Source organism: Steroidobacter sp. (assembly GCF_036406195.1).
Taxonomy (GTDB): domain Bacteria; phylum Pseudomonadota; class Gammaproteobacteria; order Steroidobacterales; family Steroidobacteraceae; genus Steroidobacter.
The window spans coordinates 402,295-459,965 of the sequence record NZ_DASWVW010000016.1; the positions used below are offsets into that span (position 1 = coordinate 402,295).

Annotated in this window: 41 protein-coding genes and 1 pseudogene (2 of these 42 only partly in view); 33 read left to right on the forward strand and 9 right to left on the reverse strand. The window is 60.9% G+C overall.

Annotation, left to right across the window (positions count from 1 at the left end; genetic code table 11):
* A protein-coding gene (locus VGE08_RS07135) for a bifunctional sugar phosphate isomerase/epimerase/4-hydroxyphenylpyruvate dioxygenase family protein (RefSeq protein WP_331067165.1) crosses the window boundary here: on the forward strand, window positions 1-1,476 show its 3' portion. Its footprint begins 393 nt before the window's first position; only the last 1,476 of its 1,869 coding nucleotides appear in the window; its start codon lies off the left edge, out of view; the stop codon is at window positions 1,474-1,476.
* Here the strand turns inward: VGE08_RS07135 and VGE08_RS07140 are convergent.
* The gene (locus VGE08_RS07140; RefSeq protein WP_331067166.1) at window positions 1,473-2,444 is read right to left on the reverse strand and encodes a LysR substrate-binding domain-containing protein; all 972 of its coding nucleotides are present in this window, start codon (window positions 2,442-2,444) and stop codon (window positions 1,473-1,475) included. The genes VGE08_RS07135 and VGE08_RS07140 overlap by 4 nt on opposite strands.
* A 201-nt stretch (window positions 2,445-2,645) precedes the next feature.
* Between VGE08_RS07140 and VGE08_RS07145 the strand changes: the two genes are divergently transcribed.
* The 4 genes from VGE08_RS07145 to VGE08_RS07160 all read left to right on the forward strand — a co-directional run bounded on the left by VGE08_RS07145 (window position 2,646) and on the right by VGE08_RS07160 (window position 8,206).
* Window positions 2,646-3,548, forward strand: a complete 903-nt coding sequence (locus VGE08_RS07145; RefSeq protein WP_331067167.1) for a shikimate dehydrogenase — start codon at window positions 2,646-2,648, stop codon at window positions 3,546-3,548.
* A gap of 186 nt (window positions 3,549-3,734) precedes the next feature.
* Complete coding sequence (locus tag VGE08_RS07150; protein WP_331067168.1) at window positions 3,735-4,574, forward strand: citryl-CoA lyase; 840 nt, start codon at window positions 3,735-3,737, stop codon at window positions 4,572-4,574.
* Window positions 4,575-4,772: 198 nt separating this feature from the next.
* Window positions 4,773-6,662: a carboxylesterase/lipase family protein gene (locus tag VGE08_RS07155; protein WP_331067169.1), complete on the forward strand. Its 1,890-nt coding sequence runs from the start codon at window positions 4,773-4,775 to the stop codon at window positions 6,660-6,662.
* A gap of 206 nt (window positions 6,663-6,868) precedes the next feature.
* Window positions 6,869-8,206 (forward strand): MFS transporter, encoded by a 1,338-nt coding sequence (locus tag VGE08_RS07160; RefSeq protein ID WP_331067170.1) that lies wholly within the window; start codon window positions 6,869-6,871, stop codon window positions 8,204-8,206.
* Here VGE08_RS07160 and VGE08_RS07165 read toward each other — a convergent pair.
* Window positions 8,191-8,919, reverse strand: a complete 729-nt coding sequence (locus tag VGE08_RS07165) for a TetR/AcrR family transcriptional regulator (protein ID WP_331067171.1) — start codon at window positions 8,917-8,919, stop codon at window positions 8,191-8,193. The genes VGE08_RS07160 and VGE08_RS07165 overlap by 16 nt on opposite strands.
* A gap of 273 nt (window positions 8,920-9,192) precedes the next feature.
* Here VGE08_RS07165 and VGE08_RS07170 point away from each other — a divergent pair, with 273 nt between their 5' ends.
* Genes VGE08_RS07170 through VGE08_RS07180 form a run of 3 tightly spaced genes read left to right on the forward strand, consistent with a single transcriptional unit; the run spans window position 9,193 to window position 13,067 of the window.
* Window positions 9,193-10,317, forward strand: coding sequence for a Gfo/Idh/MocA family oxidoreductase (locus VGE08_RS07170; protein WP_349258653.1), 1,125 nt, complete (start codon window positions 9,193-9,195; stop codon window positions 10,315-10,317).
* Between the two features lie 13 nt (window positions 10,318-10,330).
* Window positions 10,331-11,503: an acyl-CoA dehydrogenase family protein gene (locus tag VGE08_RS07175; RefSeq protein WP_349258654.1), complete on the forward strand. Its 1,173-nt coding sequence runs from the start codon at window positions 10,331-10,333 to the stop codon at window positions 11,501-11,503.
* A complete protein-coding gene (locus VGE08_RS07180) occupies window positions 11,490-13,067 on the forward strand; it encodes an acyl CoA:acetate/3-ketoacid CoA transferase (protein WP_331067174.1) in 1,578 nt (525 codons plus the stop codon). Before VGE08_RS07175 ends, VGE08_RS07180 begins: the two co-directional genes overlap by 14 nt.
* 54 nt (window positions 13,068-13,121) lie before the next feature.
* Here the strand turns inward: VGE08_RS07180 and VGE08_RS07185 are convergent, their stop codons facing one another.
* Complete coding sequence (locus tag VGE08_RS07185; RefSeq protein WP_331067175.1) at window positions 13,122-13,397, reverse strand: hypothetical protein; 276 nt, start codon at window positions 13,395-13,397, stop codon at window positions 13,122-13,124.
* Window positions 13,398-13,697: 300 nt separating this feature from the next.
* On the opposite strand from VGE08_RS07185, the gene VGE08_RS07190 reads away from it, so the two are divergent.
* The 6 genes from VGE08_RS07190 to VGE08_RS07215 all read left to right on the forward strand — a co-directional run bounded on the left by VGE08_RS07190 (window position 13,698) and on the right by VGE08_RS07215 (window position 22,055).
* On the forward strand, window positions 13,698-16,679 hold the full coding sequence (locus VGE08_RS07190; protein WP_331067176.1) for a TonB-dependent receptor domain-containing protein: 2,982 nt from the start codon (window positions 13,698-13,700) through the stop codon (window positions 16,677-16,679).
* A gap of 250 nt (window positions 16,680-16,929) precedes the next feature.
* On the forward strand, window positions 16,930-18,474 hold the full coding sequence (locus VGE08_RS07195; protein ID WP_331067177.1) for a class I adenylate-forming enzyme family protein: 1,545 nt from the start codon (window positions 16,930-16,932) through the stop codon (window positions 18,472-18,474).
* Window positions 18,475-18,493: 19 nt separating this feature from the next.
* Window positions 18,494-19,954, forward strand: a complete 1,461-nt coding sequence (locus VGE08_RS07200; RefSeq protein WP_331067178.1) for an aldehyde dehydrogenase family protein — start codon at window positions 18,494-18,496, stop codon at window positions 19,952-19,954.
* Between the two features lie 24 nt (window positions 19,955-19,978).
* On the forward strand, window positions 19,979-21,082 hold the full coding sequence (locus tag VGE08_RS07205) for an NAD(P)-dependent alcohol dehydrogenase (RefSeq protein WP_331067179.1): 1,104 nt from the start codon (window positions 19,979-19,981) through the stop codon (window positions 21,080-21,082).
* A gap of 77 nt (window positions 21,083-21,159) precedes the next feature.
* A complete protein-coding gene (locus VGE08_RS07210; protein ID WP_331067180.1) occupies window positions 21,160-21,288 on the forward strand; it encodes a hypothetical protein in 129 nt (42 codons plus the stop codon).
* Complete coding sequence (locus VGE08_RS07215; protein WP_331067181.1) at window positions 21,285-22,055, forward strand: SDR family NAD(P)-dependent oxidoreductase; 771 nt, start codon at window positions 21,285-21,287, stop codon at window positions 22,053-22,055. Before VGE08_RS07210 ends, VGE08_RS07215 begins: the two co-directional genes overlap by 4 nt.
* 103 nt (window positions 22,056-22,158) lie before the next feature.
* Here VGE08_RS07215 and VGE08_RS07220 read toward each other — a convergent pair whose 3' ends face one another.
* Entirely contained in the window at window positions 22,159-23,172 is a 1,014-nt protein-coding gene (locus tag VGE08_RS07220; protein WP_331067182.1) for an aldo/keto reductase, read from the reverse strand.
* Between the two features lie 214 nt (window positions 23,173-23,386).
* On the opposite strand from VGE08_RS07220, the gene VGE08_RS07225 reads away from it, so the two are divergent.
* The 5 genes from VGE08_RS07225 to VGE08_RS07245 are packed head-to-tail and all read left to right on the forward strand — an operon-like array spanning window position 23,387 to window position 27,554.
* On the forward strand, window positions 23,387-24,268 hold the full coding sequence (locus VGE08_RS07225; RefSeq protein WP_331067183.1) for an HpcH/HpaI aldolase family protein: 882 nt from the start codon (window positions 23,387-23,389) through the stop codon (window positions 24,266-24,268).
* On the forward strand, window positions 24,265-25,086 hold the full coding sequence (locus VGE08_RS07230; RefSeq protein WP_331067184.1) for a 2-keto-4-pentenoate hydratase: 822 nt from the start codon (window positions 24,265-24,267) through the stop codon (window positions 25,084-25,086). The genes VGE08_RS07225 and VGE08_RS07230 overlap by 4 nt, the downstream gene beginning before the upstream one ends.
* Window positions 25,087-25,102: 16 nt before the next feature.
* Window positions 25,103-25,576 carry a nuclear transport factor 2 family protein gene (locus tag VGE08_RS07235; protein WP_331067185.1) on the forward strand — a complete coding sequence of 158 codons (474 nt, stop codon included), beginning with the start codon at window positions 25,103-25,105 and terminating at the stop codon, window positions 25,574-25,576.
* Window positions 25,573-26,673 (forward strand): mandelate racemase/muconate lactonizing enzyme family protein, encoded by a 1,101-nt coding sequence (locus VGE08_RS07240; RefSeq protein ID WP_331067186.1) that lies wholly within the window; start codon window positions 25,573-25,575, stop codon window positions 26,671-26,673. Before VGE08_RS07235 ends, VGE08_RS07240 begins: the two co-directional genes overlap by 4 nt.
* Window positions 26,670-27,554: an SMP-30/gluconolactonase/LRE family protein gene (locus VGE08_RS07245; RefSeq protein WP_331067187.1), complete on the forward strand. Its 885-nt coding sequence runs from the start codon at window positions 26,670-26,672 to the stop codon at window positions 27,552-27,554. The genes VGE08_RS07240 and VGE08_RS07245 overlap by 4 nt, the downstream gene beginning before the upstream one ends.
* 100 nt (window positions 27,555-27,654) lie before the next feature.
* On the opposite strand, the gene VGE08_RS07250 is transcribed toward VGE08_RS07245, so the two are convergent.
* Genes VGE08_RS07250 through VGE08_RS07260 form a run of 3 tightly spaced genes read right to left on the reverse strand, consistent with a single transcriptional unit; the run spans window position 27,655 to window position 30,577 of the window.
* Window positions 27,655-28,830, reverse strand: coding sequence for a mandelate racemase/muconate lactonizing enzyme family protein (locus tag VGE08_RS07250; RefSeq protein ID WP_331067188.1), 1,176 nt, complete (start codon window positions 28,828-28,830; stop codon window positions 27,655-27,657).
* Window positions 28,827-29,870, reverse strand: coding sequence for an enolase C-terminal domain-like protein (locus tag VGE08_RS07255; protein ID WP_331067189.1), 1,044 nt, complete (start codon window positions 29,868-29,870; stop codon window positions 28,827-28,829). The genes VGE08_RS07250 and VGE08_RS07255 overlap by 4 nt, the downstream gene beginning before the upstream one ends.
* Window positions 29,867-30,577 carry a GntR family transcriptional regulator gene (locus VGE08_RS07260; RefSeq protein WP_331067190.1) on the reverse strand — a complete coding sequence of 237 codons (711 nt, stop codon included), beginning with the start codon at window positions 30,575-30,577 and terminating at the stop codon, window positions 29,867-29,869. The genes VGE08_RS07255 and VGE08_RS07260 overlap by 4 nt, the downstream gene beginning before the upstream one ends.
* A gap of 662 nt (window positions 30,578-31,239) precedes the next feature.
* On the opposite strand from VGE08_RS07260, the gene VGE08_RS07265 reads away from it, so the two are divergent.
* A complete protein-coding gene (locus VGE08_RS07265) occupies window positions 31,240-32,733 on the forward strand; it encodes an MFS transporter (protein ID WP_331067191.1) in 1,494 nt (497 codons plus the stop codon).
* Window positions 32,734-32,749: 16 nt separating this feature from the next.
* On the opposite strand, the pseudogene VGE08_RS07270 reads toward VGE08_RS07265, so the two are convergent.
* Window positions 32,750-33,247: pseudogene (locus VGE08_RS07270) on the reverse strand (MFS transporter); the annotation flags it as partial.
* 229 nt (window positions 33,248-33,476) lie between these two features.
* Between VGE08_RS07270 and VGE08_RS07275 the strand changes: the two are divergent.
* The 10 genes from VGE08_RS07275 to VGE08_RS07315 all read left to right on the forward strand — a co-directional run bounded on the left by VGE08_RS07275 (window position 33,477) and on the right by VGE08_RS07315 (window position 49,057).
* Window positions 33,477-35,594 (forward strand): TonB-dependent receptor, encoded by a 2,118-nt coding sequence (locus VGE08_RS07275; RefSeq protein ID WP_331067192.1) that lies wholly within the window; start codon window positions 33,477-33,479, stop codon window positions 35,592-35,594.
* Window positions 35,595-36,008: 414 nt separating this feature from the next.
* Window positions 36,009-37,418: an FAD-dependent oxidoreductase gene (locus VGE08_RS07280; protein ID WP_331067193.1), complete on the forward strand. Its 1,410-nt coding sequence runs from the start codon at window positions 36,009-36,011 to the stop codon at window positions 37,416-37,418.
* 14 nt (window positions 37,419-37,432) lie between these two features.
* Window positions 37,433-37,801, forward strand: coding sequence for a nuclear transport factor 2 family protein (locus tag VGE08_RS07285; RefSeq protein WP_331067194.1), 369 nt, complete (start codon window positions 37,433-37,435; stop codon window positions 37,799-37,801).
* Window positions 37,801-38,208 (forward strand): c-type cytochrome, encoded by a 408-nt coding sequence (locus VGE08_RS26315; RefSeq protein ID WP_349258641.1) that lies wholly within the window; start codon window positions 37,801-37,803, stop codon window positions 38,206-38,208. Before VGE08_RS07285 ends, VGE08_RS26315 begins: the two co-directional genes overlap by 1 nt.
* Window positions 38,209-38,565: 357 nt before the next feature.
* A complete protein-coding gene (locus tag VGE08_RS07290) occupies window positions 38,566-40,836 on the forward strand; it encodes a TonB-dependent receptor (protein ID WP_331067195.1) in 2,271 nt (756 codons plus the stop codon).
* A 91-nt stretch (window positions 40,837-40,927) separates the two neighbouring features.
* A complete protein-coding gene (locus VGE08_RS07295) occupies window positions 40,928-43,576 on the forward strand; it encodes a LuxR C-terminal-related transcriptional regulator (protein ID WP_331067196.1) in 2,649 nt (882 codons plus the stop codon).
* A gap of 189 nt (window positions 43,577-43,765) precedes the next feature.
* Entirely contained in the window at window positions 43,766-45,253 is a 1,488-nt protein-coding gene (locus tag VGE08_RS07300; protein WP_331067231.1) for a hydantoinase/oxoprolinase family protein, read from the forward strand.
* A 2-nt stretch (window positions 45,254-45,255) separates the two neighbouring features.
* Window positions 45,256-46,401: a DUF917 domain-containing protein gene (locus tag VGE08_RS07305; protein WP_331067197.1), complete on the forward strand. Its 1,146-nt coding sequence runs from the start codon at window positions 45,256-45,258 to the stop codon at window positions 46,399-46,401.
* Between the two features lies 1 nt (window position 46,402).
* On the forward strand, window positions 46,403-47,701 hold the full coding sequence (locus VGE08_RS07310; protein WP_331067198.1) for a cytosine permease: 1,299 nt from the start codon (window positions 46,403-46,405) through the stop codon (window positions 47,699-47,701).
* Between the two features lie 552 nt (window positions 47,702-48,253).
* Window positions 48,254-49,057 carry an aspartate/glutamate racemase family protein gene (locus VGE08_RS07315; RefSeq protein ID WP_331067199.1) on the forward strand — a complete coding sequence of 268 codons (804 nt, stop codon included), beginning with the start codon at window positions 48,254-48,256 and terminating at the stop codon, window positions 49,055-49,057.
* Window positions 49,058-49,083: 26 nt separating this feature from the next.
* Here the strand turns inward: VGE08_RS07315 and VGE08_RS07320 are convergent, their stop codons facing one another.
* Window positions 49,084-51,849, reverse strand: coding sequence for a LuxR C-terminal-related transcriptional regulator (locus VGE08_RS07320; RefSeq protein ID WP_331067200.1), 2,766 nt, complete (start codon window positions 51,847-51,849; stop codon window positions 49,084-49,086).
* Between the two features lie 195 nt (window positions 51,850-52,044).
* Here VGE08_RS07320 and VGE08_RS07325 point away from each other — a divergent pair, with 195 nt between their 5' ends.
* The 3 genes from VGE08_RS07325 to VGE08_RS07335 all read left to right on the forward strand — a co-directional run.
* Complete coding sequence (locus VGE08_RS07325) at window positions 52,045-54,282, forward strand: TonB-dependent receptor (RefSeq protein ID WP_331067201.1); 2,238 nt, start codon at window positions 52,045-52,047, stop codon at window positions 54,280-54,282.
* 97 nt (window positions 54,283-54,379) lie between these two features.
* Window positions 54,380-56,458 (forward strand): hydantoinase/oxoprolinase family protein, encoded by a 2,079-nt coding sequence (locus VGE08_RS07330; RefSeq protein ID WP_331067202.1) that lies wholly within the window; start codon window positions 54,380-54,382, stop codon window positions 56,456-56,458.
* Window positions 56,459-56,460: 2 nt separating this feature from the next.
* A protein-coding gene (locus tag VGE08_RS07335) for a hydantoinase B/oxoprolinase family protein (protein WP_331067203.1) crosses the window boundary here: on the forward strand, window positions 56,461-57,671 show its 5' portion. It continues 463 nt past the right edge of the window; only the first 1,211 of its 1,674 coding nucleotides appear in the window; it begins with the start codon at window positions 56,461-56,463; its stop codon lies off the right edge, out of view.

Below are 57,671 nucleotides of genomic sequence, written 5' to 3' on the forward strand. Positions count from 1 at the left end.
GGGTACGAGGCGCTTCCGTGGGGACGTCACGTGACCGACTATCGGCATGCGATGAAGATTGTCGAACACGCGCGTCATGAAAATCTCGGCGTCGTATTGGACGGCTTCAACATATTGAGCGTTTGCTCCGAAGTGGATGCGATTCGCCATCTAACGCCAGAACGCATCGCCATGGTTCAGCTGGCCGACGCCATATCGCCGTGCGCCGACATACGTCATCACAGTCGACATCACAGGTGTTTTCCAGGGCAGGGCGCGCTACCTCTACGGGACTTCGTCAGCGCGGTACAGGCATGTGGTTACGATGGGTGGATATCGCTCGAGATATTCAACGACGAGTTTCAAGCCTCTCGCATCGACTTGACCGCGCTGGATGGCCGGAGGTCACTTACCTGGCTCGGCGTGCAAGAAAAACGCACCCCTGGTGTGGCGGCGATCGATGGCAACGTGCAAGGTCTCGAGTTCATCGAGTTTGCCACTGATCCTGATAGCCAATCGGAGCTGACCGCGCTTCTTGGGCATCTCGGTCTTACCGAGACGCATCGTCACAGGTCGAAGGACGTGAGTCTCTATCGTGCCGGCAATGTCGACATCGTCGTCAATCGAATGCGCGGCAGCCATGCCGCTGACTACTATGACAAGCATGGAACTGCGGTATGTGCGGTCGGTGTACGAGTTTCCTCTGTCGAGCCCGTCGTGGCGTGGGCCGAATCATTGCGATACGAGCGTTTCGAGAGCGACGCCGAAGTGGGCGAGCTTCGTCTGCCGGCGATACTCGGACCGGGAGATGTCTTGTACTATCTCTTGGAGGAAGACCCGCGCGGACGTACGTATCGCGACGTGGATTTCGTTCCGACCGGTGCTTCTCCGGGCGTTCAAGTTGCCTCGGTCGATCATCTCGGCCAGGTGGCGCGATCGGAATACTTCCACTCAACGTTACTATTTTACCGCACCATGCTCGGTCTTGATGCGGCGGCGCCTGTGGATCTCTGGGATCCGCATGGTGTCGTTCATAGCAGAAGACTGCGCAATGCATCCGGTGAAATTCGTATCTCACTAACAACCACGCGAGCATGGGCAGCAGCTCCCGGGCGATTCATCGATGCCTTCGGTGGAGCAGGAATCCAGGAAATCGCCATCGCGTCGGCGAATCTCCTGGACGTAGCTCGGCGTTTGCCGCGCGAGGCGATCTTGCCGATCCCCGCGAATTATTATCGCGATCTGTCCGCGCGGAAGCCGTTGGATGTGCAATTGCTCGCAGATCTCGAGCAGTTCAACGTCCTATATCACGAGGAGCAGACGGGGGCGTATCTGCAGCTCTACTTGCGCCCTGTCAGTGGGCTCTTCTTTGCGATCGTTCAGAGGCTGGGAGATTACGACGGATGCGGGGAGGAAGATGCCAGGGTGAGATTGGCTGCGCAGGAGGAAGATTGGCGCCGCGTACTCGCGGGCCCTTCACGGTCAGGTTCCGACTAGGCGCAGCGCGTTGCTTGCGGCGAGCGCGATCCACGATGAACGGATCCAGTGCTCGGCGAATTGGATTGAGATAGTCCTGCTAACTCGGCTGTGCTCGTCTTGCGTAGGATCTGTTCGAATGCCGTGCTGATGTTGGATCGAGAAGCGAACAGATTGCGGTGGCAGAAGAGCGGCAAGGATCCGGGTTCGGCTAATGGGCGCACGACAAGTTCGCTGTAACCGGCATCATGTGCGGACATTGCGTCGACAATCGTGAGCCCCATACCGTTCGCGGCAAATGCGCACGCGCTTTCTGCGAAGCGGACGAACGTCGAGACGTTAAACTCAATGCCGGCCTGCTCGCACATCTGAGCGATTATCTGGCCATGCGGGCTCGTGCGCGGAAATGACACGAGGCGCTCACGTGCCAGGTCTGCCAGGGATACCGCATTCTGCGTGGCCAGTGCATGTTGACTCGGCAGTACCGCCACCATGGGAATGCTGCCGAGAACCTCGTGCGTCAAATTGGGGTGCTCGACCTCATAGACGGTGAGCACATACTCACCCCGACCACTGACCAGATACTCGGGTACTTGATCCACTGAGAGAGCATCGAATTGAATGATCAATCTGGGATGGGCGTCTTTCAATAGGCGCATTGCTCGCGGGATGAACCTACGTGCAAGAGACGGCGAACCTCCAATGCAGAAGATCGCGTCATCGCCGGCTTTGAGTTGCCTTATGACGTGTTCGAGACGTTCAATCCCACCATGAATCTGCTGTATCTCTCGATACAGAACGTTGGCTTCCCTCGTTGGAATCAGGCGTCCTCGCACTCGGTCAAACAGCGGAAAACCCAACCGAGATTCGAGATGCTTGACGGTCTTGCTCACCACGGGTTGCGAGGCGTGCATCATCTCCGCCGCTGCAGAAACCGTGCGACCAACCATGACGGCGCGAAAGATCTCTATGTGTCGCAAGTTGAGCATGCTGTCCCTCGTGACAGAGCATCGACAACGTGGTCCCACAACGCAAATGCCAAAGCCGCCGTCCCCTATAACTTGAAGACATAGGCATGAGGGTGCCCTTCTGGAAGCTATTCCCTGGGCACATAGGGCACGCTCAATTTCTAAATGGCGGTGAGCCGTGGCGCCCTCTACGATGAAGACGTCCATTAGCGGCGCATGACCATGCAACGTAAACCCAAGAGTTTCCTTCTCGGCCTCATTGGCAGCGGGATTTCCGCTTCGCGCAGTCCACTGTTGCATGAATACGAAGCGGCGCGACAGGGGCTTCAGCTCGTGTATCGCCTGGTTGATCTGAAATCTCTGCAGATTCCGATCTCGAGCCTGGGAGAGCTGCTGCGGTGGGCCGAAAACTTCGGATTCGACGGATTCAACGTAACTCATCCTTACAAATCAGCTGTCGTTCCGCTGTTGACTTCGATGTCCGAGGAAGCGGCTGCCTTTGGCGCGGCGAACACCATTGTGCTTAGAGATGGGAGTTGGGCGGGTTACAACACCGATTGGTTCGGCTTCGCGGAAAGCCTGCGCCGCGGCTTGCCTGGTGTTCGAGTTCGTCACGTCGCTCAGATCGGGGCAGGCGGCGCGGGTGCTGCAACGGCTTACGCGATGTTGATGTTGGGATCAACGCGCGTGGGTATTTTCGACATTGATTGCAATCGTTCTAAAGCCCTTGCACAGATGCTTCAAGGGAAGTTTCCGACCCGCGAGGTTTTCGCTGCTGCCAATGTTGAGCAGGCGATCAAAGGCGTCGATGGGGTAGTCCTGGCTACACCAGTAGGTTCGATGAATCACCCTGGAGTGCCGTTCGATCCTGCTCTTCTGGATTGCAGGATGTGGGTCGCCGACGTGATTTACACGCCTGCTGAGACGCAGATGCTCGCTGCTGCTCGCGCACTCGGATGTCGCACCATCAACGGTGGCGGCATGCTGGTCTTTCAAGCTGCGGAAGCATTCAGACTTTTCACGGGCCACGCAGCCGATTCCAGCGAGATGATGTGCTGCTTCGAGCGGCAAGTGAGCCAATTGGAGTCGAGATGGCAGACAAGCGATGACGGCTATATACGATGAACAACTGCACACAGCATTTGTACGAGATGACATACAACGGTGTGAATCGACTCGGCTGGTGGCGCCGGGGCTATCTCACCCTCAGCGCGACACGCTTGCATTACGTCGGTGACGGAACGGTCTCGCAGTGGCCCGTCATCCCGCGGCGCGGGCGAGAGTCGCGAGGTGCTCGGCGTGGTTATTCCCATGCATCAATCTGAAGCGAAGTTGGACAAGGCGCAGCGTTGGTGGAACACGGAGATCATCGAGATAAAGCCCGGTGAGATTTACATCCGTGGCTATCCTATTCAGGAGCTCATCGGACAACTCAGCTTCGCCCAAATGATCTGGTTGATGCTCCGGGGCGACATTCCCAGCACGGCGCAGGCTCACTTGCTCGAATCCGCATTGGTGGCAGCTGTGGATCACGGCCCGCAGGCACCTTCGATAGCCATCGCCCGCATGGCTGCGACTTGCGGAACAGGCCTGAATAACGCAATGGGATCAGCGATCAATGTACTCGGCGATGTGCATGGAGGCGCGGGTCAGCAATGTATGGAGCTGCTTCAGCAAGTCAATGCACGATCGGAAGGTGGCGTCGATCTGGCAACGGCGACCTCGTTCGAGCTGGATGAATTCACCAAACGTCACGGCAAGATCATTCCGGGATTTGGTCATCGATTCCACCTCGTCGATCCTCGGGTGGCGCCGTTGCTCGAGCGCGTCAAACGTGCTGTCGAGCGAGGTGACGTGCGAGGGGCTCATTTTGCGGTTGCCGGCGCCATCCATGATGCGTTGAGACATCGCACAGGGCGAACGTTGTCAATGAATATCGATGGCGTCACTGCCGTCATCTATTGCGAGCTCGGGTTTCCGCCGCCCTTGGGACGCGGTTTGTTTGTCCTGTCGCGCTCGGTCGGCATTCTTGCTCACGCGTGGGAGCAAGAGCAGCGCGGTGAGCGAATCAAAGGCCCCATGCCCAAGGAAATCCCATACACCTACAGCGGCCCTGCGCGACGGCATCTCAAGAACCCCGTTTCTTCGTAGATGCAGCTGCGTCCGATCCCCGAGACTTTCGCGAACATGCACGCGGGCGACTTCATTGCGTGTCCAATATCGCCGAGGGCGAGCTTCGCCGCTCTGTGAACACACATTGAGCGCAGCCGCCATCGCAGAGCTTCGACGTAATCGAGGAGCGCACGGCGCGCGCATACAAGGGTTGCAAGCGTTCCCATGGCGTTGACAATGTACCAACAGGTACATATTGTACCGCCTCATCCGGCTCACCGAGCCGGCGGATCAAAGACGAGGAGAGGGGATATGGCCCATGCGACCGATTCGACACGCGTTCCGGACGATGTTGACCCACACGGAACGACTTCGGTGCAGCGGCACGTGCGCACTGATGGCCAGCTGAAAGTCGCAGTCTCCGCGCATCACATTCTTCACGCCATCTCCGCATTCCGTGTGGGTCTTTGTCATTTCCTCGCACTCTCAGTCCTCTGGCTGCTGTCGGCGGCGGCCAGCGCCAAGGTCGACGATGTGCCGGCGGTGCAGGTCGTGCCACGCGGCGATCCAGTGCAGATCTCGAGCGGTGCCGTGACAGGGAAGACACTTGCTTCAGGCGTCAGTGCGTATCTCGGGATTCCGTACGCCGCACCGCCGGTGCGCGAGTTGCGCTGGCGCGAGCCTCAGTCGATCCAGTGGCAGGGGGTATTCAACGCGGACCGCTTCATGCCCGAGTGCATTCAGCCGCTTCGCCGCAAGAACATGAACATGTACTTCGGTGAAGAGGCCACCAGCGAGAACTGCCTCTATCTGAACGTGTGGGTGCCGCCGGGGGCAAGACCGGACGCGAGGCTGCCGGTTGTCGTCTATATTCATGGAGGGGCCTTCACGATCGGATCGAGCGGCATGGCGCTTTACTGGGGCGAGAGCGTCGCGCAGCGTGGCGCCGTCTACGTCAGCTTCAACTATCGGGTGGGTGCGATGGGCTACATGGCCCACCCTGAGCTGACGGCAGCATCGCCGTTCAAACAGTCTGGAAACTACGGCCACCTCGACCAGATTCACGCGTTGAAATGGGTCCGCGACAACATTGAGAAGTTCGGTGGTGATCCAAGTAAAGTGACCATTGCCGGGCAGTCCGCGGGGTCCATCTCCGTCTCTTTGCTTCAAGTGAGCCCGCTCGCAAAAGGGCTGTTCTCGGCGGCCGTGGGACTCAGCGGCGCCACTTGGAGCGATGGCGGCGAGGGAATTCCTTCCTTGCAGGAGGCCGAACGCACGGGACTGCGCCTGCAGACCGAGCTCGGGGCGCATTCGATCGACGAGATGCGCCAGCTTCCCGCTGACCGCATTGCGGCCTTGCAGCTGGATTGCCAGCTCGGCTGCGGTGGCTCGATACGGATCGGATGGGCGAACCTCGATGGTTACTTTCTCACCGCCCAGCCCAAAGAGGTTTTTGCCAGACGTGAGCAGATGGACGTGCCGCTGATCCTGGGTTACACGGCCGACGAGTTCCCGAGCAAATTGTATTGGGTGAAGGACCTGAGCTCGTATCGCTCCGTTGCTCGAGAGCTCTTCGGGCAGCAGACCGACACCTTCCTGAAACTCTTTCCGGCACGAACAGACGCGCAAGCGCGAGAGATGGGAAGACTCGCTTCACGGGAAGGTGGGATCGGGCGCACGATGCGCAACTGGGCTGTAGTGCAGACGAGCTTCGGACAGCAGCCTGTGTACCTCGCGCTTTTTTCCCGGACGCACCCATACGTTGCTAATGTTGCCATTGCCGATCAGGATCCCTCGACAATCGGCGCCTATCACACTGGCGACGTGCCCTACTGGCTCGGAACACTCGATTCGCTGAACCTCATCCGCAAGACGCGCGAATGGACGGCCGCGGACCGCGCCTTATCGAACGCCATGCTGGGCGCGTTGGTTTCGTTCGCACAGTCCGGCGTCCCCAGCTCTGCTGAGCTTCATTGGCCGGCGTGGGGTCCCGCGAGCGAGGCCTATATGGAATTTGGATCTGGCGCACGACTGCAGCAGGCGAGTGGCGAGCAGTCACGCTTCATGGCTGCCCAGCCACATGCACAACCCACTGCACCCTCCAACTCGCCGGGCCTGCGGGACTGATGTGCTGTCGAGATCGTGCCAGGGGCATATTGACCAAGAATGTACCGAAAAGTACATTGTGAATGGATGGGCCCCTCCGGCCGCTAGCGTTCTCGCGGCTGCCGGGCAGGTCTCAGATATCGTGAATGAAGAGGTGCTTGGCGGCCTTTCTTCGTCAAGCAGGCTGCTTGAACGAAGCAGCGTCGACTCGCCCGAGCGGAGTCGACATGCAGAACAGACAACTCGAACCGGCGCCATCTCTTGTGACCAACAACGGCACGATCGGTCCTGAGCGATGGTCGCGGCTTCAAATGCTGGTTGTCGCACTGTGCTTCGTCATCAACATGCTCGATGGCATGGACGTCTTGATCCTGTCGTATGTGGCCCCGGCGTTTTCGGCAGACTGGAACATCGCCCCGGATGAGCTCGGAATGCTATTCAGCAGCGGGCTTGCGGGGATGGCAGCGGGAGGAATTCTGATCGCGCCGCTTGCCGACCGATTCGGCCGCCGCCCGTTGATCATCAGCGCGCTGATCGTATCCTCCGTTGCCATGGTGTCGAGCGGGTTCGTGGAGACGCTGGCGCAGTTTCTGGTGCTGCGCTTTGCGGTCGGAATCGGCATCGGAACCGTCCTGCCGAGCATGGCCGCGATCGTCGCAGAGTACGCACCGGAGAAGCATCGCAGTTTTGCCGTGGGTCTATTGCAGGCGGGCTATCCGGTCGGCGCGACGATTACTGGCTTTGTGGCGGCAACGGTCATACCGATTCACGGTTGGCGTGCGACGTTGATCGGTGCCGGCCTGATCTCGGCAGCAATGGTGCCGTTGACTATGTTGCTGTTGCCAGAGTCGGTACAGTTCCTTCGCGCCCGCATCTCGCAACCACATGGGAAGATGGCGGAGGCGAGTACCGCTCTTCGCTTTGGATCGAGCGGTGTCGCAGGGCTTGTGTCGGAAGGGCGCTTCGTAGCCACTTTGCTGCTGTGGACCGCGGTCTCCCTCGGTTTCATGACTCTGTACTTCATCATCAGCTGGATTCCGAAGCTCGCGATTGCGGCAGGTGTTAGCGAATCTCACGCGATCTATACCGGCGCGATCCTCAACATCGGGTCGTTCTCTGGCACGATCCTCATCGGCAGACTCTCGACACGACTCAAATTGCAGAATCTGGTTTGCGCGTTTCTCGTGAGTGCCGCGATTGTGTTGGCCGCATACGGCTCCATACCCATGCCCGCGATTCTCACGCTTTTCGCGGCGTTTATCGTAGGCTTCTTGCTTCAGGGCGGCTTCAACGGGCTCTATCCGCTGGCCGCCTCCGTCTATCCCGCGCATGTTCGTAGCACGGGCATCGGCTGGGCTATGGGAATCGGGCGCGTGGGCGCCGTGCTTGGACCCTTGCTTGGTGGTGTTCTGCTGGCACGCGAGGTGCCGTTAGCGGCAATCTTTGCGGTCTTCGGCGTACCCGTGTTGCTTGCGGGAGTCTGCGCGCTTTTTGTGCGAGCAGCCGATCCAGGCGAGCGAGCGGTTGCGACCTGTCCGGGCGGCTCGCGTCAGGGAGCCACGTAACGCACCACCGTATCGATCACGATCTGCCGTCTGGTGGCGAGGGCTGCCTTTGAAGTCATGTCATTGCCAAAGATCGTCGACAACGTGTATCGATTGGCGACGTGATGAAAGCACAAGGCGCTGATCGTGATGTGCAGCGCAAGTGGATCGATACCCGAACGAATGACGCCCGCCTCGACGCCGCGGTTGCAGATCTTGCGCAGCGTTTCGATAGCGCCAATATTCAGCTGGTTCAGATTCGGGAGCTCCGCCGTGTGGCGCGCATGATGGATGTTCTCCACCATCACCAATCGCACGAATTCTGGATGATCGTGATGGAAGTCGAACGATACGCTCACCAGCGCAACGAGTGCATCGAGGGGTGCAAGCTTGTCGAGATCCATGCTCGCATCGAGCGCACGCAGCTTGCGGTAGTTCTCCTCGATCACCTTGCGGTATAGGCCCTCCTTGCTCCCGAAATAGTAGTAGATCATCCGTTTGCTCGTGCGGGTGACCTGCGCAATCTCGTTCACGCTCGCTCCGCTCAAGCCTTTCTCGGCGAACTCCCTGCTCGCGACGTCGAGAATATCGGCCTTGGTGCGTTCCGGATCGTTGGTGCGCGATGGCAGCTCGCCCACCGGACGCCTCTTGAGTTTGCGCACCTTCGGCACCGAAGGACTCGCGTGAACGTGTTTGTCCCGGGCCTGAGCGGTAATCGGCTTTGCGATTTTCACGGCTGCACATTCTAGAGGCTTCGACCTGGATCCGCATCATCGAAGATCTATGTCTACGAGATCCGGCTCAATGGGGCAGATGCCGACAACTCCGCGAGGCGTTGTTGTCGAACCAGCTAACGCCGACCTTTCACAGGATCTTCCGTTGACAATGTACCGAGAGGTACATAACAATGTTGGCCCCATCACGGCAGGTAGGGTTCTCGTGAGATCTACGAAACAGCAGTGCTTCTCGGACGGGCGCCGGATGCATCGTCATTGCGAGAAGCCGGCGTGAGCAAAGTGGAGATCGTCGTCGCGGGAGCCGGTGCGATCGGCCGGCGTCACGTCGAGCTGATACAACGAAGCGAGCGCTGTCGCCTTCTCGCCATCGTCGATCCGGCTGATGCCGCCGCTGAGCTGGCAGCGCGCGCCGGGGTTCCGATCTACTCACGGCTCGCCGACATGTTGTCGAATCACCGGCCCGGCGGCGTAGTGCTGGCAACGCCAAATGCCGTCCACGTTGAAAACGCGCTCGAGTGCATCAAGGCTGGTGTCGCCACATTGGTCGAGAAGCCAGTCGCACACTCAGTGGCTGCGGCCATGCAGTTGTGTGAGGCAGTCGAGGCTGCCGGAGGGCGATTGCTCGTGGGCCATCATCGTGCCCACAGTCCAGTTCTCGCCCGGGCGCGCGAGGTTGTCCGCGCCGGGCTGCTCGGGACACCCGTGGCGGTGGTCGGAACCGCGTTGTTCTGCAAGCCCGACGCATATTTCGAACAGGCCGCGTGGCGGAAGGAGCCGGGAGGGGGGCCGATTCTGATCAATATGATCCACGAGATCGGCAATCTTCGCTCGTTGTGCGGCGAGATAACTTCCGTGCATGCGTTCGCTTCCAACTTCACGCGACGCTTTTCCGTGGAAGACACCGTCGCGATCAATCTCCGCTTTGCAAACGGCGCATTGGGAACATTCATGCTGTCAGATACGGCCGGGTCGGCTCGCAGCTGGGAGCAGACCTCGGGGGAAGATCCGGCGTATCCGACGCATCCGGACGAGGACTGTTACTTGATCGCGGGTACGTGCGGATCGCTCGCCATTCCCACGATGCGCCTGCGTAGATACGAGCGCGAAGAAGACAGGTCGTGGTGGAAACCGTTCGCGACAACAACGCTTGAGCTGCGCCGTGCCGACCCGTTGCAGTGCCAGCTCGAGCACTTCTGCGCCGTCATTCGCGGTGAGGCCGAGCCTTTGGTTACTGCGCGGGATGGATTGCAGAACCTCCGAGTCGTGGAGGCCATCTCCGCAGCGGCCCAGACCGGCCGAGTCATCGAAATAGTCACCGACCCCCGCAAGAGCATCGCGCCGGATGCGATCGTCGGCACTCCGGGCAGTTCCCAATCAACCCCGAGCCCATTGTGACGTGTGACCTATGATTGACTTTGGCCTGACCGATGAACAGTCGCTCCTGGTCGCTACCGTTCGCCGTTTCATCGAAACCGAGCTTCAGCCATTCGAGAAGGAGGTCGAGGAGACCGGAAAGCTGGACGAGCGCCATGCGAGGACCATCTTCGAGAAGTCGCGAGCTTTAGGCTTGTACGCGACCAACATGCCCGCAGAGCTTGGAGGGGGCGGGCTCTCGGCCGTAGACACCGCGCTCGTCGAAGAGCAGTTCGGCCATACCAGTGACATTCTGATCCGACGAGCCTTCGGTAACGTGTACGACGTGCTCCTGCTCTGCGACGACTTGCAGCGTGAGCGCTGGCTGCTGCCTGCCATTCAAGGCCGGAGAACGTGCTCCATCGCGATCACCGAGCCTGGTGCGGGCTCCGATGCTGCCGGCATCCGTACGCGCGCCAATCGCGATGGGCAGGGATGGCGCCTCACGGGTTCCAAGCACTTCATCAGCGACGGCCTGTTCTCGGATTTCTTTATCGTTTCAGCTGTGACCGATCCGGCTGCCGGCAGCCGCGGTATCTCGCTGTTTCTGGTCGATAAGGATCTGCCTGGAGTGAGAGTGGGCAAGGACCAGCCCATGATGGGACTGCGTGGCACGAGTCACGTCGAGCTCTTCTTCGATGACGTCCAACTGGACCAAATGACGCTACTCGGCCGGGAAGGGGAGGGACTGCGAGCAGCGCTCACAACGCTCGGTCGCGTGCGACTGATGCAAGTTGGAGCCCGCGCGGTGGGCAAGGCTGCTCACGTCTTGGCGCAAACGATCTCCTATGCGGGTGACCGACACCAGTTCGGCCGTCCACTGGCGGACTTTCAGCTCGTGCAAGGAATGATCGCGGACAGCGTCATCGACGTGGTCTCCGCGCGGCTGTTGGTGCGGCGAGCTGCATGGGAGCTCGATCAGGGCCGCGATGCACGCGAACTGATCGCGATGGTCAAGGTGCATGCAGCGGAAGCTTTGGGTCGTGTCGTCGATCGCGCGGTGCAGATCCATGGAGGCATGGGTTTTGCCAAAGAACTGCCGATCGAGCGGTACTTCCGTGACGCCCGGGTCTATCGCATCTTCGATGGTGCCTCCGAAGTGCACCGGGTGGCGATCGCACGCGCTGCCGTAAAGGCCGGCGCTCGTGCTTTCGATGAGGGGTACTAGCGTGCGGCGTGCGCAGTTCATATCGGCCGATGAGGCAGCTCGCGTTATCTGCGATGGCAACACCGTTGCTCTCGTCGGCGGCGGCGGCGGTCTTCTCGAGGCAGCGCATCTGTTCGAGGCAATCGAGCGGCGCTTTCTCGCTGCAGGCGAGCCCCGCAACCTGACGCTGATTCACGCGCTCGGCTTGGGTGACCGGAACACGACCGGTCTCAATCGCTTCGCCCATGAAGGCTTGGTTGCGAAAGTTGTAGGCGGTCACTGGGTCTGGTCGCCACGCATGCAAGCACTCGCGCGCGAGGAGAAGATTGCAGCTTACGTGCTGCCAGCCGGTGTGCTGATGCAGTTGTTTCGCGAAATCGGTGCCGGGCGGCCGGGACTCCTCAGTCACGTAGGTCTCGGAACGTTCATCGATCCGCGCATCGAGGGTGGCCGCATGAATCACTCCGCCCGAGAAACTCTCGTCGAGTACGTCACGATCGCAGGCCGGGAGCTCCTCTTGTACCGCGCGTTTCCCATCCATGTCGCTATCGTACGCGGCTCCCTCGCTGATGAAGATGGCAACATCAGTGTGCAGAACGAGGCCGCGAAGCTCGACGTGCAGGCAGTGGCACTTGCGGCTCGCAACAGCGGTGGAAAGGTCATCGTGCAAGTGAAGCACCGCGTGCCTGCTGGGTCCATCCCGGCACACCAGGTTCACATCCCCGCTGCCTGGGTCAGCGCCATCGTGGTGGATCCGAAGCAGCGTATCACTTACGACATCGAGCGAGACGCCGCAATCAACGGCTCGCAGCGGTGCGCGCCAAGCCCGCAAGCACCTGCAGTCCTCGATGTGCGCGAAGTCATCGCGCGACGCGCATTCAGGGAAATCAGCGACGGTGCTGTGGTCAACTTTGGGTTCGGTATTCCAGATGCAGTCGCACGTCTACTCGTCGAGCGGGGGCAGCAGCAGCGCGTCTTCACAACGATAGAGCACGGCATCTACGGCGGTGAGCTCATGACGGGCATGCAATTTGGCTTCTCGCGAAACGCGAGCGCCATGATCGATGCACCCACGCAGTTCGACTTCTACTCGGGAGGGGGGCTCGATCTGGCGTTTTTGGGCTTTGGCGAGATCGACGGCCGCGGCGACGTAAACGTCTCGAAACTCAACGGCACGCCGATCGGACCCGGTGGGTTCATCGATATCGCGCACAATGCACGACGGGTCGTGTTCTGCGGCACCTTCGATACGAGGGGCGCTCAGGTGAGCGTCGGTAATGGTCGGCTCTCCATTCTGCGCCCAGGCACGATTCGCAAGCTCGTGCGCAAGGTTGAACAGATCAGCTTTTCAGCCGCCAGTGCGCGCTCTCGGGGGCAAGAGATCACTTACGTTACGGAGCGCGCCGTCTTCCGTCTCCTCGATGGTTCCGTCACTCTGACGGAGGTTGCTCCTGGCTTGGATATTCGTCGCGACATCCTCGATCAGATGGATTTCCAGCCGCAAGTGCTCTCGGCCCCGCTGCTGATGAACGCGGCAGACTTTGGCGCCGATCCGGCGGCGCAGGGCAGTTCACAGATCTCATGAGCCGATCATCACGCGCCGACGCATGAGCTTCCTACCGATTTCCCGGACACCTTGTTAGAGGTGACCATCCATCTCGGGCCTGGCTACACCATGCCCGAACGCTGGCGACCAATTGCGCCCGGTCGCAACAACTGTTTCGTCGTCGGTTCGGATGCCGGCGGCGAACGCCTGCCTGACGCGCAATCCAACCTCCTTGCGATGACGCCGAGAATGAGTCCCAGTCTTGCGCGCGCCCTGTTTCATCGCGCCGATATCGGAAACCGAGAGGTACAAAATACGGGTGTATGGACGAAGAGATTCACCAGGTATGGCGTGGTCTGGTTCGTTCATGCGGAACAATGTCCTCTTGATACGGAAAAAGTGGAGTTGTTTTACCGAGAAAATACCGAAAAAACAGAACGTGCGGTGGCCAGCCGGTGCTCTCCGAGCGATAGGAGTGTGATCGCATTGACAATGTACTTGGAGGTACATACTGTATCACGCAGAGTGCTGATCGGGGCCTGCCCGACATACCCCAGCCACTGTCAGCAGTCGAACGGTGTTCATCGATGTACGTCGCATGGACTTTCAGAACGACGGCTCGCTGAGTGCATTAGACGAGCCAGAAACAAATTGACCTAGGGGGAAGCAATGTCTGAAAAGACAAGAGATCTACTGTCTGCAACGACGAAGAACCTACGAGCGGCTACTGTGTGCATGACAGGAGGGCTGGCGCTCATATCCAATTGCGACGCGCTTGCCCAGAGCACAGATGCTACCCAGTCCTCGGCGAGTTTCGCGCAGGAAGCGGCACCCACCGAGCTCGTCGAGATCGTCGTCACGGGCAGTCGCATTGCGCGCCGCGACTATGTCTCGGCGAGTCCGATCACGACCGTGAGCGAGGAATTCCTCCAGGATAGCGGCGAGGTTGCGATCGAGCAGGCGATGAACGAACTGCCCCAGTTTCAGCGCGGGCAAGCGTCGACTGGCAGCAGCAACATCGCCGCCGGCGGGCGCGCAACCTTGAACCTGCGAGGACTCGGTGACAGCCGCAACCTGGTGCTGCTGGATGGCCGGCGCCTGCCATTGGCGAGCGCCTTTGGCGTTGTCGATGTCAACATCATCTCTCCGGGGATTCTGCAGAACATCGAGACGATCACAGGCGGTGCTTCGGCTGTCTACGGCTCGGACGCCATCTCGGGCGTCGTGAACTTCCTGCCAGTGCGCAAGCTGGACGGCCTCAAAGTCGACGTGCAGTACGGCAACTCGACCAAGTGGGATCATGCGCTGAAGGACATCTCGCTGACCGGCGGCAGCGCGTTTGCGGAAGGCAGAGGCAATGCGTTGGTATCGCTGAATTATTCGTCGCGCGAGACTCTCTATGGCTATCAGCGTCCCCGCATCTATGGCGCGATGACGCCCTCCGGTTTCATAGGGCAGGGCTCGTACGTGGCCGCCGGCGCGAATCAGCCGAGCCAGGATGCTGTCAACGATCTGTTTGCAAGCTACGGCACGACGGGCAATGTTCCCAGTTCCAGCAATTTCGGCTTCAACGACGACGGCACCTTGTTCAGTCAGAACGCGGGATGGAATTACCAGGGTCCGCTTGGGCCGACATACGGAATCGTGGGCGGTGCGGTGCGCTATTGGGGGTGGCTGCCCGCCAGCCAAGTGAATGGACTGGAGCGCTATTCACTGTTCTCGAACTTCGACTACGAGCTCACACCCGGGGTAACGCTGTATACGCAGATTCTCTATGCGGATTCCTCAACCTTTACGGACGGCGCTGGTGCGCGCACGCAGTTCGGCAGCGCTTTGAGTCCCGTGCTGACGGTTCCCGTTACCAATCCGTTCATTCCCGCCGATCTGGCCACTCTGCTGGCCTCACGACCGATGCCCGATGAGCCGTTTCGCTTCAGCGGCAGATATGTGGGCGTGCCCAACGATCAGTGGGACGAGCAGTATTTCACCGGCCAGATCCTGAGCGGCGTCCGCGGCGAGTTTGGCTTTCGCGACTGGACTTGGGACGTCTACGCATCGGTCGACAGAACCCAACACGTGCAAACGCAGCTGAATGCCGTGCTGCGCGATCGCGTACAGAGACTCTTGAATGCTGCCGACGGCGGGCTTTCACTGTGTGCAGGCGGCCTGAACCTGTTCGGACTGAGCAACGCGCTTTCGATTTCGCCGGAGTGCCGCGATTTCATCCAGACCAGTGCCACCAACCGGGAGCGACTGAGTCAGCAGATCGTGGAAGCTAGTTCTCAGGGCACCCTGTTTGGTTTGCCTGCGGGCGATGTTCAATTCGCGCTGGCCGCCAGCTATCGCAAGAACACCTATAACTTCGCCCCCGACGCCAATTACGCGGCGGGCAACATCGAGTCGGTCGTCGGAGGTCAGAAGAGCCGGGGCGAAACCAAGGTGCAGGAGTATTCGGGCGAGCTGCGCATCCCGGTCTTGCACGAGCTGCCACTGGTGAACAGTCTCACCTTCGATGTCGCTTATCGATACTCGGATTACGAGATCTCCGGGGGCGTATCGACATACAAGACTGATCTGGAATGGTCACCCATCCGCAGCATACTGGTGCGGGGCGGCTACTCGCGGGCGATTCGCGCGCCGAACATCGGCGAGCTGTTCAGCTCCCCGACCGGGGGGCAGGTTGGATTCAACAACCCGCCTGCTGCCGGCGAACCCTGCGACTCCCGCGGCTCCGCGCGTAATGGCGCGAACGCCGGACAGGTCAGTCAACTGTGTGTCGAGACCGGCATTCCGGCCGCCGTGATCGGCAACTTTCAATCCCAAACCGTTGCCACGGCGTCGGTGTCGTCGGGCAATCTGGATTTGACCCCCGAGACTGCCGACACGTATACGGCGGGAATCGTGTTCTCCTCGATCGCCGAGTCAGCGTGGCTGTCGAAGCTGTCATTGTCCGTTGATTACTTCAGCATCGACATCAAGGACGTTATCGGCCCGGTGAACGGCTTGTCGGCGCTGAACAAGTGCTACAACCTCGATGGGAGCAATCCGACCTACAGCCCGAGCAACGTCTATTGCCAGCTGATCAATCGCGATGCAAGCGGGCAGCTCGTGCTGATCCGCACGCCATACATGAATCTCGGTGGGCGCCGTACCAAGGGGGTGGATATCGCGCTCGACTGGAGGTTACCGGCGAGCATTCTTGGAATCCAAAGCGACGGCGAGTTTTTCCTGAACAGCAACATCGGCTACATGCTGTCGTTCGAGGATGCGCTATTCCCCGGCGATCGCTTCGTCGATTCCGCGGGTACCAACGGAGCGCAGGTCGATTCGCGTCCCAAGAGCAAGCGCTTCACGACGCTGGGCTACCGGCAAGGTCCCGCACAGGTCTCACTGCATTGGCAGTACATCTCGGCAATGAGAGATCGCTCGATTCTGACGAATCCGGCTTCGACCGTGGTCGGCTCGCCCTCCTACAATAAGTTCGACCTTTCGGGCCGCTACCGCTTGAATGACGGGGTCGACGTGCGCTTCAGCATTACCAACTTGCTGGACGAGGCCCCGCCTTTCGCAGCCAGCGGTCAATACACGGACGGCGGCGTCTACGACATCATCGGTCGCGCCTTCACGCTGGGAGTACGGATCACAATGTGAGTCACGAGTGCGGTGAAGACCTGCGGCGTCCATCCTGGAGAGCTGTAGGTTCTTCACCGCATCCCCGCTTCATCCGGGGACGAGGGTCGTTGCGAATCGATACTTAGCTAACATATCAGGCATCTAGTGGCGCAGCCTGGCCTCAAAGAAGAATAGCGGAAATATGGCCAGCGCGACTTGGAGACACGCTTGAGTTTGACAAACTAACATATTAGACTCATCCGCCAATACAGCGACCTCCGGGGGGATGGTGTCCGCACAGCCTGTAACCGTGCCGCGTGCCGAAGCGATGGCGGGCTCGCTGGGTGAGATGCTGTCGGCATCGGCGGAGAGGTTTGGCGACAAGCTCGCGGTCATCGCCATCGACCGGCAGCTGAGCTTCCGGGATCTGGAGCGGTTGTCATCGCGGCTTGCTCGGGCGTTGGTTCAGCAGGGGCTGCGGCGCGGCGATCGTGTCACGTTGTGGGTCGAGAACGGCTGGCGTTGGATGGTCGCGTACTACGCCGTGCTGAAGCTCGGTGGTGTCGTCAACCCTTGTAACATCCTGCTGACCGCCGATGAGGTTGCGTATATCGCAGGCGACTGCGGCGCCCGGATGGTCATCGCCGGCCGCGACAAAGTAGATACGTTGGCAGGGCGCCTGACAGCGACGCTGATTGCCGACCAGCCCTGCGACGGTCCGCTCGATCTGGATACTTTGCTAGGCGAGCGCGAGTCGGATGAGTACTCGTCCTTCAGCTCCCTGGAGCCGCTGGACATCGCGACCATCGCCTATACATCGGGAACCACCGGACGCCCCAAGGGCGCGGTGCTGTCGCATTCGACCATCCTGATGAACACCGCGATGACGTCGCTCATGCACGGTCGCACTTCTAGCGACTGCGTCGTCTCGGCTTTGCCATGCACGCACGTCTACGGCAACGTGGTGATGAATAGCGCCGTGATGTGCGGAATGACGCTCGTGCTGTTGCCTCGATTCGACGAAAGCGCGGTGTTGCAGGCGATACAGCGTCATCGGGCCACCCTGTTCGAGGGTGTGCCGACGATGTTTTATCGCCTGCTCAACTGCGAGCTGGAGCGCTTCGATCTCACGTCGCTGCGCGTTTGCACTGTCGGCGGTCAGACGATGCCGGTGGCGAAGATGGTCGAGGTGGAGCGGCGCTTCGCCTGTCCGTTGCTGGAGCTGTGGGGAATGACCGAGCTCGGCGGATTGGGCACCACTCATCCGCACAACGGCCCGCGCCGTCTCGGCTCGATTGGCATTGCGTTGCCTTACCTGCAGACGAGAGTCGTAGCGCTCGACGATCCTTCCAGAGTGTTGCCCGACGGCGAAATCGGCGAGTTGTTGGTACGTGGTCCGCTGCTGATGCAAGGCTACTTGGACAATCCGGCGGCAACCAGCGAAACGATTCTCGACGACGGCTGGATGCGCACGGGCGATCTCGTGCGCAGCGACAGCGACGGCTATCTCTACGTGGTCGACCGCGCCAAGGAAGTGATCATCAGTGGCGGCTACAACATCTATCCGGCGGAGCTCGAGCGTGTCATCGCGCAACATCCGAGTGTCGCGATGGTGGCGGTAGCGGCGATGCCTGATGAACTGCGCGGGCAGGCACCGAAGGCATTTGTAGTGGCGCGCGACGGCATGAGCTGCTCGGCGGAAGACATCATCGAACACTGCCGTCCGCTGCTTGCCGGATACAAACTTCCCCGGGCCGTCGAACTGCTCGATGACCTGCCCAAGACCAGCACCGGCAAGATTCTGCGCCGGGCGCTGGCCACCTCGACGATCTGAATCACCCAGGAATGCAGCCGTGAACTTCGACCAGCACTATTCGATGACCATCGATGGCAAGGCGCACGACAGCGAGCGCAAGCTCGATGTGATCAATCCGGCCACTCGCGAAGTGATCGCACGCGTGCCGGATGCTACCAGCGAACAGCTCGATCTCGCCGTCGCCGCCGCGCGCCGTGCGTTTGTGACTTGGAGCTCGACGCCGCTTGCCAAGAGGCAGCAGGCGCTGCGTGCCATCGGCGACGCGATCGATGCTCATGCCGAGGACTTCATGCGTTTGCTCACGCGAGAGCAGGGCAAGCCGCGCGCGGGCGCGGAGTGGGAGATTCGCGGATCGGCAATCTGGTGCCGTGAAATTGCGAATCAATCGCTGCCGGACGAGATTATCGAGGACAGCAGCGAGCGGCGCGTGACGACGCAGTTCACGCCGATTGGCGTGGTCGGTGCAATCACGCCGTGGAATTTCCCTGTGCTGCTGGCGATCTGGAAGATCGCACCGGCGCTGGTCACGGGCAACTGTATCGTCGTCAAGCCCTCGCCGTTCACCCCATTGTGCACCTTGAAGCTGGGGGAGCTGTGCAGAGACCTGTTGCCGGAAGGCGTGTTCAGTGTCGTGAGTGGCGGCGACGAGTTGGGCAAGTGGATGACCGCGCACCCCGGCATCGACAAGATTGCTTTCACCGGCCACACGGACACGGGCAAGAGCGTGATGCGATCCGCCGCCGGGACGCTCAAGCGCATCACGCTGGAACTGGGCGGCAACGATCCGGCGATCGTGTTGCCTGACGTGGATCCCAAGGCGGTGGCGCCGCAGTTGTTCTGGGCGGCGTTCCAGAACAATGCGCAGTTCTGCAATTCGACCAAGCGGCTGTATGTGCATGAAGCCGTTTATGACGATGTGCTGCGCGAGCTGGTGGCATACACCAAGACAGTGAAGGTCGGCGATGGCTCGCAGCCCGAGACGCAACTCGGTCCGATCCAGAACGAGCCGCAGTATCGAAAGGTGCTGGAGTACTTCGACGATTGCGTGAGCAACGGATATCGCTTCGCTGTCGGCGGCGTGGTGGATCGCAGCGCGCGCGGCTGGTTCATTCCAGTCACGCTCGTCGACAACCCACCGGAGAGCTCACGCATCGTCGCTGAAGAGCCTTTCGGGCCGATCCTGCCTGTACTCAAGTGGCGTGACGAGGATGACGTGGTGCGCAGAGCGAACGATACGCGCTATGGCCTCGGCGCGTCCGTGTGGGGCAAGGATCTGGAGGCCGTGCAGAGGATCGGCAGCAAGCTGCAGGCGGGCACGGTGTGGCTCAACGAGATTCATCAATATTCTCCGCACCAGGCATTCGGCGGACACAAGGAATCCGGCATCGGCTGCGAGAACTCGTTGCATGGCCTGGCCGAGTACACCAACTGGCGGACCGTCACGCTCAACAAAGTTGCATTCGCCAAGCAGGCGGGTGCCGCCGATCGCGCGGCCTGAGCCGGCGTAGCGGGAGAAGCGTCAATGGAAATTCAAGCCGCGGTCGTCAGCGCACAGGGCGGCGCGTTCGAGATCGAATCGTTGCAGTTGGCCGAGCCTCGCGCGGACGAGGTCGTCGTGCGCATCGCCGGCGTGGGCGTCTGCCACACCGATCTGGTGTGCCGCGACCAATACTTTCCCGTGCCCCTGCCGTGCGTGTTCGGTCACGAAGGCTCGGGCGTCGTGCATCAAGTGGGCGAGGCCGTCACTCGCGTGCAACCGGGCGATCATGTCGTGCTCTCATACAGCAGCTGCCAGGCTTGCTCCAGTTGTCTTGCCGGCAAGCCCGCGTACTGTCACAGCCTGTATCAATACAACTTTCTCGGCACACGCGTGGACGGCACGAGCGCGCTTTCGCGCAACGGCAAGAGCATGCACGGGCACTTCTTCGCGCAGAGCTCGTTCAGCACGTTCGCCATGGCGTCCGAACGCAATGTCGTGAAAGTGCCGGAGGACGTGCCGCTGTGGCTGCTCGGGCCACTGGGCTGCGGCGTTCAGACGGGCGCCGGCGCGGTCATCAATTCGTTGCAACCAAGAGCGGGAAGCGCGATCGCAGTGTTCGGCGCCGGCACCGTCGGCCTGAGCGCGATCATGGCTGCGAGACTCAGTGGTTGCGCAGTCATCATAGCCGTCGATCCTGTGGCTGCTCGCCGCCGCCTCGCGCAGGAATTGGGCGCAACGCATGTGATCGATCCTTCCCGCGACAATGTCATCGAAGCCATTCGAAACATCACCGGCACGGGCGTGAACTATTCGCTGGAATGCACCGGCCTGCCGGCGGTGGTTCGGCAGGCGGTCGACTCGCTCACGTTGACGGGCATGTGCGGGCTGATCGGCGTGTCGCGTCTCGGCACGGAAATCACGCTCGACATGAACGGCATTCTGTTCGGCCGAGGCGTGCGCGGCATCATTGAGGGCGACAGCGTGCCGCAGGAATTCATTCCGAAGCTGATCGAGCTGTATCGACAGGGGCGTTTTCCGTTCGAGAAGCTCATCACGCCGTTCGACTTCGCACAGATCGAGCAGGCGGTGGCCGCCTCCGAGCGCGGCGAAGTCGTCAAGGCCGTGCTCAAGATGCCCGGCGTTTGATACCTCGGCGCGCCGCGCGGAATGCCCTGCCGTGCGGCGCCAATTCCCAGGGCGCCCATCTTCCAAAGAGCGTAGCGATGAATGCACGCAGCACAGGCATGCTTGCGGTGATCGCCCCGATGCTCCTGCAAACCACGGATGCGGCCCCGACGGTCGGCTCGACCACCGTGTTGGGTACAGTTGCAGGTGCGAGGATCAATCCTTGAACGAGTCGGCGCTCGCTTCGTTTCGACTCGATGGCCGAGTCGCGCTCGTCACGGGAGGGGCAGGGGGAATCGGATTGGCGGTTGCGCAGCGGTTCGCCGCGGCCGGCGCCAGCGTCGCGCTCGCCGATATGAGCTCTGGAGCGCTTGGCACGGAGGTCGAGCGCCTCGCGGCGATGGGAGTCGATGCATTCGGCGTGCAGGCGAACGTCGGCATAGCGGCCGAGATTACCGCCATGGTCGATGCGGTCGTGGAGCATTACGGTCGCATCGACATCCTGGTCAACAATGCCGGCGTGATGGGCCGCACCGCGCCACTGTGGGAATTGACGGATGAAGATTGGTATCACGTGATCGATGTCGATCTGACGAGCGTGTTTCGCGTGACTCGCGCGGTGGTGGCGCACATGAGAGCCAGGCGCTCAGGATCAATCGTCAGCGTTGCCTCGATCGCAGGCAAGGAGGGCACGCCGCAACTGGCACCCTACTCGGTGGCGAAGGCCGGCATCATCGCTTTCACCAAGGCGGTGGGCAAGGAGTTGATCGTCGATGGCATCCGCGTCAATTGCGTTGCGCCTGGCGTGGTCAGCACGCCATTGCTCGAGCAGTTGCCACCGCAAGCCACTCAGCTCATGTTGAGCAAGGCGCCCATGGGCCGCTTCGGCACGCCCGACGAAGTGGCCGCCGTGGTGCACTTCCTTGCCTCTGACGCTGCGAGCTTCATCACGTCTCAATGTTTCGATGCCAGTGGCGGGCGAGCGACGTACTGAACTGCGTCGCTGCCACATTCAACGGCTACTGCAGAGTGATTGCTGTCGCTTCTGCAGAGGGCTCCGAGCGTCGAGCTCCGGGCTGCGTCCTCGAGTGATCGAATTACGGGGTCGGCGCCTGCGAATCCAGCAGTCCACGCGATTTCAGTTCCTCCCAGAACTCCCGAGGAATGCGCGGCTGCAGTGCCTCTACATTGGCCAGGGTTTCAGCCACGGTCTGGCCGCCTGGAATGACGCTGACCACCACCGGGTGGGCCAGCACGAACTGCAAGGCCGCGTTGTGCAATGACACTCCGTACTCGGCGCAAAGGTCTTGCATGCGGCGAACTTTCGCGACGACTTCGGCTGGAGCGGCCGCATAGTTGTAGGTATCCTTGCCGGCCAGGATGCCGGAGTTGAATGGCCCGCCGATGACGACGCCCACCTGGCGGCGCTGGCATTCCGGAAACAAGGTTTGCAGCGGCTGTTGTTCGAGCAACGTATAACGTCCGGCGAGCAGGAACAAGTCCGGATCGAGCAGCTCCAGCATGCGCGCGCAGGGCTCCCATTCGTTCACGCCCGCGCCGATTGCATCGACCGCCCCGGAGGAACGCAATTCGCTCAGTGCTCGCCAGCCGCCCAGATCGATCAGTTCGCGCAGGCGAGCTTCGGCGCTCTCCCGGCTGCCATGGACCAATGCGTCCACGTCATGCACGAACAGGATGTCGATCCGATCTACGCCCAGCCGTTTCAGGCTGGCTTCGTGGGAGCGCATCACACCGTCATAGGAGTAGTCGTAGACGAAGCGAACCTGCGGCGTGTTCACAAAGAAATATCCGTTCACTTCTTCCGGCGCGCAGGGCTCCAGCAGCCGTCCGACTTTGCTGGAGAGCGTGAACGAGGCTCGCGTTTGCCGGCTCAGCAGGCGGCCGACACGCATCTCGGACAGGCCCAGGCCATAGAACGGGGCGGTGTCGTAGTAGCGGATGCCGCTGTTCCATGCGCTCTGCAGGGTCGCGTCACATTCCTCTTCGGACATGGCACGTAGATAGTTGCCGAGCGGCGCCGAGCCGAAACCGATGGGGCTGAACGACAAGCGCCGTCCGGCGCGCGTGGTGAACTGACGAGGTGCGGACATGGTCGGCTCGCTGCTGATTTGAAGCGAATCTAACATATCAGAGCAACCGATGACAGAGGTTGGCCGCATGAGTCCTCAGTCAGGACATTGGCGGGTAGTCCAGGTTTATTGCGATTGTGGTGGCTGAAAGAGGACGTCGGTGCGGGTGTGGCTCTCGTTGTGATGATGCAGCTAATATGTTAGTGTCATTGCGGGTAGTGACTCAAGGTGGCTCATGAGCGATTCCGACATACCGCGCGACGCTTGGCGCAACCCGCGCTATGCGGCCGGCTCTGCGGCTACGCGCGCGGCGGAATCGCTCTTGCGTGGAAGCGAGCTGCGGCGAAGGCTTTCGAACGGCTTCGCGCTGGGCACATTCATGATCGAGCTCCCGACCCGCAATGCATTGAACGCCGTCGCGCTCGCGGGCTTCGATTTCGTCGTGCTCGACATGGAACATTCGGCGCTCGATTTCAGCACGTTGGAGGCCGCCATCGCGGCAAGCAACGCAGTCGGTCTGGCGACGCTGGTGCGGCCGTGGACTACGGCGCAGGGCGTCATAGGAAAAATCCTCGACTGCGGTGCGAATGGAATCATGGCGCCTCATGTGCACTCCGCCGAGGGTGCGCGCGATATCGTTGCGCAAGCGCGCTTTTCACCCAAGGGCAGTCGCGGCTTCTCGCCTATATCGAGGTTCGACTCGTTGAGCGCGCCTTTGCACCAGTTGGCCGAATCGGTAATGGTCGTGGTGCAGATCGAAGGGCAGGAAGGGCTGCGCCAGGTCGAGAGCATCGCCGCGGTCGCCGGAATCGACGCGGTGTTCATCGGACCCTACGATCTCGCGCTGTCATTGCAAGTGCCGCCGGGCAGTCCGGAGGTCTTCGCCGCGGCCGGGCGAATTGCCGATTGCGTCGCGGCTGGCGTTCATCTCGGTTTGTATATCGACGATCCAGCAGCCTGCGGGCAATGGGCGCGGCGGCGTTTCGCGCTCCAGTGCGTAAGCTTCGACGGACGAATGTTTGCTGACGCCGCGCGTGCTGTCGCGTCGCAGGCCCGAGACTCGCTCAGGTCGGATCGATCGATATCTTCGAACAACAACATCCAGGAGAGCCGATGATTTCTACGGAGGTACCGGAGATCGCCCGGCAGTGCGCCGCGCAGCTGGCGCAGTCGGAGCGCATCAGAAAACCGGGCCGGCCGCTCACGGAACGCTATCCGCAACTGACGCTGGCCGAAGCCTACGCCGTCCAGCAGCTCAACATCGAGCACCGGCTGCAGGGCGGCGAGCGCATCGTCGGCCACAAGATCGGTCTCACGGCCAAGGCCATGCAGCAGTTGTTCGGCGTCAACGAGCCGGACTACGGTCATTTGCTGGACACCATGGTTCACGACGCCGCGCGCCCGCTCGATCTGAGCGAGCTCATCGATCCGCAGATCGAAGTGGAGCCGGCCTTCGTGCTCGCCAAGCCCTTGCGAGGGCCGAACGTCACGTTGGCAGACGTGCTGGATGCCACGGATTATCTGTGTGTCTCGCTCGAAGTGATCGACTCCCGGATCGAGAATTGGCGCATCAAGCTGCAGGATACTGTCGCGGACAACGGCTCGTCGGCGCGTGTGGTTCTGGGAAGCGCGCAGGTGAAGGCGCAGGGGCTGTTGCTCGATGATTTGATCACCGAGCTCGAAGTCGACGGCAAGCTCGTGGAGACGAGCAACACCCGCGAAATTCTGGGGCATCCCGCGAACGGCATCGCGTGGCTAGCCAATGCGATCGCGCCTTATGGCGGCTCGCTGCAGGCGGGGCACGTCGTGCTGCCCGGCTCCTGTACCAAGGCATATCGCTTGCGCGGCCATCGCAAGGTGACCGCTCGAATTGCCGGCCTCGGTGAAGTGACGCTCGCGCTGGCCAACGAGCCGGCGCGCGTGGGCGAGAGTTGAGAGCGGAGAGACATTCATGCCAACAGCAGCTCAGCTGGAAGCAACCATCCGTACCTACTTCGATGGCTGCAACGAGGCTGACATCGACAAGATGACCGCCTGCATGGAAGCCGACGCGGCTCATTATTTCCCAGCCGGTGCGCCACAAGGCCCATTCCTCGGGGCGCGATCGATCGCCGAAGGCTGGGTGCGAGCGGTGCAGGCGCTCGGCTCGATCTGGACCATCGATCGCGTGCTGGTCGATGCCGCCCGGCTGGAAGCGGTGATAGAGTGGACGCACTTCAAACCCAAGCTCGGCACCTACCTGCGAGGCGACGAGTGGTACGTGTTCTCGCCGGCCGGCAAGATCAAAGAGATCCGCGCGTACTATGCGTGTCCGCCGCCGCCTGTTTCGGAGGCGCCGCGCAGCCATGAGCTGGGCGGAGTCGACTACCACGGTCGCGGCTATCCTCATGTGCCGCCGGCGGTTCGTCGCAAGGGTGAGCAATGAAAATTACCGCTGCGCGCAGCTTCCTGTTGGTCGTGCCTGTCGGGCGCGAGATCGCGGACAGCATGCAGTCGGTGACCACGGTGGAGCTCGTCGGCCTCGTCATCGATACCGATGCAGGCGTTTCCGGTACCGGGTATACGGTGACCGTCGGGCATGGCGGTCGGGTGATCCGGAGTGTGCTCGACACGTTGTTCATCGACGATCTGATCGGCAAGGATCCGAACCAGGTGCGCGAAATCTGGCAACAGCTCTATTTCGGCAAGTCACATTGGATCGGTCGCGCCGGGGCCACCACGATGGCGCAGTCAGCGGTGGATATCGCGCTGTGGGACATCCTCGCCAAAGCCGCCAACAAGCCGCTGTGGCAACTGCTCGGCGGCGCCCGCTCCAGTGACATTCCCATCTACAACACCAATGCCGGCTGGTTGAACTTCTCTGTCGATCAACTCTGCGCCGAGGCCGAAGAACTGCTGGCGGAGGGGTACACCGCGCTGAAGATGAAAGTGGGGCGCGATAGCGTCGCCGAGGATGTCGCTCGTGTCGGTGCCGTTCGCAAAGCGGTCGGAGATCGTGCCATGCTGATGGTAGATGCGAATCAGCGTTGGGACCCGATGCAGGCGGCGGAGGGCGCGCGTCGGCTCGAAGAATTCGATCTGGGGTGGCTGGAAGAGCCGTTACACCCGGATGACGTGCCGGCGCACCGTGCATTGAAACAACGCACCTCGCTGCCCATCGCCTTGGGCGAGCACGTCTACACAGTGCATGCGTTCCGCGATTTCATAACGAGCGGCGCGGTAGACGTCGTGCAAGTAGATGTATGCCGTGTCGGAGGCATCACGCCGTGGCTCGAAGTGGCATCACTGGCGCATGCGCAGGGTTTGCGTGTGTGTCCGCATGCCGGCGATTTGATGCAGGTACATCAGCATCTGGTGCGCGCGATACCGAACAGCTGGCTGCTGGAAGTCATTCCCTTGTGGCGGGTGGGGCCGTTCCAGCAACAGATCCAGTTGGAGCGAGGACGGTGCATCGCGCCGATGGCGCCGGGCGCGTCCACCGATTTCACGGCGGCGGCATTCGAGAGGTTCAGCGTGTCATGAGTCGAGCGTCAACGAAGTTTTTCGCGCGTGAGCTCGGCTTCCCCGAAGCGCCCGTGGCGCTCGAGGATGGCAGCTTTCTGTTCGTCGAGATGAGCCCCGAGCGCGGTTGGATCGTGCGCATCGCGGCCGATGGCAGTCGGTCTGTGATAGCCAAGACTGGCCGGCCCAATGGCCTGGCGATGGATCGCGAAGGCAGCCTCTGGGTGGCGGAAACCGCCCAGCGCGCCCTGCTGCGATTGGACATGGCCGGTGGAAGCGAGGTGGTCGCTGAGCGATGCGGCGCCGAGCCGTTCCTGTTTCTCAACGATCTCGCGTTCGCGCCCAATGGCGATCTGTATCTCACCGATTCCGGCATCGCCATCGACGAGGTGGTGCCGGGAGGAGAGCTCGCGCCCAACTATCGCCAGTTGCGTTACGACGGACGCGTCTATCGCATCGAGTGTCACAGTCGCGCCGTCGAGTTGTTGGATCGAGGCTTGCAGTTCGCCAATGGATTGGCATTCGGGCCGGACGGTGCGTTGTACGTGGCCGAGACGCTCAGTGGCAACATCTATCGTTACGCGCCGCGCGGCGAGCGATTCGAATCGCGACGGGAATTGTTCGGCAATGTCATAGAGCACTTCGATCCGGCCGAGCTCAAAGGTCCCGATGGCATGAAGTTCGATGCGCTCGGCAACTTGTATGCGTGCGTCTTCGGGCAGGGCGATGTGACAGTCCTGGATCGTCAGGGCCGAGTCGTCGAACGTCTGAAGATCGATGGCGCGCTGCCGGCCAACCTGGCCTTCGGGCGGGGCGAACAGCGTATCTACGTGACCGAAGCGCAAACCGGAACGGTACAGATTCTGGAGGTGGCGGCGATGGGGCTGCCGCTGCACGGTTGAGTGCAGCGGCGTTAGTCGAAGCGCAGCGGCCGACGACCAAGCGTCATGCGGCCAAGCCGCCTCGTTGGCTCGTCCTGCTGCAACGGGTAATGCGTGCCTTTCAAGAGCCGCGATGCCAGGGAACCTCACCCGCCGCTGGCGGCACGAGATAAAGACCCGCTCCCTCCCGACGCGGGAAAGGAAAGCGGCCGCGACCGGTCGGTGGCTGCTGCTGCAACTCTCGCAATTTCTGTTCATCGATGCTGATTCCGAAGCCGGGGGCTTCGCCGAGAACGATGTGGCCGTCTTCGATGTAGCTGCTGACCTGCAGACAATGCTCACGCCCCGGGTCGACCACTTCCATCATCGTATGGTTCGGTAGCGCCGCGGCGACCGATGCCATGAAGTTTGCCTGACAGTTCATCATCGACACCGGCAGGTGATAGAGCGACGCGAAGTTGGCTATCTGCCGGCAGCCGGTGACGCCGGAGTGCAATAACGAGATGTTGAGAATGTCCGCCGCCCGGTTCGCCACCAGCGGATATACGTCGGAAAGATTGTTTACGTTCTCCCCCGTCGCGACCGCCGCACTCACTTGCGCCGACACGGTACGCAAACCGTCATAGTCCCAACGGCGCGCGGGCTCCTCCACCCACAGCAGATCGAATTTTTCCTCCAGGCGCCGGATGTATCGCACGGCCTGTTTGGGAGACCAGTATTCGTTGGCGTCGATCATCAGTTGCGGCTCGGCCGAGGCGATGCTCAGTGCATCGCGCACGATGCCGAGCCGACGCATATCCGCATCGATGTCGAGGCCGACCTTGAGCTTGCCGCTGTCGATGCCGAGCTCGGCCATGCGTCGATAGAAGGCGAACAACTCGTCATCGGACAGACAATAGTCGAGCCCGCTCGCATATGCCTTGACTCTGCCTTGCGCCGCGCCCAGCGTGCGCCACAGTGGCTCATCGGCGAGCTTGGCTTTCAGATCCCACAGTGCGATGTCGATGGCGCTGAGCGCCGCGTTGCCTTCGCCGCGATTGCCGGTCTTGTGCAGCCAATCGTTCATGCGAATCCAAAGGCCAACGACGTCGCGCGGATCCTCGCCCTCGATGGCGGGAAACAACATGCCGACACTGCCGCCACCGAAGCCGAGCGAAATGCCGGTGATGTTCTGGTCCGTCTCCAGATACAGAATGGAGCCGGGCATCAGCTCGACGCCTTCGGGCAGGTTGGCATCGCCGACGGCGCGATCCATGCGCATCAGATACTGCTCGATCCGATAGCCAGTGATCTTCATGCCGGGGTCGCCGAGGTGGAGGGCGCGGTGGCCGGATCGATGACGATGCCGTGGCCCGGTCGTGTGCCGGTGACGGCCCGGCCACACTCGATGCGAACATCGCTGTTCGCGGCAGGTTCGAAGCGGGTGTCTTGCAGCAGTTCCGAGCCCACTTCCACGCTCGCACAATATGGCAGCGCCGCCGCGAGATGCACATTCAGATTGCCCGGGGATGCTGCAAGTATCACGGGCAGCTCAAAAGCATAAGCGGCATCGGCAATCCTCAATGCTTCGCTGATACCTACGCGACTGGTGTCGATCTGCACGTAGTCGAGACTGCGATGATGCAGGTGAGGTAGAAAGTCGGCGGCGCTGCGCAGTTGTCCGCCTGCACAAACGCCTGCTCGGATGCTCGTGGAGATGCGCTCGAGACCGAGAAAATCCGTGTCGTGCGTGGCTCCTTCCACCCAGGCGAGATCGATCGTCCATTCGATCCTGCGCACTGCGCGGATCGTTTCCTTGGGTGACCACGGGCCGCGCACATCCAGCATCAGATCCAGGTCCGACGGCTGCCGGCCCAGCGAATCGCGAATCGTCGCGAGCCGGCTTGCGTCCCGTGCCGGAGAGCCGCTGCTCGATAACAACACTCCTCGGATACCACTGGAGGCGAGCTGTACGCACCACTCCTGGAGCGAGGTGCTGCCGTCGTCATCAGGCGCACGAACGTGAACGTTCGCGCGCGGCTGCAAGCCGCCGAGTGCGCGCCACAGTGGTTGATCATCTCGTTTTGCTTTCAGATCCCACAGCGCGATATCGAGTGCGGCGATGGCTTCGCCGAGCGCGCCACTGCGTGCTTGATTGATTCGGCTCAGCCGTTCCCACGCGGCTAGCGTCGCTCTGGCATCCGTGTCCACGAGCGCTTCGTTCGTGAGTTGCTGCACGGCCGGCGCGAGCACGGCGGGCACGATGCTTACTCCCGTCAATTGTTCGTCGGAGAGCAACTCCAGCGCGAACCGTGAGTGCTCCGGGAGTTCAGAGATTCGGCAGCCGACGATCTTCACTTGCGCTTCTTCGGGCTCGCGTCGTCCGAGAATTTGGCCAGGTCGCCTTCGATGGCCTTGGCCACCATGGTCAGATGGATGCGCATGGCCGCGCCGGCGAGCTCCGGGTCGCGAGTACGGATAGCATCGACGATGCGGCGATGTTCGGCGAGCGTATCGTTCGGGCGTCCGTAGACGGGCAGGGCATGGTACCGCGGCCGGTCCAACACGGCGCGCGTGCCATCGAGCAATTGCAGGGCGCGCGGCGACCCGACAGCTTCCATGAGCATCGTGTGAAACGCCGCGTCGAGATCGTCCAGGCGATCCATGTCCTTGGCCCGGATCGCGGCGGCTTGTGCGTCCACGTTTGCGTCGAGCTGCTTCAGCAACTCGTCGGAGGCGGTCTGAGCAATACGCCGCACTGCTTCCACTTCCAGTCCCGTGCGAATGAGCAAGCTGTCCCGGATATCCTGAGGGCGAATGGCCGCAACGTAGCTGCCACTCTGAGGGACGACATCGACCAGTCCCTCTGTGGCGAGTCTCAGGATCGCTTCGCCAAGCGGCGCACGCGACACGCCGTACTGCAGTGACATCTCGTTCTTGTCCAGGCGCGTGCCGGGAGGCAGTCTCAGATCGCGGATGCGTCGGCGCAGGTCGTGGTAGACACGCTCGGCCTTGGAGTGGTCTTCGGTTTCGCTGCTCGGTGCTGCCTGCTTACGTTTTGCCATGAGGCCGATTCGTCCAAGTGGCGCGTGGTGGCGCCGGAATGGCACCAATTGTAGCGTCGCCACGCGGGGCATAGGCACGGAGTCCTGGAGGTTCATTGTTGTGGTCAATCTAACATATCAGTAGCGTTCTGCAAGCTCGATGCTTTTCCGCCAGGCACTGCTCGGCGAGCAGCGCGCGGCTTCGGTTGCGGCGCTTCCGCACTGGGTTACATATCCGCAGAGCCATATTTTAAGCTGTATTCATCACGCCGCGACACCAAGCGTCAGCGAGCCGGCCGCCTCCGAGCCGGCGGCGCCGGATCGGTTGAGGAGTGCGCTAGCGGCTGCTATGCTCAACTAATATTCTAGATTCTGGTGCTAGCCCCAATGGCGTTAGCGCCCTGCAGTGGTTGGCGGTTAGCGGTCAGGGCAGAACGGAGGCCAGGATTTAGCTCATTTCTGGCTAACCGCTATCCGCTATCCGCGAACCGCTGTGACAAAGACGGTTAACTAAGCACCATTGGTGCTAGCCCCTGCTCGCCGTGTCGCTGGCTAATCGCACATACATATAGTGAGTCGAGCATGCCTGGGGCGGATTCAATGCGGGTGAAGTCGCGATTCGGGAATCCGTGCAGTCCGCAGCGGGGTGCTCGCCGCCAGGCCGATTCGGGGCTCGCGATTCGATGAGCAGCACTTGCGCCCTCCCGGATCGCTCGGTCACCGGGGAGAAAGTCTCGGACCGGCGCGGCCAGCTCTCCTGGGCACTGTTCGAGTTCGGCCGTTCTCCCTATCTCAGCCTGGTCTATATATTCGTTTTCCCGCCGTACTTCGCTGCTACCGTGGTGGGCGACCCGGTGGCTGGGCAACAGTTGTGGAGCCTCTCAAATACCATCGGCGGTGCTTGCGTCGCGTTGCTGGCGCCATTGCTTGGCGCAATCGCCGATCGTACCGGTGCGCGCAAGCCATGGCTCGGATCGATTGCGACAGGTATCGCGCTGGCCTGCTTCTCGTTGTGGTTCGCGATGCCTGGTGCGAACGGTGGCTTGCCGCTGTGGGCCATCGTGTCGATCATCGCCGCGCTCGTGGCATTGTTTCAGTTCACCGAGGTGTTCCATAACGCGATCCTGCCCTCGATCGTGAGTACCGAGCGCATCGGCAAGCTGTCGGGCCTGGGTATCGCGACCGGCAATCTCGGCACGTTGATTGCGCTGGGCATCATGCTGTTTGCCGTCGCATTGCCGGCGAGCGGCATTACGCTCGGTGGCTGGTTGCCGGCGAAACCGTTGTTCGGACTGAATGTCGGCCTGCACGAACACGAGCGCATCGCCGGACCGGTGGCAGCGCTCTGGTTGCTGATCTTCATGACGCCATTGCTGTTGTGGACGCCTGACCGCGCTAACACCGGCGTGCCGATCGGCAGGGCGGTGCGTACGGGCTTGCAGCAGTTGCTGATCACGCTGAAGCAAGTGCGTCGCGAGTCCAATGTCGGTTGGTTTCTGATCGCGCGCATGCTCTATACCGACGGCAAGACGGCGATTCTCGCTTACACTGGCATTTATGCCGTGGGCGTCTTCGACTGGCAACTGACGCAACTGCTGTTGTTCGCGATTCTGCTGACACCGTTCTCCATCGTCGGAGGTTTCATCGGAGGTTGGCTCGATGCGCAAATCGGCACCAAGCGGGCCATCCAGATCGCGATCCTGGCCACCTGTGCGTGCATGGCTGCTGCGGTTTCCATCACGCGAGAGACCGTTCTGTTCATTCCCGTCGCGGCGAGTTCCGTGCAAGTACGCGGGCCGCTTGCATCGTTCGGCTCCTTGCAGGAGCTTGCATACATTGCGGTAGTCTCGCTGCTGGCAGTCAGCATCACCGCGGCGTTTTCCCTGAGTCGCACGTTGATGGCGCGCATCTCGCCACCCGCGATGATGAATCAGTTCTTCGGTCTGTACGCCTTGTCAGGCACGGCAACGGCATTTCTCGGTCATGCGGTGGTTGGCTTTTTCACCCGTTTCAGCGGCAATCAGCGTATGGGATTCGCATCCACGGTCCTGTTGTTGATCGCCGGCTGGCTGGTCCTGTTGAAAGTTCGCGACCACCGGATCGAAGCCGGCGGAGCCGAGACTGGTGTGGCACGCCGAAGCCGAGCACGAAAGCGGCGAGCGTGCCGAGAATATTGAAGGCGTTTCGATAGCTCATGACGACGGCTCGTTCGTCGTAACCTCGCGCCAGCTCCGCTCCAAGCGCGGCGTAGGGCAGAGCAAATGCCGAGAACGACGTGCGCAGAAGGATGAGAACGATCAGCGCATACGTGAATTTCGCCGCGGTGGTTTCGAAGTCCGGTACCGAGAAAATCAATCCTATGGCAAGGGCCAGTGGTACCGAGTCCGCGAACATGAAGGGATGGCGTCGTCCTCAGCGGCTTCGGCTGCGGTCGGAAAGATAGCCGAACAGCGGCGTCGTGCCGGCTTCGAGCACCAGGGTGATCGCCAGCGCCAGCCCGGCAAGCGAGCCGGCCATGGCGCAGGTGGTCGTCAGATAGAACAGGAGGAAGGTGTTGACCACGACTCCCTGGATGCCATCGGCCACATCGCCCAGGGCATAAGCGGCCTTGCGCCGGATGGTCAGCGGTGCATCGATCGGTTCGTCCTGCGCCGTTGCGATACTTGCGCAGGGGGAAGACAGGTTTGTCATGCAACTAAAATATTAGAAGCTGTGGCCGGCCAGGCGGGACGAGGCCCTGTTGGGGGAAGGCACCTACGCCTGGCGCGTTGTATCCAGGTTTTTTCTCCGAATTTTGGCCAAAACTCAGCGACCTGGCAGATGCTGCATTGCCAGCCACGCTGGCCTTGCATGTCATCGAGCTCTAAACTAACATATTAGCTAGGGTTCGAGATAATGATGATGCCGTCCTGGGGGAAACATGCGTTCGACTATCGGTTCGAGAAGTTCCGCCATGGTGGCGGTGAGTGCACTGGCGATGTCGGCCACCTCCTGGGCGGCGGACGAACCCGCGGGATTGGAAGAGGTCGTCGTCACCGCGCAGCGACGCACAGAGAATCTGCAGGATGTGCCCATTGCAGTCTCGGTGCTTACCGGCGACATGCTCGCCAACAAGGGCGTCAGCAACATCATCGATTTGCAGTATGCGGCGCCTGGCTTCACCGCGGCCGACTACGGCTCGGCCAATGTGCTGAACATCCGCGGCATCGGTCGTAGTGCGGTCGATATCGAACTGCCATCGGGCGTGGTTCTATATCGCGACGGCTTTCCGACGTTCCCCGGCTATTTCCAGAACGAGCCGTACTACGACATCGCGGCGGTCGAGGTTCTGCGCGGACCGCAAGGCACGTTCGTCGGCAAGAGCGCCGGCGGCGGCGCGATCTTCATCAGAACGGCCGCGCCGGACCTGTCGAAGTTCGGGGGCAAGCTCGAACTGGAGGGTGGCAACTACGAACAGTACGGTGGCACCGCTGTCCTCAACGTCCCGCTGAGCGACACCTTCGCCGTTCGCATCGCCGCTCACCACGAGCAGCGCGGCGAACCTTTGGTCGATTCGATCACCGGTCCGTATACCGGCGACCCGGGCACGCCCGATCTCACCAGTGTGCGCCTCGGCGCCTTGTGGCAGCCGACCGGCGAGCTCAACGTCCAGCTGCGCGTCGATGCGAGCGATCTGGATTTCGGCGGCAATATCACCAGTTCCTACGGCTATCCGCTCTATCATCCGGTCAACAATGCCGATTTTCAGTACCGCGACCGGTCGATCCGCACTGTCGCCAACGTCCGTTACACGTTTGCCAATGACATGGTCCTGAGCTCGGTGACCGGCTATCAGCGAGTGCACACCAACAACAATTTCGATCGCAACGGCAGTCAGCCCGACTACAACCGCTTCGACAGCCAGGGCATTTTCAAGCTGTATTCACAGGAGCTGAATCTCATTTCGCCGGAGGACGTGGGGCCGTTCTCCTACGTGCTCGGCGTGTTCGCGCAGCGAACCGAGAGCGACATCTTCGACTGGACGCGGCGCGGCTTCAATATTTCCTTCGCTCCGGGCTATCCCATCATCGGGCTCGGCGAGCCCTACCTGAAGAAGGAAGACGACCTGTCCGCGTTCGTGGATGTGAAGTTCGCGCTGACGCAGCGGTTGAAGTTGCAGATGGGCGTGCGTTACAGCAACTACCAGCTCTCCAACCATACCAACGTCGTGCTGGGCGATTCGCTGAGCCCACCGACCATCCCGCTGTTCGTCGGCGATCAGCGGCGCGACGACGACGATGTCGATGGCAAGGTGTCGCTGACGTATGAGCTCAGCGACGGCAACAACGTGTATGCGATCGTCTCGCGCGGGCACATCAACGGCGGTTTCAACATCATCGGCGGCGCGCCCTTCGATCCGGAGGAGATCTTCAACTATGAAGTCGGCTGGAAGGGCACCTGGGCCGACGGCAACGTGCGTACCCAACTCGGCGCCTACTACCAGACGCTCTCCAACTACCAGGCTCAGTTCGCGTCCGAGGATCTGCCGAGCCAGAACATCCTCAAGAACGCTGAGGGCGACAGCAAGATCTACGGCGTGGAAGCTTCGCTGCAGGCGAAGCTCGGCGGCTTCGGCTTGGATTTCGCCGCGGCCTACCTGCATAGCGAATTGGGCACGTTTCCCCGGGTCGTCGATCCGTTCAATGGCGGATTCATCAGCATCTCCGGCGGCCGCTCGCCGTTTTCTCCCGAAGTCACGGTGAATGTCGGTGCGTCCTATGCGTTCGACGTGAGCAGCGAGCTAACAATCACGCCTCGTCTCGATCTGTCGTATGTGGACGAGTCCAACGGAGCCCTGATCGAGCATCCGGCGACGTTGCTGCCGTCACGCACGCTGCTGAATGGCGGTCTACGATTCGACATGGGGACATGGTATGCGGATGCGTGGGTCACGAACGCCACGGATGAGCGATACGTGGCGGGCATTCAGGACATCGGGAATATCTGGTATCCGGGAGCGCCGCGCCAGTATGGAATTCGCGTCGGCTGGGTGTTCTGATGCGAGCCCGTACTGTCCAATAGTCCGGACGCCTGCTGCAATTCCTCCTGACGCTGCCTGCCGGCTGGATCAACCGCCGGCAGATCGAGGCGATCGAGTCGTGTAGCCTTCAGGCATTCTTCACCAAACTCCACTGCGAGCCCCGAGTACTTGATGCCGCCGAACGGCACGCGTGGGGCGATGTCCGGGCCGAGCACATTGCTTTCGACATGCCGTCGCCCATCGGCACCCGGTGCACAAACCAGCCATTTGCCAGCATCCGGGCGTCAGCGTCTTGGAGCAAAGCGCAGCGCACTTGTACCAGGGCGAAGTTGGCTCGACACGCACTTGTACAAGGACGCTGTTGCCTTGACAAAGCTGGGAGATGAGTCGGAAAGTCGCACGACACAGAGCACCGACTTGAAGCGCAGTGACATGAAAATTTCCAGACGCGACACTTTGAAGGGTCTAGCTGCCGCCACTGCTGTGGGCGGGCTGGCCGCTTGTGGGCGCAGTACGTCACCACCTGCGCAGACGAGCCGCAACGACTTCTACGACGTCGTGGTAGTCGGCGGCGGCTTCGCCGGAGTCACAGCTGCGCGAGATCTCTCGTTTCGAGGGCGACGTACTCTCCTGCTTGAAGCACGCCCCCGGTTGGGCGGACGCACATTTACCTCTGAGTTCGCCGGCCACCGGGTCGACCTGGGCGGCACGTGGATCGGCGTCGAGCAACCTTTTGTCTGGGCAGAGCGGATGCGCTACGGAATCGGGTTGGCCGAGAGCGCTGCATTTGCACAGCCTCAGCAAGGGATCTACCTCGCGGGCGGCAAACGACATCAGGTAACGCCGGAAAAGTACGCCGAGCTGTTCGCTTCCGGTGCGCGCAAATTCCTGGCGCCGGCGCAGGAAGCTTTCCCGCGGCCTTTCGATCCGTTCTTCTCCAAGGCTTACGAGCGTTTCGATCACCTGTCGTCCGCGCAAGCGCTGGAAGCACTGAAGCTGTCACAGCCCGAACGCGACATCGTCAGCGGCTTCGCGGCTATCAACGGCCATTCGCACCTCGCCGAGATTGGCTACCTCGACCAGCTCAAATGGTGCGCGCTCGGCGCCTACGATCCGCTGCGATTGTTCGAGAACTGTGCGCGCTATCGGCTCGAAGGTGGAACAGGAAGCTTGCTCGACGCCATGTCCAATGACTCACGCGCCGAAGTACGCCTCTCGAGTCCGGTTACCGCGATTGTTCGCGAGAATGACACTTACAGAGTCGAGATCGAGGAGGGCGGCTCGGTAGGCACGCGCGCTGTATTGTTGGCTGTGCCTTTGAATGTGCTCGCCAGTCTGCGCTTCGAGCCGGGAATTTCGGCCGAGAAAATGGCCGCCAGTCGCGAGCGCATCACAGGCAGCGGCACGAAGCTGTACGCGCGCCTGAAGGGCACTCAACCTGTGTTCTCCGCGCAAGGGCCGGACAAAACCCCGCTGACTTTTCTTTGGTCCGAGTACGTCGACGAAGACAGCCAGATCGCAGTGGGCTTCGGCCCGGATCCGAAGTTGCTCGACGTCAATGACACCGAAGCTGTGCAGAAGGCCGTCGCGGCGTTCGTTCCAGGCGCTGAAGTTCTCGAGTCTACCGGCTACGACTGGAACGTCGATCCGTACTCGCAAGGGACCTGGTGCATGTACCGTCCGATGTTTTTCTCAAAGTATCTGCGCGAGCTGCAGCGACCCGAGGGTGGGCTGTACTTTGCTGGCTCCGATATCGCCAATGGCTGGCGCGGCTTCATTGACGGCGCAATAGAGTCGGGCATGAGCGCAGCACGACAGATCCATTCCGCACTGAACAGCTGAGAGGACAACTCGCCATGGCGCGATCCGAAGAAGACGATATCCGAGCAGTGATCCAGCTCTACATTGACGGTGCTCGCGAAGGGAACGTCGAGAAGGTGAAGCAGGCCTTTCACCCGCAAGCGCGCATGAGTGGCTACCTGCAAGGGACTCTGCTGATCGCCGGTCCGGAGCCGTTCTATGAGGCGGTCACCAACGCGCCGGCTCCAGTGAAATCCGGCGAGCCGTACAAATCCGAGATCGTGCGACTGGACGTGGCAGGGCCAGTCGCCAGCGCAACGCTCGAGGAAGGACCTTATCTCGGCATGCAGTTCACGACTTTTTTTCACCTCATTCGGGTGGAAGGTCGCTGGCAAATCGTCAGTAAGACCTTCATGCATCGCTGATGACTACTCATCGACTCGTCGCTGCGCTCGGTGTTTCACTACTGGGCGTAATTGTGTGGGCAGTATCTGTCGTGGCAGCCGAGCCAGCCAAGACGCCGTGCGACATCAGCCGAGGTGAGCGCGTTTTTGCGAAGTGCGCGATCTGTCACAGCCGGGCTCAGGATGTGCCTTCACCGGCCGGTCCCAATCTGGCTGGCGTGATCGGCCGCAAAGCGGGCACTGCCGCAAACTTCAAGTATTCGTCCGCCATGAAAAAATTCGCGCGTAGTTGGTCAGCGGACGAGCTTGACCGATTCCTCCAGCAGCCCGCATCGGTCGTGCCGGGCACGACCATGGCCTTTGCTGGCTTGAGCAATGCCGACGATCGCCGAGCACTCATCTGTATACTCGCGACTCCGTCCCCGTGAAGATCGGAACCTCGCTTGCGAGTTGTCGGGGCGCCGGTCGGGCAGATCAGCGCGCCCTGTATCACTAACGTGAGCGTCTGGACTGTTTCAAAGGATTGCTCGACGAAGTTTTTTTGCTCGTTGTAGCTGGATGGTCCGCTCGCCGTTGCCGAAGAGCCGGTCCTTCGGCGCACGCCGATTCCTGATCATGGATCGAGATATAAAGTATTCGGCCAGCTTTCGTGCCCATTGTGGAGGCCCAGGCGTCGCTCGGTGACCTAGCCATATTTGCTTGCCCACCTCGCCGTCGGTGCGCTTGAACCCCGTCAGCCTGCTCAGGTTTACTCGCCGAAGGGATCAGGCAATTTGGGGATAACAATGACGACGAACCGATTCTGCAAGCGCGCGACGCCGTCGATCGCCGCCCTGTCCGCTCTGCTGAGCTCAGTGGGATTGGCACAACCCGCCGACGATGGGACTGATCGTGCAGAAACGGCCGAGACGGCCCAGGCGACGCCGGGCGACACCGTTGCTGAGATCATCGTCACCGCTCGTAAGGGCGGTCGAGGCGAATCCGTGCAGCGAATCCCTGAATCCATCAGGGCGTTCGGTTCCCAAGAAATCGAAAGTGCCGGACTGACCCGCATCGAAGATGTGGTCGAGCTCACGCCGAATATTGTTCTGCAGCCGTCCTATCGTCTCGGTGTCGTCAACTTGTCGGCGCGCGGACACTCGACCCCCCAACAGGGTGACTCGCCGATCGTGATCAACTTCGACGGAGTCCAGGCCCCGGCGCAGGATTTCATCAACCAGGACTTGTTCGATATCGAGCGCATTGAGGTCGTGAAGGGGCCCCAGCCACTATACGGCGCTGGAGCTATCGCCGGTGCGATCAATATCATCACCAAGCAACCAAGCAACGAGCAGCAAGGCTTTGCCAAGATAAGGTATGGCAACGCAGACGCGGTTCGTGGGGTGGCCGGATTCGCTGGTCCGATCGTCAACGACAAGGTCTACTTTCGCCTCTCCGGCGTTCACCAGCGCCGCGACGGCTACATCCAGAACACTTTTACGGGCGATCCTGTCGATTTCCTGAAGGAAAGCGCGATCCGCGGTTCATTGCACGGCGATTTCAATTCCGTCCGTGTCGATCTGAAGGGAGCTTATACTCATACGGAAGCCGGAGCGTCCTACTATGAATCCTTTCCTCTGATTCCGGATCCAGTGCCCCAGATCGACTCGCTGTTCGGCGGCCGCCTCGGCCGCCTGGGCAGCGATATCAGCGACGCCAGATTCGAGAACAGCAGCAGTACCCCCACCGAGGAAAGCCGGGAGGTGCGGACTGCTTCCGCCAAGGTCGAGGTCGATCTGGCCGACGGCATCCTGACTTCCGTCACCGGCTACAACAAGAGCACGCAGAGCGATTTCGGGGATCTGGATTTCCAACCGGCCGACATCCTGCTGCAGGACGTGCGTTACGACGTGAGAGTCTTCAACCAGGAGCTGCGGTTCGCCTCGGATCCGGGTGAGCCGTTTCGCTACGTCGTGGGCGGATTTTTTCAGAAGCGGAAGATCTACAACCAGGTCGTAGTTCTGCTCGGCGACTTCACGACCGGCTACAAGACGTTGCAGGCGGCCCGCACCAATCCGCTGAACTCGGTTCTGACGGACGGCCGGGACGACGTCAGCAGCGACGCATTTGGGGCGTTCCTCAACGTCGACTATGACATCACCCAGCGCCTGACGCTCAACGTGGTTCTGCGATATGACACGATCGACTACCAAACGAGCTACGCTGGCGAGAATCCTGCGTTCCTGGCGATGCCACTTGCCAGCGCCAGCCAAACATTCGATCAGTGGCAGCCGAAGTTCAATCTTTCCTATGAATTGGCCGACGACGTACTCGCGTATGCAAACTATGCCCGCGGTTTTCGCAGCGGCGTCCCCAACCCGACAGCCGCTTACGCGGGCGGGCTGCCGCGCTTCATCAAACCCGAAACCTCCGATGAATTCGAAGTGGGTGTCAAGTCGTCCTTCTTCGATCGGAAGCTGCAGCTCAACGCTTCTGCCTTCATCTCTGACATTCACAATCGCCACCATTACTTCTATGGGGCCTCGCTACAGTCGATGACGACCTATCAAAAGGCGCGGGTCAAAGGCATGGAGGTGGAGCTGAATGCACTGCTGGCGCGAGGACTCGAGCTGCAGGTAAGCGGCGGTTTGATGTCCGCGAAAATCGATTCGCACGAGATCACGCAATACACGGATTTTACGACGGGTGCAGTCGCCCTGACGGTCGATAACCGTGGCAATGTATTGCCCGACACGCCCGAGCGAACTTTCAATGCTGCGCTCCTTTACAGGACCGCCGTGAGCAGCAGCCTCGAGGGCACGGCGCGGGTCAGTTGGCGCTACACCAGCAGGATATACTTCGACACCGAAAACCAGATCTCTGACACCGGCGGCAAGAGCTTTCTCGACCTGCGCGCGGGACTCGAAAGCAGCAACACCGGTTGGGGAGCGACTTTGTTCATGGAGAATGTCACCGACGAGCGGACCTATACCAACTACGCCTACTCCGGCGGGCAGGGGAACTATCTTCCGAATCAGCCCCGCACCTATGGGATCGAACTCGACTACAGATTCTAGTATGGTCGCAAAGGTCAAACGACGCCCGGCGATATCCCGGATCGCTTTGGGCTGACCTTGTCGATGGGTGTCGAGTGATGGCGGTGGCTAGGTGGTTGCCAAGTTTCTAAGGCCTGAAACGCGCGTCCCTCTGATCGACCGGCCGCGGCTGGTCGATCGGATGGCGGCTTTTGCGGCACGCAAATGTACACTGCTTCATGCTCCCGCCGGCGGAGGAAAAACCTATTTCCTGACGCAATGGCTCAAACAGCCCGAGCTACATCGGCATCAGGTATTCTGGATCAGCCTGGATGAGCAGGATGCCGATCCTCAGCACTTCCTCGCGACCCTGGCGGCATGCGTCAAATTTTCCTTTCCTGCAAGCGCTGCCGTTGCGCTCTCTGATCACATCCGAGCCGCGGCCCACACCCTGTGGTCGGCCTTTCTCGAGCTGAGCCCGCAGGCGATCATTATTCTTGATGATTATCATGTCGCTGAATCGCAGGGGCTCAACGCGCTGCTCGGTGTCCTGCTCGAGCGGCTTCCCTCCGGCATACACATTGTCATCGCGAGCCGCAGTCTGCCCGCGGTGCCTATAGGGCGCTTGCGGTCGCAGGGACAAGTTCTCGTCATCGGTTCTGCAGAGCTCGCCTTTGACGCCCCTGAAAGCCGCGCGATCCTCCAGGGCCATATTCCCGAGACGAAGGTCGAGGCCGTGGCGCGCGAGCTCGCGGGCTGGCCGGTGCTCGTCCAGCTCGTGGCCATCAATGCACCTGCCGGCCTCGATCTGCGCAGCTCGACCGAGGCCATCGATTGTGCATGGGGGGACATATCGAGCTTCGTCGAGAGCGAGATCATGGGACGGCTTTCGCCCGAGGTGCGCAGGGCGGCGATCCAGACATCCGTCGCCAGAACTGTCACATTGGATCTGGCGAGCGCCATCTGCGACCGCGAAATCGACACGGATTCGTACTACGCGCTGACCCGCGCCTTTCCGGTCGTTCCCGCTGCGAAGGCAGACGCAGGTGGCTTCTGTCACCATCCAGTGATATCGCGCTATTTGCAGGAGTGCCTCGCCGCGCTCGGCCATCGGATGGTGACATGTTGCCACCAGCGCGCGGCCAACTGGTTCCTGTGTCAGGGAGATGTGGCTGGTGCTGCCTTCCACATGGCGGCGACCGGCGACTTCGATGGCATCGCAACGCTGATCGAAAACAGAGGAGCCGTCCGGATTGCTCTGATCGACGGCTTTCCCGAGCTGGTGAAGCTTATCGAACTGCTGCCGGCCGAGACGATCATGAAACGGCCTCGGCTTCGCCTGGCACAAGCCTGGATTGCGGCAAAGAACGGCAATGTCGCTGCAGCTCGTCAATGGGCCACGGCAGTTCAGACCAGCGCATCGAGCTTACCGATCGACAACACGATCAAGCGTGAATCGCTGTTCGTCGACAAGATGATGTGGACAGTTTACGAGGAGAATTCGATCGGCGCCGACGCCCTGCAGGAGATCGAGGACATTCGCGCGCTGATGCCGGATGACGATCAGTGGTTCGCGAGTTGGATCAACAACTTGCTCTGCGTGATGTACACACGCCGCGGCAACCTGATGGCTGCCAACGAAGCAGCGGCGCAGGCGCTGACCGGCTACCGCATGATGGGCTCGCTGTATGGCGAGGTCTTCATGCGCGGCCATCAGGCGATGATCTCCATCATGTCTGGCCGGTTTGGCGATGCCGCTCGCCAGGCTGAAATGGCAGCCTCGCTGACCGAGGCGAATTTTTCGGCCGATATCGGGTTATCGGCGATGATCGACTTCCTGCGCGGCCACATAGCTTATGAGCGGAATGAATTCGCGCGGGCCAGGCAACTCCTGGCGCCTGCGCTCGAGAAGATCGGGTCGGCGGAGACCTGGGTCGAGCTCCACGCCTTGGGCGCCGCGACGCTCGCGAAGATACATTTCGAGGAGGATTCCCGGGAACAGGCCTTTGCCTGCCTCGACAAATTGCACCTGGTTGGTGAGCAGCGCGGTCTCCGGCGCTTGCAGTGGCTGGCCGTACACTGCCGTTTCGAGCTTTTGCTCTCTGCCGGCGAGCGCTCCCACGCGCAGGCATGGGCGGAGTGCAATGATATCTTCCTCGCAGCTGCACCTTCGTTCGCAACGTGGTTCGAGGGTGAACGCGCAGCCCTCGCGAGAATGCATTACAGCCTGGTGCAGGCTGACGATCGCGAGAACCTGCAGGAAAGACTCGAGGACTTTGTCGAGGAAGCCGAAGCGCTGGGCCACAAGCGCGCAGCGGTGGAGGCATTGATCCTCCTGAGCCGGCTGTTCCACGAACGGCATCGGCATGACGATGCAAGAGCGTCCATTGAGCGAGCTCTGGCGCTTGCCGTTCCCGAGATGATGCTGCGCCCTTTTCTCGAGAACGGCGCACCGCTCGTCGCCGTGCTCAAGTCGATGATCCGCTCGATCGGTATCAAGTCGCTGCTGCCTGCGACACTTTCCTTCATCATCCGGATCATCGCGGAGGCGGGCGGCCTGCCACAAGGCGGTAGCGGCGCAAGCACGATGTTCAGCGAAAAAGAGCTCGAGGTGCTCGGCGATCTGGTTGCGGACAAGTCCAACAAGATGATCGCGCGGCATCTCGCAATTTCGGAAGCGACCGTGAAATTTCACCTGGCAAACATCTACCGCAAGCTCGGGGTCAATACCCGAGCTGACGCGAAGACCATCGCGCGCGAACGTCGTCTTGTGAGTGAATGAGAACGTCGACGGCCTCCTAGCCGTTTTGGTGCCCGTCCCTAGCCTGCGATGGCGTTTGCAACTGCATCGATGCCCGCGATGATGCAGGCATGGTAGCGATTCATGCGCTGCGGGGGCCAAAAGATCATGAGAATCGGCGTGGACGTCGGGGGGACCAACACCGACGCGGCGGTTATGGACGGAGCGAGGGTGCTTGGCTCGACCAAGGCATTCACTACCGAGGACATTGCGAGCGGTGTCACCGCATCGATCGAGAGTGTGCTGAAACAGGTAAAGCTGCCCAGCACATCCATCCAGTCCGTGATGATCGGCACGACGCAGTTTACCAATGCGTTCGTCGAGCGCCGTCGACTGGCGCCGGTAGCCGTCATCCGGCTCGGCCTGCCCGCCAGTGCGAGCCTGCCGCCTCTCACGGGCTGGCCGAGGGCGCTCGTCGAGGCCATCGGCAGCAATGTTTTCCAGTTGCACGGCGGCAGCGAGATTCATGGCGGCGACATATCTGCGCTTGACGAAGCTGGCCTGCGCACAGCCCTGAGGCAGATCCAGCGTCGTGGCATCACATCGATCGCCATTTCCTCGATATTCTCTCCGGTCAATCCCGCCATGGAAAAGCGCGCGAAGGCGATTGTGGAGGAGGTTTACCCGGCAGCCAGCGTGACACTCGCGAGCGACATCGGACGAGTTGGATTGATCGAGCGGGAGAATGCCGCTGTCATGAATGCATCGTTGTCCGAGCTCTCGCGTCAGGTGGTTGGCGCATTCAGGGCATCACTCAGCGACCTCGACATGCAGTGCCCGTTCTTTATCAGTCAGAACGATGGCACCTTGATGAGCGCCGACTATGTCGAGCGTTATCCCGTGCTGACGTTTGCCTCGGGTCCGACGAACAGCATGCGGGGCGCGGCTTATCTGTCCGGCGAAGAGGACGCCGTAGTGATCGATATCGGCGGCACAACTTCCGACATCGGGGTTCTGCAGAAGGGATTCCCGCGTGAATCCTCGGTGCCTGTCGACATCGGCGGCGTTCGCACCAACTTTCGGATGCCCGATGTGCTGGCGCTCGGTCTCGGCGGGGGCAGCATCGTTCACACGGATGGCGAGCTCAGGATAGGGCCGGACTCCGTGGGTTTCCGGCTTTCACGGGATGCGCTGGTCTTCGGCGGACGGGTCCTGACGACAACCGATATCGCTGTTGCCGCCGGCCACGCGACGATCGGTGATGTATCTCGCGTACGTGGCAAGATTCCGCAGGCGCTCATCGATGCGGTGACCACCAAGGTTCACGAGATGCTCGAGGCGGGTATCGACCGAGTCAAATCCAATTCAAAGGACGTGACCGCGATCCTTGTCGGAGGCGGCAGCGTGCTGGTCTCTCGCCGGCTAAGGGGCGTTTCGCGCCTCATCGTGCCCGAGCGATCCGCCGAAGCGAACGCGATCGGTGCGGCGATTGCCCAGGTCGGAGGCGAAGCCGACCGGATATTCCTGTACTCGGACGTCGGCCGTGAAAGGGCGCTGTCGATCGCCCGGGCCGAGGCTTGCGACAAAGCAATCAAGGCCGGCGGAAAGCCCGACACCGTCAAGGTGATAGACGTCGAGGAAATCCCTCTGGGGTACGGATCGGGCGGCGCTGTGCGGGTACGAACCAAAGTTGTTGCTGATTTAGTAATGGATGCCTGAACGTGGACGATCATTCTTTCAAGCGCGCGCCGCGCCCGTCGACGATCTCGCTGGGGGATCTTGAGGCCTTCGGGCGTGGTGCTGCGCTTCTCGGAGCCGGCGGTGGTGGCGATCCGTATGTCGGCCGGCTGGTTCTCGAACACGAGCTGAGCAGGGGAGGCCAGATCGAGATCGTCGAGCTCGCCTCCATTGCAGATGACGCTTGGGTGGTCCCAGTCTGTGTGATGGGTGCGCCTACCGTGATGATCGAGAAGGCGCCAAGTGTGGATGCGTTCGTCCTCGCGCTGCGCAAGCTCGAAGAACGATTGGGCAAGCGTGCCGACTATCTCATTCCACTGGAAATCGGCGGCATCAATTCCACCGTGCCGCTGGCCCTGAGCGCACGCTTGGGTCTGCCCGTCGTCAACGCGGACGGCATGGGGCGTGCCTTCCCTGAAATTCAGATGGTCACCTTTGGGATCGGTGGGAACAATATTTCCCCGATCGTTGTCGCCGATGAGTTCGGGGATGTGATCGAGGTTACTGCACGATCCAACCTCGTCGGCGAGCGGCTGTCCCGGTCGGCTGTTGCGCAGATGGGGGGAAGCGCCCAGGTAGTCCTGTACCCGATGAGCGGACTTCAGGCCAAACGTACTGCAATCCCGGATACGCTGAGGCTGGCGTTGGACATTGGCCGGGCGATCACGATCAACAGCGATGAAGCGCCCGAGGATCGTCTTTTTGCCGCGCTCGGAAAACTGGATCGACCTCGTCGAGGGTGCGTTCTCTTCAAGGGCAAGGTGTCGGATGTGCAGCGGGAGACACGCGGCGGGTTCAACTTCGGTACCGTAAGAATCGAACGTCTCAGGCACTCCGAGGACACGCTGGAAATCGTCTTTCAGAACGAGAACCTGGTCGCCTATCACAACGGCGTGCCGGTGGCACTGACGCCGGATATCATCGCAATCGTGGACAGCGAGACTGCCGAGCCGATCACAACCGAAACTCTGAAATTCGGTCAGCGCGTCAAGGTTCTCGGGATCACAGCACCCGATCTTCTGGTGACACCCGAGGCCATCAAGGTGGTTGGTCCTCGCGCCTTCGGCATCGATCTCGATTATGCACCGCTGCGCATCGGCGGGTCGCCCTCGATCGCAACAGGCGGATAGCATGGCCAAGATAGACGAGCTGACCGAAGACTTTGCGCTGGAGCCGGTGCCGTCGGCAAGCACGGTCAATGGCGTGCGGGTTGCCATGGTGATCGTTGGGTTCACGATCACACTACCGATCTTCATCGCCGGTTCCAACATCGGCCTGTCACTCGGCTTCATGAATGCTACCGCCGCGTTCCTCGGCGGTGGTTTCATACTTGCGATGATCGGCTCGCTGACCGCCTACATCGGTGCCAAGACGCGGCTGTCCACGTATGTCATCACCCAATTCTCGTTCGGCCGGCGGGGCGCGCGCGTCGCGAACGGGGTGATCGCGATGGCACTCTTCGGTTGGTACGGCGTCACGGCGGAGCTCTTCGGCAAGGCCTGCCAGAAGGCAATACTCGACCTTTACGGCCTCGATCTCGGTGTCGTTCCGCTCAGCCTGGTTGGCAGTACGCTGATGGTGTTCACCGCCATCTGGGGCTTCAAGGCGCTCGACAAATTGTCAGTTTTCGCGGTGCCGTTGATGGGTGTCTTGCTGGCCACGGCGGTGCTGTTCGCGCTGCGCTCGACTTCGTGGCATGAAATTGTAGCCACCAAGGGCGACACGATAGGTAAGGGGACCGCGACCTCGCTGGTGGTAGGCAGTTTCATTGTCGGGGCGATCCTGCTTCCCGATTTGTGTCGCTATGCCAGACGGTCCTGGGAGGGCATTGCGGCTGCGGCCGTCTCGCTCGGTGTAATCTTTCCGATCGTTTTCTACTGCGCAATGATCCCGAGCCTGGCAACGGGCAAGAATGATCTGGTCCTGATCATGATCGGCTTGGGTATCGGTCTGCCAGCCCTCGCGCTATTGATCTTCGCAACGTGGAGCACGAACTCGCACAACCTGTACTCGACGTCTTTGACACTGGCGTCGCTCTTTCCGGCGATCAAGAAATGGAAATTGACGGTGGTCGCCGGTCTTGCAGGTACGGCTATCGCCGCCGCTGGAATCACCGACCATTTCGTCGCGTTCCTATTGTTGCTCGGCACCAGTATCCCGGCGATCGCCGGAATCTACGCGGCAGACTTTTTCGTAATCAGTAAACAAAAGTACACGCCGCAGCGTATGCGAACGATACAGAACACCAACCCCTGCGCGTTCATTGCGTGGATTGGCGCGTCCGGCTTTGGTTATGCGACTGAGCAGGGGCTAGCCGGAGGTATCACTGGTGTCACTTCTTGCGACTCCGTGCTGATCGGCTTCGTCCTTTATGTGGTCAGCAGTCTGGTCCTGTCTTGGGCACTTCCGCAACAACAAATTGTCCATTGACGCGACCATCGCTGTGGTCCACGAACACGGCATCAACTCGGCGCCAGAGGAAAAGGCACGTCGTGGCCGACCTTTACCCTTTCTCGAGGCGCACTGGACAGCACTGAGTTTAGCGCTGGCGGGCCAATCTCCGCATCCTTGATGTGAGCGAGATCAAATCCCTCTCGATGATTACCAATGGCGATCTCACTGCTGCCGCGGGTTGTGTCATTTGCCTGCGGGTGCGTGACGCTCAATTCGCCACACACAGGCCGGCGTAAGAAACATGCACCGTGGGATGTCGGCGACGAAACCAACGTCGCCGGTTCGCGTAGTGGCGCTGGCCCAGGCTTCATCAAAGACCGCCAGATCTTGACCGGTCGCAACTCGGGAGAGTAGAAAACTACCACGGCGGCCTCGGAGCAAAGGCACGTTTTCATCGAACGAGGCGCTGGATAAACATGCGCGGGCATTACGACGACCGATCCCGACTGCGGCTCGAGAGTGATGGTTTTGGAACCATCGCGAATTCCGGTTGGTCTCGCTCTTATTTATCTTCATGAGGAGTGAATCGTGGGTCTTAAAGTACGCTGGATCAGGACGGTCGGATACGATACCCATAATCAGCGCCTGGCCGATGATTTCGGCAACGTCCGCAATCCCGGAACGGATATCGAAGTCGTGTCGTTGAAGAACGACTCGGTCACACATCATCTCGAGTATCAGTCCTACGAGGGGCTGGTGACGGCGGATATTGTTCGGGTGGTCCGGGATGCCGCCGTACAGCAGTTCGATGCTGTGGTCGTCGGCTGCTTTTACGATCCAGGGCTGATGGAAGCGCGGGAAATTTCCGGGGATACGGTCGTGGTGGCGCCCTGCCAGGCGTCAGTCGAGCTGGCGATGTCGCTGGGCAACAAGTTCTCCATCATCATCGGTCGGCAGAAGTGGGCCGATCGCATGGAATCGCGCATCCGTGAATATGGATTCCACCATGGGCTGGCGTCATTTCGGGAGCTTGGGTTGGGGGTTCCAGACTTTCACAAGGATCGCGCTGAGACGGAACGGCGGATGATCGCCGCGGCACGCAAAGCAATTCAAGAAGACCGAGCAGAAGTGATCATCCTCGGCTGTACGCTCGAGTTCGGGTTTTACCGAAAGCTGCAGGAGATTGTCGGCGTGCCGGTGATCGATTGCGCGCTTGCAGCCTTCAAGCGGGCGGAAGCTTTGGCAGATCTCAAGCGACGCTTCGGCTGGAAGCCGAGTCGGGTGTGGGGCTGCGAGCCGCCGCCCGAAGACGCCGAAATCCACGCATGGAATGTCTTTGCACCGTCTCTTGTGCCTATTGGCGGACGGGTGTGGAACCCTTGGGAGCAGTGAGCGATCGCAACGGCAGAGAATGCGTACTACCGGCCTGTGGTCGCATTCGCCGAAGATCTGGCCCGGGCGATCGCCTGGGTTCGGCTATCGAGGCTCAGCTTCGAGAAGATTCGCTTCAGGTGAAACTTGACGGTGTTCTCCGTCATCCCCAGAACCCGTGCGATCTCCTTGTTGGACCTGCCGCTGGCTAGCACCTCGAACACTTCCCGCTCCCGTCCGCTCAGATGCTGCTGTCCATCGATTGCGTCAGCGGACGCATTCTTGACCGTAAAGCTCGCCAATAGATTCTTGGCGAAGGTGGTGACGAGGATGTCGACATAGTCATGCCTCGATGACTTCACGACGGCTCGCAACAGTGGGACGATCTCGCGAGAGCGCTCGAACGGCAGTGCGATTCTTTCCGGGGCTGCCATCGTGAGCCCCTCGATCAGATCCGCGATTGCATCGATCCTGTTCCCGGATCGCTCACGAACCAGGGCGCGGATTGCGAGCGCATCGATCAGGTAGATCGCGGCGCTCGTCGCCCGGCAGCACTTCATCGCTCCGTCAAGTGCTTTGAGGGCGGCAGCGCGATCGCGATCCAGATGATATCGCGCCAGCGCCAGGCGGCTTTCGACATACGGCCGCCAGAGGAACGGCTCTTGCCGCCAACAGTCCTCCGGCAACGCCAGCGTGAGCTGGTGAGCAATGATGTAGTCTGCATCCCCTGCGCCGTGTCGAAGCGATTGCGCGTCGGCGAGCAGATCGAGGCGACGCAGGCCGCGTTGGGATGCTATGCGACGTGCCCTGATGATTGCCGGCTCTGCACAGTCGTGCTGTGCGCATTCCACTTCGAGCCCATTGGCATAGAGCTCGAACCAACCGTCAAAGGCCTCGACCTGCTCCATGTCGGTGAGAAACGCCGCCCTCTGCGAGCCGGTGAGGCGGCCTCTCCAGTGGTGCAGAACTGCCCTCAGCAAATTCGATTGCGCCTTCAATCCCGGGTCGGAGGCGAAGTTGTCCACCGCCATCCGATACGCCGCACCGAATTGCGCTTCGGCAACTTGGAAACGCCCCTGGTAGAAGGCCGCAAGACCGGCATGCAGCAGGCTGTAAGTGAGTCCAAGCACCGTCCTCGCGCGACGCATGATTCGCATGGCTTCCTGCGCATGCGTTTCCGCCTCGGCGATCCGGCCTAACGCCAAGGCTCCGAGGCTCTGCTCGCAGGCGAGAATGCCAATCGTGAGGTGATCGGACTGCGGCTGTTTCGCCATGATCGCGCCGAGTCGCTCGAGATTCGATGGGCGTCGTTGATCCTCATAGCCGTCCAGCAAGGCGCCGACGTTGATCAAGTCGCGCGCCAGCTTCGATCCCGCCGCCGCGCCCACGCCCGCATCCTGGACCGTTTCATAGATGGCTCTGGCATCTGACAGCCGGCCGTCCTTCAGGTGCAGATAGGCCTGTGCGATCTGAATTCTCGAATACTCGGGCATTAGCGCTTCCGGGATGTTCCGGAGCAGATTGCGCAAGTATCCGATGCCGCCAAAGAGGATGAGCTCCCATGCGCCCGCTTGCTCGATCAGCGCAGCACAGCGTGCGTAGTTCCCTGCCGCGCGGGCATGGCGCACCGCTTCTGGCAAGTCGCCATTCTGCTCATACCAGCTCGACGCATTGAGGTGCAGTTGACGGATTTCTGCAGGGAAGCACCGGCACAGTTGGTCTTGCAGATATTCAGCGAACAGATGGTGATAACGAAACCATCCATACGGCTCGCGCAGCGGGACCAGTAGCGCGTTGAGATGCTCGAGGCGAACGAGCATGTCACGACTATCGGCACGTCCGATCACGGCATCGGCAAGCGACGCATCGAACCGCTCCAACACTGAGGTTTTCAAAAGGAACGATCGTTGGTCGTCGGTCACGCTGCACAGGACCTGGTCGGTCAAGTAGGCGGCGACATGTCCGGAGTCGCCCTTGAATCGCTGCAGAAACGCGAGCCCTTCATCGTCGGATCGAAGCAGGAGCCTGGCGAGTTGAAGGGCGACCGGCCAGCCCTCCGTCTTTGCGTGGAGCAGATCCAGCGCCGTCGGAGTCATCGTTCGATTCAGCACGCTCTCGATGTCATCGCGCGAAATACGAAGCGCGTCCGCGTCGATTTCAGCCGCGACCCCGGCGGCGAGCAACCGCGAAAGGTCGAGATGCGGCCGAACGCGGCTGGTGAGAATGATCGTGAGGTTATGCGGTGCCGCGCCGACAATGCTGGCGAGGGTGCGATCAACCGCGGGCCCGCTGACGCGATGATAGTCATCGAGAACGAGGACGATCGGAGTGGGAAGCTTTGCTATCGCTTCCAGCAAGCCCGACATCGCGGGGCGCAGGGCGCTATCCATCAGCCCTTGCTCGGCGAGCGGCGCCAGCCATCCCAAGTCGAGGTTGGCCTCGCGCAGTGCGAGGATCACGTATGAGAGGAATTGCAGCGGCTCGGAGTCCGCTTCGTCCAGTGAAAGCCAGCCTACTTGGGTTCCGCGCGACTTTTGACGATCGCGCCACTGACCCATCAGGATCGACTTGCCAAATCCGGCCGGCGCCAGGACGAGTCCGAGCCGCTTGTTCAAGAACTGGTCTAGGCGTTCGAGCAGGTGGGCGCGCTCCAGCAAGCCCACGTCGTGCTTCGGTGGGTCGAACTTCGCCCGAGTCAGCCATCGTTGGCTTGGGCTCTCTGCAACCTCGCTCACCATCGTATCTGGATCCGCGCCCGCCTGGTCGAGCCAGTGTAGCGTGGAAACCCAGTTCAATCGAACCGCCAGACGCATGGGTCCCGCCCACCCAATGGGTGGTCACGCATCCCTCGAACGGGTAGTTCAGGGTCTTCTGCCGCGGACCCACCCACATTTCACGCTTGCTCTATCCAGATAATCCAAGCCGCACGCGAGGAATTGGCGCAAGACTGCAGCCCCTGGATCGACACGAAAGATCGATGCCTATACATCGCAGGGGAGAGGTGCAACATGCAACGTTTGAAATATCCATTGGCGCTCGGCGCCGCTTTGGGCAGCAGCTGGATGCTCACGTGCGCCGCATATGCCCAGGGCTCGTCAACCGACGCAACTGCCGGGCCTGATTTGGAGGAGGTGATTGTCACGGCACGCATGCGCAGTGAGAGCCTGCAGTCGGTACCCATCGCCGTGTCGAGCTTCGGTGAAAAAATCATTCAAGACGCCGGCATCGAGCGGCCGGCCGATTTCATCGCACTGACGCCGAACGTCTCGATCGCCGAATCCCAGCAGCCGGGCGTGAACTTCATCAGCATCCGCGGCGTCTCCCAGATTCGCAACGGCGAGTCCCCCGTGGCGGTGGTGGTCGACGGCGTGCTGCAAACCGTGAGCAATCAGTTCAATACGGATCTGTTCGACCTGCAACAGATCGAAGTTCTCAAGGGCCCGCAAGGCGCGCTGTATGGGCGTAACGCCATCGGCGGCGCCATAGTGATTACGACCAGAGAGCCTTCGAACGACTTCGAAGGACAGCTTTCGCTGGGCAGCGGCAATGGTGGTCAGGCCAAGGCGCAGCTCGGAGTCAGTGGACCGATTGTCGAGGACAAGGTCTTCGCCAGCATTTCCGGCTCGTTCAAGAACCGCGACGGCTATCTGAAGAATGTTTTCTTGAACAACAAGGTCGACCCCTACAACAGTCGATCCGTTCGCGGCCGCGTCATTCTGTTGCCGACCGAGACCTTCAAGGTCGACTCCCGTGCCTCCTATGACAGAACCCATGCGGGTGCGCTCTATTTCACGCGTAACAACGTGGATGCCTCCGGCTTCTACGTGTACTACCCGAGCGTGCGCTCGGATGCGAGCAAGCCGGGTTCGCCGGACGATTACGGGCCGCCGCTCAACTCCAACATCAATGGCGACGCGTTGCGAGAGATCTTCTCCACCGCCCTGAAACTGGATCTGGAGACGAGGCTGGGCACGCTGACTTCAACCTCGTCCTACGACACGGTTGCGGAATGGGATACGGGCGACGCCAGTCCCTACACAAGTGCCGTTGCGGGAACTCAGTCGAGCGATTTTGACTACCACGTCAAGAGCACGGAACTGCGGCTGACTTCGCCGAGCGAGCAGCAGTTCCGCTACATTCTTGGCGCCTACTATCTCGATCTGCATCGCGTTGCCCAGCGCAACAATGGCCGGGACATGGGCAGCGGCGTCGTGCTGCTGGGCTACAACGACGCCTCGACGGTGAATCCGTCGACCAACAATACCGCCGATGACAATAACCAGCGCTCCTACGCGTTCTTCGGTCAATTGAACTACGATCTGACGGACTCGTTGGAACTCTCCGGCGCCCTTCGTCATGACCGCGATGAGCGCGACACTCTGAACATCTCGCATCCAAAAGACGCCAATTCGTTCGCAACCTATACGCCGGTCGGAACGCCGGGGAAGTATCGCAAGGCTACCTTCGAGGCTTGGCAGCCAAAGGCTACTCTGCGCTACAAGATCGACCCGGGCTCATCGGTCTACATCAGCTATTCGCAAGGCTTCCGCAGTGGCGGGTTCAATCAGGATGGGGTGCGTGAGGTTGCCCTGAGAGCCAATCCGAACAGCACGGTCACCGATGACTACCAGAAGGAAATCACCACGACCTATGAGGCGGGCTGGAAAGCTCAATTCCTGACTCGCACGCTGACGGTGAATAGTTCGATCTTCTATACGAAGTTTGAAGACGCTCAGTATTTTGTGTTCATTCCCGAAGCCAGCGCGCAGATCATCACCAATATCGATGCGGCCGACATGAAAGGCTTCGAGGTCGAAGTCAACTATAGGCCGATATCCGGTTGGGAAATCTTCGGCAACATTGGCTATACGGACGCCGTCATCAAGGCCTATGCCGCTCAGCCGGCTTCCGTCGACAAGACGATGCCCTATGTTCCCAAGCTGGGATTCAATCTCGGCACTCAGTACGCGTATCCGCTGACGGATACGCTCGAGTTGATCGCCCGTGTCGACATGCATCGCAAGGGCAGCCAATACTGGGAAACCTCGAATACCGCGGGCGAGCGCTCTGCCTTCAATCTCTACGACGTGCGGCTTTCGCTTGGCGACACGATCAACAAGTGGCGTGTGAGCGCCTGGGCCAGAAACGCCTCCAACAAGAAGTACAACGCCGAGTTCGTGGCGGGCGGCTTCACCTACCCGGCTGAGCCCAGGACCTTCGGTCTCGACTTGGATTACCGCTTCTGAGCCGGCCGGCGACGGTCAGCTGTCGAGCCGCAGCAGGCGCGGCAGCTGACCGGTTCGACGCCGCTGCTCGAGCCCGAACACAAACGGAGTAACAGTCTTGCGCGCAGCAACTGATGTCGGGGGAACTTTCACCGATCTCGTCTACTACGAAGTCGACCCGCAGACCGGCCACAGTGGCGGGGTGAAGCTCGCGAAGGTCGACACCACGCCGCCGAACTTCGAACAGGGCGTGATCAATTCCCTGGAGAAGGCCGGCATTTCACCCGCCGCACTCGAGTTCTTTGCGCACGGCGCTACCGTCGTCATCAATGCGATCACGGAGCGCAAAGGAGTGAAGACCGCGCTCATCACGACCGCTGGCTTCCGGGACGTCCTCGAGATCGCTCGCGGCAATCGCCCTGACCTGTTCAACTTCGCCTTCCGCAAGCCCAAGCCTTTTGTCGAGCGGCATCTGCGCGCCGAACTGGTCGAACGAACTTCGTTCAAGGGTGAAATCCAGCAGGGCGTTCAATTGGATGAGCTGCCGCGGATGCTCGAGCGCTTTCAAGCCGAAGGTGTTCGAGCGATCGCCGTCGCCTTTCTGCACTCCTATATGAACCCGACTAACGAGCGGCTGGTAGCAGCCCGCATCAAGGAGCTGTGGCCTGAGGTATCCGTCCTGGCGTCGCATGCGGTGAGCAGGGAATGGCGAGAGTACGAGCGGATCAGCACCACTGTGCTGTCTGCCTACGTCCATCCGATCACCGAGAAATACATTGAATTGCTGGAAGCGAAGCTGGCGACATCCGGCTTCGCGGGCAAGCCCTTCATAATGCAATCGAATGGTGGCATTGCCACGGCCAAGGCCGCCAAGCAAAACCCGGTGACGATGGTTGAATCCGGGCCGGCCAGCGGAATCTTCGCGGCGGCGTACATGGGCAACGCGATCGGCGCGCAGAATTTGATTGTCCTGGATATCGGCGGGACCACGGCCAAGTGCACGCTGGTCGAAGACGGCGAGGTGAAGGTTTCGACCGAATATCACATCGAAAAGGATCGCAAGAACCCAGGCTATCCGATTCAGACTCCTGTCTCGGAGATCGTGGAAATCGGCAATGGCGGTGGATCCATCGCGTGGATCGACGGGGGCGGGAAATTGCACGTTGGCCCGCACTCGGCGGGAGCGCGGCCTGGGCCGGCGGCGTACGGGCGCGGCGGCGTCAATGCCACGACAACTGACGCCAATCTGGTGCTGGGGCGCATCGATCCAGCGAGCTTTGTTGGCGGAGAGCGCGAGCCCGCGTGGGCCGCAGTTGATGCGGCATTCTTGCCGCTGCAATCAGCTTTGAGGATGAGTCGCGAGGAAGTCGCACGGGGTATCATCCGGATCGCCAACGCGAACATGACGCGTGCGCTGCGCCTGGTTTCGATCAACAAAGGCTACGATCCGCGGGACTTCGCACTAATGGCCTTTGGCGGTGGGGGTGCGATGCATGCCGTAGCCTTGGCAGAGGAGCTCAGGGTTCCTCATGTGATCATTCCCGTGAATTCCTCGGTGTTTTCCGCCTGGGGGATGCTCCTGACCGACCTTCGCCGCGACTATCTGCGCACCAAGCCCAAGCCGCTCCGCGATGCTTCGGCCGACCTGGTCGCGACATTCAGTGCGCTCGAAGCCGATGCCCGCGCTGATTTTGCGGATGACGACACGCCAATCGATCAACAAGAGCTGACATTCGACTACTACCTCGACATGCGCTATGTCGGGCAAGAGCATACGGTCAAGGTGCCTTGCTTCGGCATAGCGGCTCGCCAGCCCGACCTTGCTGCAACGGCGCAGGCCTTTCACGCGGCGCACGAGAAGCGGTTCACCTATCGGCTCGACAGCGCGATCGAGCTCGTCAACTTTCATTTGGTCGCCAGGATGGTGGTTCCCAAGCCCGCGCTCACCGAAAAGATGAGAACCGGCCGCAACCTCGATGCCGCGATTAAGGGTCGTCGCCGGGTCGACTTCGACGACCACGGCGTGCACGACGCGACCATCTACGATGGCTTGCTGCTCGAGCCAGGCATGGAATTCTTCGGTCCTGCGGTAATTCAGGAGCCTTCCGTCACCTGCGTGGTGCCCCCTGGGAACAGGGTCACCATCGACGCTTTCGGCAACTACCACATCCATCTGCCTTGCGGCGGGGAGGCCTGATCATGACAGCCAATGTTTTCACGTTGGAGATCATCAAGGACTCACTGGTCGCAGTCGGCGACGAAATGTTCAATGCAATGCTTCGGACCAGCATGAGTCCGATCATCTATGAGAGCACCGACTTCGCGGTCGGGGCCACTGACGCCTCAGGCAACCTGCTGGCCCAGGGCAATGGAGTGACCGCCTTCCTCGCGGCGCTCGACACCGCCGTCACATCCACGTTGCAGCATCATGAGCCCAGCGAGATCCGGCCAGGCGATGTCTTCATCACCAATACGCCCTATGAAGGAGGCGGTACGCATCTCTCCGACGTCGCGATCCTGATTCCGGTGTTCCATGGCGACACGTTGATTGCCTGGACGGTGAACAAGGCTCACTGGACCGAAGTTGGGGGCGCCACGCCGGGCAGCGTGTCGACGACTGCGACCGAGATCTTTCAGGAAGGTCTGCGTTTCACGTTCGTCAAACTCTACGATCGGGGCCAGTTGAATCAAGCTCTGGTGCAAATCATTCGCGACAATGTTCGGCTTCCCGACTCGACGCTTGGCGACATGCGTGCGGGTGTGGCGGCCGCGCGCGTCGGCGAGAAGCGCATCCTGGAACTGGTCGCCAAGTATGGTCGCGCCTCGGTGCTGCGCGCCATGGATGAACTGCTCGACTATGGCGAAAGGATGACTCGAGCCGCGTTGGCGAAAATTCCCCACGGCGTCTATTGCGCTGAAGATCTCATCGAGGATGACGGCCTGGGCAACGGCCCCTTTGCGGTCAAGGTGAAGGTGGCTGTGAGCGCCGACAAGATCGTGGTCGACTACACTGGATCGGCGCCGCAGGCTCGCGGACCCATCAACTGCTCCTACGCGGGTCTGATCACCGGCGCGCGTTGCCTCTTCAAGGCCATCACCAATTCCGAGATTCCAGCCAACGGCGGGTGCTTCCGCATGTTGGACGTGATCTGTCCGCCCGGGACCCTGCTCAGCGCCATCGAGCCTGCGCCCGTCTCGCTCAACTACGAGGCGAGAAACGCCGCGATCGACGTGTTCTGGAAAGCGATCGCGCCGGTCCTGCCGGATCGTCTGCCGGCCGGGCATCAACGCTCCGTCGGCGCCACATTTATTGCAGGCGAGCATCCTGACAGCGGCGAGTTCTTCGTGATGGGCGAACCGCTGGTCGGCGGTTGGGGGGCATCCCAGGATTGCGACGGGGATAGCGGCCA

Excerpts from the sequence above, each read along its gene's own strand:
- VGE08_RS07180 (WP_331067174.1), top strand. The coding sequence starts at position 11,490 with ATGAGGGGTACTAGCGTGCGGCGTGCGCAGTTCATATCGGCCGATGAG.
- VGE08_RS07275 (WP_331067192.1), top strand. The coding sequence starts at position 33,477 with ATGCGTTCGACTATCGGTTCGAGAAGTTCCGCCATGGTGGCGGTGAGT.
- VGE08_RS07235 (WP_331067185.1), top strand. The coding sequence starts at position 25,103 with ATGCCAACAGCAGCTCAGCTGGAAGCAACCATCCGTACCTACTTCGAT.
- VGE08_RS07185 (WP_331067175.1), bottom strand. The coding sequence starts at position 13,397 with ATGAACGAACCAGACCACGCCATACCTGGTGAATCTCTTCGTCCATAC.
- VGE08_RS07245 (WP_331067187.1), top strand. The coding sequence starts at position 26,670 with ATGAGTCGAGCGTCAACGAAGTTTTTCGCGCGTGAGCTCGGCTTCCCC.
- VGE08_RS07205 (WP_331067179.1), top strand. The coding sequence starts at position 19,979 with ATGGAAATTCAAGCCGCGGTCGTCAGCGCACAGGGCGGCGCGTTCGAG.
- VGE08_RS07290 (WP_331067195.1), top strand. The coding sequence starts at position 38,566 with ATGACGACGAACCGATTCTGCAAGCGCGCGACGCCGTCGATCGCCGCC.
- VGE08_RS07285 (WP_331067194.1), top strand. The coding sequence starts at position 37,433 with ATGGCGCGATCCGAAGAAGACGATATCCGAGCAGTGATCCAGCTCTAC.
- VGE08_RS07210 (WP_331067180.1), top strand. The coding sequence starts at position 21,160 with ATGAATGCACGCAGCACAGGCATGCTTGCGGTGATCGCCCCGATGCTC.
- VGE08_RS07230 (WP_331067184.1), top strand. The coding sequence starts at position 24,265 with ATGATTTCTACGGAGGTACCGGAGATCGCCCGGCAGTGCGCCGCGCAG.
- VGE08_RS07310 (WP_331067198.1), top strand. The coding sequence starts at position 46,403 with ATGGCCAAGATAGACGAGCTGACCGAAGACTTTGCGCTGGAGCCGGTG.
- VGE08_RS07220 (WP_331067182.1), bottom strand. The coding sequence starts at position 23,172 with ATGTCCGCACCTCGTCAGTTCACCACGCGCGCCGGACGGCGCTTGTCG.
- VGE08_RS07140 (WP_331067166.1), bottom strand. The coding sequence starts at position 2,444 with ATGCTCAACTTGCGACACATAGAGATCTTTCGCGCCGTCATGGTTGGT.
- VGE08_RS07225 (WP_331067183.1), top strand. The coding sequence starts at position 23,387 with ATGAGCGATTCCGACATACCGCGCGACGCTTGGCGCAACCCGCGCTAT.
- VGE08_RS26315 (WP_349258641.1), top strand. The coding sequence starts at position 37,801 with ATGACTACTCATCGACTCGTCGCTGCGCTCGGTGTTTCACTACTGGGC.
- VGE08_RS07260 (WP_331067190.1), bottom strand. The coding sequence starts at position 30,577 with ATGGCAAAACGTAAGCAGGCAGCACCGAGCAGCGAAACCGAAGACCAC.
- VGE08_RS07240 (WP_331067186.1), top strand. The coding sequence starts at position 25,573 with ATGAAAATTACCGCTGCGCGCAGCTTCCTGTTGGTCGTGCCTGTCGGG.
- VGE08_RS07150 (WP_331067168.1), top strand. The coding sequence starts at position 3,735 with ATGCATCAATCTGAAGCGAAGTTGGACAAGGCGCAGCGTTGGTGGAAC.
- VGE08_RS07145 (WP_331067167.1), top strand. The coding sequence starts at position 2,646 with ATGCAACGTAAACCCAAGAGTTTCCTTCTCGGCCTCATTGGCAGCGGG.
- VGE08_RS07320 (WP_331067200.1), bottom strand. The coding sequence starts at position 51,849 with ATGCGTCTGGCGGTTCGATTGAACTGGGTTTCCACGCTACACTGGCTC.
- VGE08_RS07160 (WP_331067170.1), top strand. The coding sequence starts at position 6,869 with ATGCAGAACAGACAACTCGAACCGGCGCCATCTCTTGTGACCAACAAC.
- VGE08_RS07325 (WP_331067201.1), top strand. The coding sequence starts at position 52,045 with ATGCAACGTTTGAAATATCCATTGGCGCTCGGCGCCGCTTTGGGCAGC.
- VGE08_RS07155 (WP_331067169.1), top strand. The coding sequence starts at position 4,773 with ATGTACCAACAGGTACATATTGTACCGCCTCATCCGGCTCACCGAGCC.
- VGE08_RS07280 (WP_331067193.1), top strand. The coding sequence starts at position 36,009 with ATGAAAATTTCCAGACGCGACACTTTGAAGGGTCTAGCTGCCGCCACT.
- VGE08_RS07250 (WP_331067188.1), bottom strand. The coding sequence starts at position 28,830 with ATGAAGATCACTGGCTATCGGATCGAGCAGTATCTGATGCGCATGGAT.
- VGE08_RS07265 (WP_331067191.1), top strand. The coding sequence starts at position 31,240 with ATGAGCAGCACTTGCGCCCTCCCGGATCGCTCGGTCACCGGGGAGAAA.
- VGE08_RS07190 (WP_331067176.1), top strand. The coding sequence starts at position 13,698 with ATGTCTGAAAAGACAAGAGATCTACTGTCTGCAACGACGAAGAACCTA.